A 57,671-nucleotide genomic window follows, 5' to 3' on the forward strand; every position below is an offset into this window, starting at 1 on the left:
TGGCCGAACCGCTCATTGCCATATTTCCCATAGACGTTGAGTTCCTTGATCTCACGAAGCAACGCAACCGCCTGCGGCGGCAATGGCACGAGATGCTCGGCTCTCATTTTCATCCGCTCGGCGGGAATCCGCCAGAGCGGCTCGGGACCGCCTAAGCCTTCAAATTCATTCCATTGCGCATGCCGGGTTTCCGTCGTCCGGACCATCGTCAGGATCGTCCAGCGCAAAGCAAGATGGCTGAGCCTGGAGCCCGTATCGGCGTTCAGCGCCGCATAAAAGCGTGGTAATTCCTTGATGGGTATTTTCGATCGATGCGTGACCGGAGCGCGTTTGCGCATGACCGTTCCCAGATCACGACAAGGATCCGTGAGAACCCGACCGTCTGGAATGCCGAACCGGAAGATTTCGCTGCAATAGGCCCGCACCCTGTGCGCCATCTCGATCGCGCCGCGATCCTCAATGGTCTTGAGCGCATCGAGCATGTCCCGGGGCAGGATCGAGCGGACCGACAGCTTGCCGATGGTCGGAAAAATATCGGCTTCAAGGCGACGCTCGATCACGCCGGCATAGCGGTCAGACCATCCCGGTCGCTTGGCGATCATCCATTCCTGGGCCAGTTGGCTGAACGTCGTCCGCTCGGCCTGATCCTCATGCTTTTTCTGCCGCTTGATGTCCGCAGGGTCCTTTCCGGCAGAGAGAACCGCTTTCATCTCCTCGCGCCAGACCCGTGCACGGTCAATGCTCATCGCCGGATAGTCACCGCCGGTGATGCACTTCTGCTTGTGCGCAAAGCGATAGGAGAGTCGCCACTCGCGTCGACCACCCGGCAGGACGCAGATGTTGAGGCCGCCGCCATCGGCTTTCTTGATAGGGCGGGCGGCAGGCAAAATGGATTGGATGATAGTATCGGTCAGCACGGATCAGTCTCCTGAACGCCGTGCGCGAGACTTGAATCCTAACTTTGCACCAACAAATTTACCTACAAATCTCATGGTAACCACCTGGGCGGTTATGATCCTGTTGGAGACCATGTTACATGAAATAACAGCCTGAAAACAGGCCATTTTTTGACGTCCATTTGGGACGTTGTTGGTCTTTTTGGACCTTGTTTTGGTTGCGGGAGAAGGATACGAAGCCTTGCTGAGCGGAGCGAAGCTAGGCGCAGTTGGATGAGGGGGAGCGTGCCTGTGGCCCGCGCGATCCGAAGGATCGCAACCCCCTCACCCGGCTACGACTAAGGCAGCAAGCTGCCAAGTCTGCGCAGCCTCGGCCAGAGTCACGTGCCTCTGGCCGACCCTCAAGGGAGAGGGGTAAAAGAATAGCCGCTCTCCACCCAAATCACTTGGTCTGGTCGGTCTCAAATCGCCTTGCCCCCTGTCAGTGTTTGAGATCGAGTCCCAGCGAGCGCGCCACCAACGCCGCCTGCGTGCGGTTCTGCACATCCAGTTTCCGCATGATCGCGGTCATATGCGCTTTCACGGTCGCCTCGCTCATCATGAGGTCGTGCGCGATCTGCTTGTTGAGCTTGCCGTTCAGCACTTCCAGCAGAACCTTCAACTGGGTCGGCGTCAGGGAAGCGATCTCCTTCTGCACCGCATCTTCCGGCCGTGGCGGGGCAGGCGGAAGCCTGTGGCCGCTCAACGCGCGCGCAATCGCGGTCTCGATGACGGACAGGTCGCTATCCTTCGAGAGGAAGCCGACCGCGCCCAACGCCTGGGCCTCCTCCGCCGTCTTCGCCCCGTCGGCGCTTGAGACGACCAGGATCGGCACGCCGGGCCGTTCGGCATGAAGCAGCGCGATGCCCGAATAGCCGACCGCGCCGGGCATCTTCAGATCGAGCAGGATGAGGCGCAGGACCACCGCCTCGCTCGCCGCCCTTACCGCGGCGGCGAGCGTGCCCGCTTCTACGATGCCGGCTTCGGGAGCGACCTTCATCACCGCCACCGTCAGAGCCTGACGGAAGAGCGGGTGGTCGTCCGCGATCAGAATCGTCTCTATTGCGCCTCTTCCAACCATGGCCTGTTCGCCAGCAGATTATCGACCACGGAGGGATCGGCAAGCGTCGACGTGTCGCCAAGGTTGGAAATATCATTTTCCGCGATCTTCCTCAGGATGCGCCGCATGATTTTGCCGGACCGCGTCTTGGGCAGGCCGGGGGCGAACTGCACCACGTCCGGCGAGGCGATGGGGCCGATCTCGCTGCGGACCCAGCGTATCAACTCGCCGCGCAGGGCATCGTCCGGCTCGACATCGGCATTGGTGGTGACATAGGCGTAGATGCCCTGCCCCTTGACCTCATGCGGCATGCCGACGACGGCGGCCTCGGCAACTTGTGGGTGCGCGACGAGCGCGCTCTCTATCTCCGCCGTGCCCATGCGATGGCCGGAGACGTTGATGACGTCATCGATCCGGCCAGTGATCCAATAATAGCCGTCCTCGTCGCGGCGGCATCCGTCGCCGGTGAAATAGCGCCCGGCGAAGGTGGTGAAATAGGTCTGGAAGAAGCGGTCATGATCGCCCCAGACGGTGCGCATCTGGCCCGGCCAGCTATCCGCCAGGACAAGGCAGCCTTCGCCCGGCCCCTCGATCAGCCTCCCCTCGCCGTCGACCAGTTCGGGCTTCACGCCGAACATCGGCAGGGTCGCAGAGCCGGGCTTCAGCGCCGTGGCGCCGGGCAGCGGGCTGATCATCGCGCCGCCAGTCTCGGTCTGCCACCATGTATCGACGATGGGGCAGCGTCCCTCCCCCACGACATGGTGATACCATTCCCATGCCTCCGGATTGATCGGTTCTCCCACACTGCCGAGCAATCGCAATGACTTGCGGCTGGTCTTTCGCACCCACTCGTCACCCTCCCGCATCAGCGCGCGCAGGGCGGTGGGGGCGCCGTAGAAAATCTCCACGCCGAACTTGTCGACGACCTGCCAGAAGCGGGAGGGGTCCGGGAAGTTGGGTACGCCCTCGAACATCACGGTCGTCCCGCCGTTCATCAGCGGCCCATAGACGACATAGCTGTGCCCCGTGACCCAGCCGATGTCGGCGGCGCACCAGTAGATCTGGCCGGGGCGATAGTCGAAGACATATTGGTGCGTCATCGCGGCCCACAGGGAATAGCCGCCCGTCGTATGCAGAACGCCCTTGGGCTTGCCGGTGGAACCGGAGGTGTAGAGTATGAAAAGCGGGTCTTCGGCCCCCATTTCTTCCGGCTCGCACGCGGCAGGCTGGCTTTGCACCGCCGTTGTCCAGTCGATGTCGCGCCCTTCGGCCATCGGCACTCCGGCGCCGGTGCGCCGCAGCACGACGACCGTATCGACATCGGGGCAGTGGACGAGAGCGGCGTCGACATTCGCCTTCAACGGAACTTTCCTGCCGCCGCGCAGGCCTTCGTCGGCAGTGACGACGATGCGGCTCGCGCAATCCTCTATGCGACCGGCCAGCGCTTCGGGCGAGAATCCGGCGAAGACGATGGAGTGGATGGCGCCGATGCGCGCACAGGCCAGCATCGCGACCGCCGCTTCCGGCACCATGGGGAGGTAAAGGGTGACCCGGTCGCCCCGTTTCACGCCCCGCGCCTTCAGCAGATTGGCGAAACGGCATACCTCTTCATGCAGCGCGCCATAGCTGATACGCCGTTCGGGTTCCGCCGGATCGTCGGGTTCCCAGAGGATCGCGATGGCATCGCCGCGCTCCGCCAGATGGCGGTCCAGGCAATTGGCGGACAGGTTGAGCGTGCCGTCCGCGAACCAGCTTATTCCGAAATCCTCCTCCGAAAAGCTGGTCGCCTTCACCTGGCTGAATGGCCGCATCCAGTCGAGACGCTGCGCCTCCTCAGCCCAGAAGCGTTCCGGCTCCGCAATGGAGCGCGCATACATCTCCCGATATTGGGCGGCGTCGACCAGCGCCTCCTTCGCCCACTGGTTCGGAACGGGATAAACGCCCTGGTCCATAGTCTCGCACTCCTCTCCTCGATCGCTGCCGATCCGTGGAGGACATCCTAAATGCCGTCGGCGCATATCGGACCCTAGACGAAGGTCGAATATCTCCGACCATGGTTTGGCTGTCGGCTTGTCCGGGGATTCGCGATCCTCTGCGCATCCGGAAAACAAGCCGGGACCATGGAGAGGTCGATGCCAAAGCAAAACAGGCCATTGTTGCGCATCCTGCTGGGAGCGACAGCGCTCGCCGCACCCCAACTGCTTCATGCGCAGACCATGAAGGAAGCGGATCTGGCGGCGCGCCTGGAACGGCTGGAGAGCGAAGTCACCCAGCTTCGGACCGAACTCGCCGCCGCGCGCAGCCGGCAGGACGAAACCGCGGCCACCGCCGCGAACGCCGTCCGCAAGAGCGACGAGACTTCCGCGCAAGTGACCCGGCTGGCGGACAGCACGCCCAAGCTCGGCTTCCGGTCGGGCAATACCAATGTCGTCCTGGCCGGATATGTGAAGCTGCTCGCAAGCAGCGCCCGGTACAGCGGCGGCGGCAATCCCAGCAATACGCTCGGCCGCGATCTCTATCTGCCGCAGTCGATCCCGGTCTTCAATCCCGCATCCCCGACTTCGCCTACCCGCGTCACCGACTTTTCCGCAAAGCAGACGCGCTTCTGGGTGGACGCCACGACCAAGCTCGGCAAACATGCGCTCAAGGCCTATATCGAGTTCGATTTCCAGGCCGCCCCCGGCACCCCGCAGGCGCTGGGCCAGGGCACGCAGCGCACGACCAATGCCTACGACCTGGCGATGCGGCGCGCCCTCATCCAGTTCGACCGCTGGACCTTCGGCCAGGATTTCACCAATTTCTCGAACCCTGCGGTTTTCCCGGAAAGCACCGATTATGTCGGGGGCGTCGACGGCCTGATCTTCGTGCGTCAGCCGATGGTGCGCTACAGCCTTCCGCTAGGCCATGGCCTGACCCTTCATCTGGCGGCCGAAAATCCGGAAACCGCTTCCGCCACCGTCGGCGCGCCCGCCCTCATCGAAAATGGCGAGGACCATGCGCCCGACATGACCGGGCGCCTGGAATATGCGGGCGCCTTCGGTTTCCTCGACCTTGCGGTGCTGGGGCGCCAGTTGCGCGTCGACAATGCGAAGGCGGGCGCCGCCCATATCGTCGACTCCCGCCTGGGATGGGGCGTCAGCGCCGCTGGCAAGATATTCCTGGACGGCAAGCATGGCAGCGACATCCGCTTCCAGGCGACCTATGGCGAAGGGATCGGGCGCTATCTTGGCCTGAACTTCGGGCCAGACGGGGTTCTCCAGGCGAGCGGGCAGCTTGCCGGGGTCCGCAACCTGGCGTTGTTCGGCGCTGGCCGATATGCGCTGAACGATCAATGGCGCATCAACCTGATCGCGAGCTACCAGCGCGTCTTCTACGCCGACACCCTCGATCCAGCGACGACTGCGGGTATAGCGATGTTCAATCGTCAAGCATGGAGCATCGCCTCCAATCTCTTCTATTCCCCGGTGAAGAATTTGGACCTCGGCATCGAGTACCGCCATGGCGAGCGCCGGCTCGTCAACGATCTGAACGGCCACGTCGATCGCTTCGACGTCGCGGCGAAGTATAATTTCTGACAGGAGGGACTGTTATGGCTTCGACATATGACGGATTGCCAAAGCATCACCAGGCGACGCGAAGCGAGAAGCTGATCATCACCGCCAGCTCGCTCGGCACCGTGTTCGAATGGTATGATTTCTATCTCTACGGTCTGCTGACCGCGATCATCGCGGCGCAGTTCCTGACGGGCCTGAACCCCACGACGTCCTTCATCATGGCGCTGCTGATCTTCGCCGCCGGGTTCATCGTCCGGCCCTTCGGCGCCATCTTCTTCGGCCGCATCGGCGACCTGTTCGGGCGGCGATACACATTCATCATCACGCTGCTCGTCATGGGTCTGTCGACGTTCCTGGTGGGGTGCCTTCCCACCTACAAGTCGGTCGGCGTGGCCGCGCCGATCATGCTGGTGGTGCTGCGCATGTTCCAGGGCCTGGCGCTGGGCGGCGAATATGGTGGCGCGGCGACCTATGTCGCGGAGCATGCGCCCCACAACAAGCGTGGCTTCTACACCAGTTGGATTCAGATTACCGCGACCGCCGGTCTCGCCATGGCGCTCCTCATCGTGATCACGATCCGCTCGCCCATCACCGGCGTCGGGGAGGAAGCGTTCAAGGACTGGGGATGGCGCATTCCCTATCTAGTCTCCGGCCTGTTCCTGATCGTCGGCCTGTGGCTGCGCCTGAAGCTGCATGAATCGCCCGTCTTCCAGAAGATGAAGGCGGAGGGCACCGGCTCCAAATCCCCGATCAAGGAAGCGTTCGGGCAGTGGAAGAACCTCAAGATCGTGCTCATCGCCTTTTTCGGCGCGATCGCGGGCCAGGCGGTGGTCTGGTATTGCGGTCAGCTCTACGCGCTGTTCTTCCTGGAAAAGATGTTGAAGATCGACGGCCTGACCGCCAATACGCTCATCATCATCGCGCTCCTCATGGCCGCGCCCTTCTTCCTGTTCTTCGGCTGGCTGTCGGACCGCATCGGCCGCAAGCCGATCATCCTGTCGGGCTGCGCGCTCGCGGCGCTGACGCTGTTCCCGGTCTTCCACATGCTGACCGACGCAGCCAATCCCGCGCTCTCCAGGGCGCAGGCCGCAGCCCCCGTGACCGTGACCGCCGACCCTTCGGAATGTTCTTCCCAGTTCGATCCGGTGGGCGCGAACAAGTTCGACAAGACGAGCTGCGATATCGTCAAGAACGCGCTGGCCAAGGCGGGCGTCAACTACACCAACATCGCCGCCGCGCCCGGCACCGTCGCGACCGTCGCGGTCGGTGACAGGCACTTCACCGCGCCTAACGCCGCCCGGCTGTCGGGCGAGGAGAAGAAGGCGGCCATCGCGGCCTTCACCGCCCAACTGATCGGCGCGCCCGCCAGCGCGGGCCAGCCCGCCGTCGCAGGCGAGCTTGCCAGGGTCGGCTATCCCAGCAAGGCGAACCCGGCGGAGATCAACAAGCCGCTCGTCGTCGCGCTGCTCTTCTACCTCGTCCTGCTGGTGACGATGGTCTATGGCCCGATCGCCGCGATGCTTGTCGAACTGTTCCCCAGCCGCATCCGCTACTCTTCCATGTCGCTGCCCTATCATATCGGCAACGGATGGTTGGGCGGACTGCTGCCGGCCATCGGCTTCGCAATGGTCGCCGCGACGGGCGACATCTATTACGGCCTCTGGTATCCGGTGGTTGTGGCGGCGGGGACTGTCGTCCTGGGCCTCATCCTTCTGCCCGAAACCTTCCGGCGGAACATCGACGAATAGGAAGTTCGCGGCTGGCGCGCCAATATCCTGCGATATCGTCCAGGATCAGGGGCGCGCCGGCCGGGATCATTCGTGCCGAAAGACGGCTACGATCTGCGCGGCGATCTCGCCCGGCGTGAACCGGCCCGGTCGATACCAGTCCGCCGTGGCGTTCAACTGGATCAAAAGCAGATTGCGGTAGACCGACCGGTCGATATGCGGCGGCAACGGAAGCGCCTCCACCAGCGACCGGAACAGTTCCTCGAACCGGTCGCGCCGCGCAATCAGTTGTTCGCGGACCTGTTCGGGCACTTCCCGAAAATCGTTCATCATCGGCGTCGTCAGCGAATCGGGGGCGAGTTGAACGTCCAGCAACGTGGCGCAGGCCGCCAGCAGCTTCGCCCACGGTTCGGATTGCGCTCGAACCGCCTCCGCTATCCGCTCCTCCGCCTCGTCGAGCGCGGCATTGTGCAGTTCGATGAACAGCGCGTCCTTCGACTTGATATGATGGTAGAGCGAACCGCCCAGCACGCCCGCCTGCTCGCCAATGTCCCGCATGGACGTTCCGCGATAGCCTTTTCGGGCGAATAATTGGGCCGCGATCTCCAGGATCTGGCGTCTGCGGGTCGATCCCTCGTCATTCGGTCCGGGCGATAAATCGATCTTTGTCATCGCGACCGGCGCTAGCACATCCTTGAAAGCCCGCGAAGCCTCTGTTCTGACGAGTGGAACAGGCGCTCCATCTTTGCTAGCCCTGTCCGAATGTCGGGGGCTGGCCGAAAAGATGGGAGCGCGGGGCGGCAGGGCGCGGTCCTGACCGATGGATGAGCTGTCGCATGTCCCGGACAGCCTATTGGTCGCCGCGGCGGTCGACGGCGACCGCAAGTCGTTCGAGGTTTTGCTGCGGCGGCATTATGACCGGATTCACGGGCTGGCCTGGCAGTTGACCGGATCGCGCAGCGACGCCGACGATATCGCGCAGGACGTGTGCTGCACTTTGGTCGAGAAGATCGGCGGCTTTCGCGGGGAGGCGAAATTCACCACCTGGCTCTGCGGCATCGTCTATAATGCCTGCCGCGACCTGCGCCGCCGGAAACGCTCCTTCAGCGGCTTTGCCGAGCGGCTGGCGGTGATCGCCGGGCTGGCGCCCGCGCCGGACGGCCGCGACCTGCACGACGCGATCTGGATCAAACATGCCATCGCCGGGCTGAAACCCGCCTATCGCGACACGGCGGTGCTGGTCGCCGGCCAGCAACTCACCCATGCGGAGGCGGCGCTGTTGCTGGGGATCGGCGAGTCCACCGTGGCGTGGCGGATGCACGAAATCCGGCGATTGCTGTCCTCCGGAAAGGGGGAGTCTCGCTGACCGGCCACTTTCTCCGAAAAAATTTTCACAAACTTCCAAGCTTTCTCCCCTGATCCGCGTCCCAGTGAATGACGGATGATTTGCGCCGTCTCCATCATGGGAGAATGTCATGCCTCGCTTCCTTCCCTCTATCGGCTTGATCGGCCTGGCCCTGGCTTCCTGCGCCGGGCAGGACACGCACCAAATGGCGGGTCCGAACGCCCCCGCCCCGGCGCAGGAAATCGCCGTCACCGCCCAGCGGGCCGACAGCGCCGACGCTTATCGGGCGCACAAGGCCAATGGGCTGGCGCAGACTTATGCAGCCGCCCCGCCCGCGCCGATGATCGCCATGCCGGAACGCAGGCCATGGCCGCCCGCCTATCATGATGTCGGGCGCGACAAATTCGCGAACAAGGAACAGAACCGTTTCCAGATCGTCCGGGAACAGCCGGTTTCGACCTTCTCCATCGATGTCGACACCGCCTCCTATTCCTTCGTGCGCGCATCGCTCAACCAGAATGTCCTGCCGCAGCCCGCCGCCGTCCGGCCGGAGGAGATGATCAACTATTTCCCCTATGATTATGCCGCGCCGCGCAGCGCCGCCCAGCCCTTCGCGACCAATGTCGCCGTCTTCCCCAGCCCCTGGACGGCCGGGCGCAAGCTGGTCCGCATCGGCATTCGCGGCTATGCGGTCCAGCGCGCCGCGCGGCCCCGCGCCAATCTGGTGTTCCTGATCGACACGTCGGGATCGATGAACGAACCCAACAAGCTGCCGCTGGTGAAGCAATCCCTGTCCATGCTGGTCGGCCAGCTCGACCCCGATGACCATGTCGCCATCGTCACCTATGCGGGCAGCGCCGGAACCGTGCTGGAACCCACGCCGGCCGGTCAAAAGAACAGGATTTTGGATGCCATCAACCGCCTGGGCGCGGGCGGCGGCACGGCGGGGGCGGAGGGCGTCCGCCAGGCCTATGCGCTGGCCGCCGCCAATCTGGACCCGGCGGGGGTGAACCGGGTGATGCTGGCCACGGATGGGGACTTCAACATCGGCATCACCAATGTCGATGAACTGAAGGGCTTTGTCGAGCGGGAACGGAACAAGGGGATTTTCCTGTCCGTCCTGGGCTTTGGCATGGGCAATTACAATGATGCGCTGATGCAGGCGCTGGCGCAGAACGGCAATGGCGCGGCGGCCTATATCGACACACTCGGCGAAGCGCGCAAGACGCTGGTGGAGGAAGCCGGCTCCACCCTTTTCCCCATCGCCAAGGATGTGAAGATACAGGTGGAATTCAACCCCGCGACCGTCGCGGAATATCGCCTGATCGGCTATGAGACGCGGATGCTGAACCGGGAGGATTTCGACAATGACCGGGTCGATGCGGGCGATGTCGGATCGGGTCAGACGGTCACGGCGCTCTATGAAATCGTCCCTGTCGGCGGACCCCGTGCCGTTTCCGACCTGCGCTATGCCCCATCGGCCAAGGTTCCAGCAGGCGCTGGCGAATATGGCTTCGTCAAGATTCGCTACAAGGCGCCCAGATCGGACCGGAGCCAGTTGATCGCAACCCCGATCAACCGGTCGGTCGAAGTGGCCCGCTTCGAAAATGCGCCGCTGGATGCCCGCTTCGCGACCGGCGTGGCGGCCTTCGCCGAATTGCTGCGCGGCGGGCGTTATGGCGGATCGCTAAGCTATGACGATGTGCTGCGCATCGCCACGGCGGCGCGGGGCGTCGATCCGTTCGGCTATCGCGGCGAATTCATCCAGTTGGTCCGCGCCGCCAGGACAGCCGCTTCGATGCAGCCCCTCTGACGGGGATGACAGGGCCGGTCAGGACGCACCGGCCCCCTTTCCCGCCGCCGCGCTTTGCCCCATAAGATCAGCCGATGTGCCCGCCCGCCTCTTTCGAACCGACGCAAGGCCCGTCCCGCAAGGATGACGGGAGGCCGTAATGGCGGGCGAGCGCAACGATCCCCTTTCCCTGCCCGATCCGCCTCCCCCCGCCCCCGCGCGGCGCGAGGCCGCGATCGAGGCGGCTCTGCACCGGTTCGATGGAACAGAGCAGTCCGCCCCCACGGTCGCAGACCACACGCCTGCGCGCCCATGGCGTCTGCTGGATCGCCCCTATCTGGGCGGGGCGCTTGCCCTGTCCCTGCTCGCGCTGGTGGTCCTGCCGGTCGCATGGGTGAGCATGCCGCGACGGGATGCCCCATCCCCTCCCCGTGTTGCCCGTCCGCAGGAGCAACAGGCTGCCGCCGATCCAGCCATCCCACCCCAGCCCGTGCGCGCCGAGCCGCCCGCCGCCGCCGCGGAAAAGCCGGTCGCCAGGCCCACCGCGCCCGCTCCGGCTCCAATATTGGAGGGGGCGGTCGCACCGCCGGAACCGCCCCCCGCCATGCAGGCCTATGGACACATGGCTGCGGCCCCGGCTGCGGCGCCTGCCGCTCCCCCTCCTCCCCCCGCCGCCATCGTTCATGCGGAGGTCGCGGAAAAAGCGGCGCGCATGGCGTCCGGCAATGAGGATGCAAGAGACATCCTCGTCACCAGCGCGAAGGTCGATCCGAAGCTGCTGCGCGGACGCGGCGACTGGAACGCCTGCACCGTGCAAGACCCGCGACAGGATCTTGCCGCCTGCAAGCGGCGGATCAGGGAAAAGGATCTTGCCGCCGCCCCGATCACCGATGGCCTGACGCGGGCATGGCAGGGCGAGTGGCGCGATGCCGCCGCCGCATTCGACAGGGCGGTCGCCCTCGCGCCGAAATCGGCCGACGCCTATCTCAATCGCGCCATGGTCCGCCAGGCCCTGGGGGAAGGCGACAAGGCGCTGGAGGATTTCGACAGGGCCGTCCGCTATGCCCCCTATGCGGCGCGGACCTATTATCATCGCAGCCTGCTGTTGCGGCAACGCGGCGAAGCGCGGAAGGCGGAAGCGGACCGGAACCGAGCGGCTGAACTCGACAGCCGCTACGACCCGGACTAGAGCGATTTCCAGTCAGATGGCATCATCTGACGTTTAAGAAATCGCGGTAAAACAAAGGAATAGAGCGATCGATCTGATTCAATCAGATCGAAAACCTCTAATCCTTCGACAGCAGGATCGCGTCGGGCCGGGCCAGCACCGCCAAAGCCAGCCCCGCCTCCGCCGCCCGTTCGGCCGCAAGCCGCGTCGGCGCGGAAATCGTCACCAGCAAGGGGCAGTCCGCCAGCACCGCCTTTTCCACCAATTCATAGGAACAGCGTGAGGACAGCAGCGCAAAGCCGCCATCCCATTCCCATCCGCGCCGCCGCATCGCGCCGATCAGCTTGTCGAACGCATTATGCCGCCCGACATCCTCCCGCGCCAGGCGGATCGTGCCGTCCGCCGCCGCCAGCGCCGCGACATGGGCCGCGCCGGTCCGCGCATTGAGCGGCTGATGCTGTCCCAGACCGCTCAATGCGCGGAAAATCGCGCCCTCGTCGGCCAGCGTCCGGCGAGCGAGGGGCGGCAAAGGGCGGATCGCCTGTTCCAGATTTTCGATGCCGCAAATCCCGCAGGAGGATTCCGAAGCGCGATGCCGCACCCGGCTGAGCAGAGCCTCCGTCCGTCCCTCCGGCAGGGTCGCCCTGGCGACGATCCCCTGCTCCGTCGCATGCGCGTCGACGTCGAAGGGCGCGTCTTCCCGCCCGATCAACCGTTCCGCCAGCGCGAAGCCGAGCACCAGGTCCGCCACATCCGCCGGCGTCGCCATCAGCACGGCATAGCCGATGCCGTTAAATTCGATCGCGACCGGCACTTCCTCGGCCAGTTCGCGCGTCACTGTCGCCATGCGGCCTTCGGGCATCACCTTCGCGAAGGTGACCAGCCTGCCTTCCGGCACTTCGCTCAAGGGGCCAGGACCCGGCCAACGGCAGCGGCCGCAATGGGGGAAAGCGCCTGGGGATGCGCGGCCGCCAGCGCCGCGATGCGCCGCTTCATCGCCGGATCCCAGAAAGCGCGGATATGGTCCGCGGTCATCGCCACGGCCTCCTCCTCGCCCAGGGCCGCGACATTGCGGGCGATCTGGTTCGCCATGTAGATCAGGCGATCCTCGGTCGACATGACGTGATTTTCATCGCTCATGCGCCCGATCCTATTCGGCCGCCGCCAGCGGCGCAATCCGCCTGCTGTGCCGGGCCTGCTCGGCATAATCGCGCTGCCAGTCGCTCGGCCCGTTGGATGGCATGACCTGCACCGCCGTCACCTTATATTCCGGGCAATTGGTGGCCCAGTCCGAATAGTCGGTGGTGATGACATTGGCCTGCGTATCGGGATGATGGAAGGTGGTGTAGACCACGCCGGGCGCCACCCTTTCAGTGATCAGGGCGCGCAGGCTGGTTTCCCCGGCCCGGCTCTTGAGCGAGACCCAGTCGCCATCCTTGATCCCGCGATTTTCAGCGTCAGTCGGGTGGATTTCCAGCCGGTCCTCCGGATGCCATGCCTCATTCGCCGTGCGCCGCGTCTGCGCGCCGACATTATATTGGCTAAGGATGCGCCCGGTCGTCAGCAATAGCGGGAAACGCGGTCCGGTCTTCTCGTCCGTGGGCACATAGTCGGTGACGACGAACTTGCCCTTGCCCCGCACGAAGCCGCCGACATGCATGGTCGGCGTCCCGTCCGGCGCTGCGTCATTGGCGGGCCATTGCAGCGATCCTTCCGCCTCCAGCCGATCATAATGCACGCCCGCGAAAGTCGGCGTCAGCGCGGCGATCTCATCCATGATCTCGGACGGATGCGCATAGGACCAGCCAAGCCCCATGGCCTGCGCCACAAGCTGAACAATCTCCCAATCGCCATAGCCGTTGAGCGGTGCCATCACCTTGCGCACCCGCTGGATACGGCGTTCGGCATTGGTGAAGGTACCGTCCTTCTCCAGGAAGGTCGATCCCGGCAGGAAGACATGGGCGTAATTGGCGGTTTCATTAAGGAACAGATCCTGCACCACCACGCATTCCATCGCCGCCAGCCCCGCCGCGACATGATGGGTATTGGGATCGGACTGAAGAATATCCTCGCCCTGGATGAAGATGCCCTTGAATGTCCCGTCCGTCGCCGCGTCCAGCATGTTCGGGATACGCAGCCCCGGTTCGGCGTCCAGCGCGACGCCCCAGGCCTGTTCGAACTGGCCGCGCACCGCATCGTCGGAAACATGGCGATAACCGGAAAATTCATGCGGGAAGCTGCCCATGTCGCACGCGCCCTGCACGTTATTCTGGCCGCGCAGGGGGTTCACGCCGACACCCTCCCGTCCGACATTGCCGGTCGCCATGGCCAGATTGGCGATGGCCATCACGGTGGACGACCCCTGGCTATGCTCTGTAACGCCCAGGCCGTAATAGATGGCGGCGTTCCCGCCCGTCGCATACAGCCGCGCCGCGGCGCGCACCTCTTCCGCCTTGACGCCGGTCAGCGGCTCGACGGCTTCGGGGGACCGCTGCGGTTCGGACACGAAATCGGCCCATTCGGCGAACTCGTCCCAATCGCAACGGTCCCGGATGAAGGCATCGTCATAGAGCTTCTCGGTCACGATCACATGCGCCAGCGCCGTCAGCATGGCGACATTGGTGCCCGGCCGCAGCGGCAGATGATGCGCCGCCTCGACATGGGGCGACTTCACCAGATCGATCCGCCGGGGATCGATCACGATCAGCTTAGCCCCCTGGCGGAGGCGCTTCTTCATCCGGCTGGCGAAGACCGGATGGCCATCGGTCGGGTTCGCCCCGATCACTAGGATGACATCGGCTTGGCCGACGCTGTCGAAATCCTGCGTGCCCGCCGACGTGCCGAAAGTCGTCTTCAACCCATAGCCCGTCGGGGAATGGCAGACCCGCGCGCAGGTATCGACATTATTGTTGCCGAAGCCCTGGCGGATCAGCTTCTGGACAAGGAACGTCTCCTCATTGGTGCAGCGGCTGGACGTGATGCCGCCGATGCTGCGCGTGCCATATTTCGCCTGGATGCGCTGGAACTCGCTGGCGGTATGGGCGATGGCCTCCTCCCACGACACCTCGCGCCAGGGCTGATCCACCGAAGCGCGGATCATCGGCTTCAGGATGCGGTCGCGATGCTGGGCATAGCCCCAGGCGAAACGGCCCTTGACGCAGCTATGCCCGTGATTGGCCTTGCCCTCCTTCCACGGCACCATGCGCACCAACTCCTCGCCCCGCATCTCGGCGCGGAAGGTGCAGCCGACGCCGCAATAGGCGCAGGTGGTGACGACGGACCGGTCGGGCGTGCCGACTTCCACCACCTTCTTCTCGGTCAAGGTGGCGGTCGGGCAGGCCTGGACGCAGGCGCCGCAGGACACGCATTCGGACGACAGGAAATCCTGGCCCTGCGACGGCGAGACCTTTGAATCGAAACCCCGCCCCTCGATGGTCAGCGCGAACGTGCCCTGCACCTCGTCGCAGGCGCGCACGCAGCGGGAACAGACGATGCATTTGCTGGGATCGAAGTCGAAATAGGGGTTCGACTGGTCCTTCGCCTGTCCCATATTGGTCGCGCCGTCATAGCCGTAGCGCACGTCCCGCAAGCCGACCGCGCCCGCCTGTTCCTGCAACTCGCAATCGCCATTGGCCGGGCAGGTCAGACAGTCGAGCGGATGGTCGGAGATGTAAAGTTCCATCACCCCGCGCCGAAGCTGTTTCAGCCGCTCGCTCTGCGTCCGCACCACCATGCCCTCGGCAACCGGCGTGGTGCAGGAGGCGGGATAGCCATTGCGCCCCTCCACCTCGACCAGGCAGAGGCGGCAGGAACCGAAGCTCTCCACATTGTCGGTCGCGCACAGCTTCGGGATCGAGCAGCCGGTGAGCGAAGCCGCCCGCATGATCGACGTGCCTTCCGGCATGGTCACCGCCTCGCCGTCGATGGTGAGGGTCACGCTCTTGCCCGTCGCAATGGCGGGCGGCGTCCCATGATCGGTTTCGCGTGTGTAGCTCATTCCGCAGCTTCCTTGATCGGGGTCGGAGCGCCGAAATCCTCCGGAAAATGGTCGAGCGCGCTCAGCACGGGATAGGGCGTGAAGCCGCCCAGCGCGCAAAGCGAGCCATATTTCATCGTGTCGCAAAGGTCGCGCAACAGGGTGGTTTGCGCCTCCAACCCGGTATCGATCCGGTCGGGGGTGCGGGAGTTGAGCGCCTTTTGCAGATAGCCCTCCCAGCTTCGCCCTGCCTGCGTGAAATTCGGAGTATCCCGCGCCGCGATGATCCGGTCCATCACCTCCAAGCCTCGCGTCGATCCGATCCGGCAGGGCGTGCATTTGCCGCAGCTTTCGACAGAACAGAATTCCATCGCGAAGCGCGCCATTTGCGCCATGTCGACACTGTCGTCGAACACGGTGATCCCGGCATGGCCGATCAGTCCGCCAGCCTGCGCGAAAGCCTCATAGTCGAAGGGCAGATCGAACATGCTCGGCGGGAAATAAGCCCCCAGGGGTCCGCCAACCTGCACCGCCCGCACTGGCCTTCCGCTGGCCGTTCCGCCGCCGATGTCGTTCACCAGCTCGCCCAGCGTGATGCCGAAGCCGATCTCATACAGCCCGCCATGCTTCACATTGCCCGCAAGCTGCACCGGCATGGTGCCCCGCGACCGCCCGAAACCGACTGCCGCATAAGCCTCCGCCCCTTCCGCCAGAATGAAGGGAGCCGCCGCCAGGCTGAGCACATTGTTGATCACCGTCGGTTGCCCGAACAGCCCGGCCAGCGCCGGCAGCGGGGGTTTTGCCCGCACCTGTCCCCGCTTGCCCTCAATGCTGTCGAGCAGCGCCGTCTCCTCGCCGCAGACATAGGCGCCCGCGCCGACGCGCACTTCGAGCGTGAAGGGCGCGATCCGTCCGGTCGAAAGCGCGATCGCCTCCCGCATGGCGGCGATGGCGAAGGGATATTCGCTGCGGATGTAGATATAGCCGTGGCCTGCCCCCACCGCATGCCCGGCAATCGCCATGCCCTCTATCAGGCAGAAGGGATCGCCCTCCATCAGCATACGGTCGGCGAAGGTGCCGCTGTCGCCTTCATCGGCATTGCAGACGATGAACTTCGCGTCGGAAACCGCATCCAGCACCGTCTGCCATTTGATGCCGGTGGGAAAGCCCGCCCCTCCCCGTCCGCGCAGGCCGGATGCCTTGACCGCATCCACCACCGCCTGAGGGGGTATCGCCCGCGCCGCGTCCAGCCCGCGCCAGCCGCCATGCCGGGCATAATCGTCCAGGCTGAGCGGATCGATGATCCCGCAGCGGGCGAAGGTGAAACGTTGCTGTCCGGTGAAGAAAGGCAGGTTTGCCACTTCGCCGAGCCGTGCCGAATGGCTGCCATCCAGCACGGCCGCCACGTCGGCTGGTCCGACCGGTCCGAACCCGATCCGTTGCCCCTCGCTTTCGACCTCGACCAGAGGCTCGATGGAGAATAATCCGCGGCTACCGGTGCGCACCACTTCGCATCCGGCGGCCTCGAAAGCCTGCGCCACCTCGTCCGCGCCCAGGGCGACCGAGGCCATGTCCCGGCTGACATAGACCCGCGTCATGCCGCGATCTCCTGCGCGATCCGATCCAGCGCGGTCGCGTCGATCCTTGCGACCGGGCGGCCATCGACCAGAGCGTTGGGGCCTATGGCGCACAGGCCCAGGCAATAGATCGGCTCCAGCGTCACCTGTCCGTCGGGGCGGGTTTCGCCCATCGGGACACCGAACCGTTCGGCGGCGGCCTTCTCCATCGCCGCGCCGCCGCGGGCCTGGCAGCTTTCCGCCCGGCAGAATTTCACCACATGCCGGCCGGCGGGAGCACGGCGGAAATCGTGGTAGAAGGTCACGACTCCATGAATGTCTGCGCGACTTAAATTGAGGTTTTTGGCTATGATGGGGATGGCGGCATCATCGATAAAGCCTATCTCATCCAGCAGCATATGGAGCAGCGGGAGCAGGCGGTCGCGGGTGCGGCCGTGGGTTCGGGTCCAATCCTCTATCAGCCGCGTCGTTTCTTCTTGCTGCATCTTCTTCGCCTTTTTCCGCGCGCCATGCTGCGCCCTGACGGGGGCGGCGTCAAATCGAAGAGGATCATGTTTGATAGAGAATCTCTATCAATAGGGCGGGTCGGCGTCGGGCTGGGCGGAGGGGTGCGCCGCCGCGAAGGCGTCCAGCGGCCGCGCCCTTTCCACCGCCGCGACCAGAGTGGGAAAGGGCGAGAGGTCGACGTTGAACCGCTCCGCCGAATAAAGCTGCGGCACCAGATAGCAGTCCGCCAGCCCCGGCCGGTCGCCAAAGGCAAAGCCCCGGCCATGGCGCGCCACCAGAATTTCCAGCGCGGCGAAACCGTCGGCGATCCAGCGTCCGGCCCATTGGTCGAGCACCGCCTGATCCGCGCCGAAATCACGCTTCAGTGCCCGCAACACGCGCAGATTGTTGAGCGGATGGATGTCGCAGCCGATCAGCGCCGCCATGGCCCGTACAATCGCCCGGTCCTGCGCATTGGCGGGCAGCAGGGGCGGCTGCGGCCAGCCTTCCTCGATCCACTCCAATATGGCCGGGCTTTGGGTGAGCACGAAATCCCCCGCCTCCAACGCCGGAACCAGGCTTTGCGGCGCCAGGGCGCGATAGGCGGGCGCCCGCTGCGCGCCTGCGCGCAGGTCGTGCGTGACCTGATCATAGGCCAGACCCTTCAGGTTCAGCGCGATCCGCACGCGATAGGCGGCGCTGGACCGCCAATAGCTGTGGAGCGTCAGCGCGCTCATCGTGCAGGCTCGATCATGGCGCGGCATTCCCCGAAGCCGATGGGTATATAGCCGTCCGCCCGCGCCACCGCCCTCAGCGCCAATTCGTCGCCATCCTCCAGAAAGGCGCGTTCCTCGCCGGTCGGCAGGGCGATCCTGCTCTTGCCGCCCTCCGTCAGTTCCATGAGGCTGCCATAGCTGTCGGGCGTCGGCCCGGAGAGCGTGCCCGTCCCCAGAAGGTCGCCGGGATTGAGGTTGCAGCCGTTGGACGCATGATGGGCGACGATCTGCTGCGCGGTCCAGTACATGGAGGATGCAGGGCCGCTGGACAGCCGCATCGGCGTAAGGCCCTGCGCCCGCATCCTCGCGCTGGACAGATGGACCTCCAGATCGATGGCGAGCGCGCCCTGCGCCTGATCCCGCTCATCCCATAAATAGGGCAAGGGTCGCGGGTCGCCCTGCGGCCGGGGCGGCTGGGCGATGCGGAAGGGGGCCATCGCCTCCGCCGTCACCACCCAGGGCGAGATGGTGGACTGGAAATTCTTGGCGAGGAACGGCCCCAGCGGCACATATTCCCATGCCTGAAAGTCCCGCGCCGACCAGTCGTTCAGCAGGCAGAAGCCCGCAATATGGTCCGCCGCCTCGGCAATCGGCACCCGTTCGCCCAGCGCGTTGCCCGCGCCGATCCAGATGCCCAGTTCCAGTTCATAGTCCAGCCTCTGGCTTGGCCCCACCACCGGAATGTCGGCATCGGGGGCCTTCCGCTGACCATGGGGCCGCACCACCGGGACGCCGGATGGCCGGATGGACGATGCCCGGCCATGATAGCCGATGGGCACATATTTATAATTGGGCAGTAATGGATTGTCGGGGCGGAACAGCTTGCCGATATTCGTCGCGTGGTGAATGCCGACATAGAAATCGGTATAATCGCCAATGGCGGCGGGCAGGTGCGGCGCGCAGTCCGCCGCCCAGTGCAGCAGGGGTTGGACCACGTGGCGCTGCCCTTCGTCGCTGAGGAGGGCGCTCAACCGGCGGCGCAGCGCCAACCGGTCGGCCGCCGGGAGCGCCATCAGCGCGTTCAGCGCCGGTTCGCCCAGCACGGCGGCGGCTGCGGCAGGCAGCAGGCCCGCATCGGCGACGGCGCGCAGGTCGCATATCCAGCCTCCTATCGCCACCCCCGCCCGCGCCGCGCCGCCGGGGGGCGAGAAAATCCCGTAGGGCAGGTTCTGGATCGGGAAGTCGGGATGTCCGTCGGCCCCCTCCACCCAACTCGACCGGGCGGGATCATGGGTTTCGTCGATTGGCGGGAAGCTCATGCCCTGTCCCTTTGCGGCAGTCGCGCCTTCGTGAAGCCGGACCAGCAATCGTCATAATCCAACTGGCCAAGCGGCGTTTCCATCGCGAAGCGGGTCGGGCGGAAGGCGAAGCGGCTTTCGAACATGAAGGCCATGGTGTCACTGATCCGGTGCGGCTTCAATTCGGCGGCCAGCGCGCCTTCATAGCTCGCCTTGTCCGGCCCGTGCCCCGCCATGCAATTGTGCAGCGACGCGCCGCCCGGCGCGAAGCCGCCCGCCTTGGCGTCATAGGTGCCGTGGATCAGGCCCATAAATTCGCTCATCACATTGCGGTGAAACCATGGCGGGCGAAATGTATCCTCCGCCACCATCCAGCGCGGCGGAAAGATCACGAAGTCGCAATTGGCCGTTCCGGCGCGGTCGCTGGGGGATGTCAGCACGGTGAAGATCGACGGATCGGGATGGTCGTAGCTGACCGTGTTCATCGTGTTGAAGCGCCGCAGATCATAACGGCAGGGCGCGAGATTGCCGTGCCATGCCGCCACGTCGAACGGCGAATGGTCCTGCGTCGTCGCCCATAGCCGTCCGCCGAATTTCTGGACGATTTCATGGGGGGTATCGTCATCCTCAAGCCATGCGGCGGGGGTTTCGAAGTCGCGCGCATTGGCGAGGCCGTTGGCCCCGATGGGACCAAGGTCGGGCAGGCGGAACAAGGCCCCGTAATTTTCGCAGATATAGCCCCGCGCCGTTCCATCGGGCAGGTCCACCCTGAAGCGCAGGCCACGGGGGATCAGCGCGATCTGTTGCGGCGCGACATCCATCGCGCCCATTTCGGTGACAATGCGCAGCGCGCCCTGCTGCGGCACGATCAGCATTTCGCCATCGGCGTTGGTGAAGGCCCGCTTTTCCATCGGGCGGTTGGCGGCATAGAGGTGGACGGCCAGCCCCTCCCCCATCGCCGGGTCGCCAGCGCCGCAATAGCTGACCAGCCCGTCGATGAAATCCACCGGCCGTTCGGGGATGGGCATCGGATCCCAGCGCAGGCGGTTCGGCGTGGGCGGCGCTTCGTCGAACGGGCCGCTGCGCAGGAGCGTGCCGCCATCATAGGGGCGATAGGGCGGATGATTGGCCGCCGGGCGCAGGCGGTAGAGCCAGCTTCGCCTGTTCTCCCCCCGTGGCGCGGTGAAGGCGGTGCCGGACAATTGTTCGGCATAGAGGCCATAGGGCGCATGTTGCGGCGAATTGCGGCCCACCGGCAGGGCGCCGGGCACCGCCTGCGTCGCGAAATGATTGCCGAAGCCTGCCATCATGGGGGCTTCGGGTGGCTGGCTCTCTCCCATCCTGGCGCGACTCCTATGGTATCAATTGTTACCATCATAGCGCTTTGCCGATGAAGTATCAAATGTTACCAGTTGCGGATGACCGCCAAGACGCTGCGCCTGGACCAGTTCATTCCTTATCGCCTGTCCTTCACGGCGGCGTTGCTGAGCGATGCCATCGCCCAAAGCTATGAGGCGCTGTTCGGCATCGGCATCGCCGAATGGCGCGTGATTGCGTGGGTGGCGGAACGGGGCAGCATCACGCAGCAGCAGATTTGCGCGCAGAGCCGCATGGACAAGGTGACGGTGAGCCGGGCGGCCATTGCCCTGACCGGACGGGGGGTGCTTCGCCGGTTGCCCAATGCGGAGGACCGTCGGTCTCATCTGCTGGCGCTGACGGAGGAAGGGGAACGGCTGCATGCCGCCATCGCGCCCAAGGCGCTGGAGATGGAGAGCGCGGTCTTTTCGCATTTCAGCGCGGAGGAGGTGGAGGCCTTCGTCGAGATGTTGCGGCGGATCGATGCGGTGGTTTTGGGGGGAGAGGTTGAGGAATAGTCCGCGCTCGCCGGACTGAGTGATTTGGGTGGGGAGCGGACATCATTCCGTCATCCCAGCGAAAGCTGGGATCTCAGGCGATAGGGCACAGACCAGCCTCACGAGATCCCAGCTTTCGCTGGGATGACGATATTATTAACGTCAGCAATTGGCCATTTGATATCCCGCGCCACGTTCAGCACCGCTTGCGCCAGTGGGCCCAGCGGCGCCCGGTCGGAGACGATGACGCCGATCCGGCTGCCCTCGTCCGCGTCGGGCAGGGCGAAGGTTCGCACCCAGTCCAGGCCGTCCAGCAGCATCGCATGGCTGTCCGGCACGATCGAGCAGAGCCGCCCCTGCCGCACCAGCGCGAACAGGGCGACATAGCTGTCGGCCGTCACCACCGGGCGCAGCGCCAGGCCGCGTTCGCCCAGGCGGGCGTCCAATATCCGCCGGTTCTGCATCCCCTGATGCAGCAGGCACAGCGGCAGGGCAGCCACATCCTCCCACGTCGGCGTTCGATCTTCATCCAGCACGCCTTGCGCCGCCGCCAGCATGTAGCGTTCCACATAAAGGGGTGCGGCCAGCATGTGGGAGGGCGGCTCGAAATCCAGATAGGTGAGGCCTGCGTCCAGTTCGAAGGCGGTCAGTTCCCGTTCGATCTGGCGGGAGGTCAGCGCCCGGACGGAGATGTTGAGGCCCGGATGCCGATCCAGCAGCGCCTCCACCAGTGGGCCGACGGCGGGCATCGCCGCAGGAATCGCGCCCAGCCGCAATTCGCCCTGCAACGGCCCCTTCGCGACCGCCGCCGCCTGCATCAGATTGTCGGCCGCCGCGACCAGTTGCTGCGCCCAGGGCAGGATCTCCCGCCCCTCCTCCGTCAGGCCGGAATAGCGGCGGTTGCGCAGGATCAACCGCTTGCCAAGCTGCGCCTCCAGCGCGGAAATGCCCGCCGACAGCGTGGGCTGCGACACGTGGCAGGCCGCCGCGGCGCGGGCGAAATGCCCCTCCCTCTCCAGGGCCAGGAAATATTGAAGAAGCCGGGTCTGCATGCGCTTCGCTTTCTTTTCCCGGCTGATAGGGCAAAGTGATGCATGATGTAAGCCGGGTCTGGACGATGGGGGCAAGCTTCACTATATACCGGTCGGTATGGAAACACAGACTCAGGTAGCGCGGGGCCGCCCGCGCGAGTTCGATCCGGAAAAGGCGCTCAGCGCCGCGCTGACCGTGTTCTGGCGGCGCGGCTATGAGGGCGCGTCCATGGCCGAACTGACCGAGGCGATGGGGATCACCAAGCCCAGCCTCTACGCCTGTTTCGGCAACAAGGAATCGCTGTTCCGCAAGGCGCTCGACCTCTATGAGCGGGACAAGCTGTGCTACGTCAAGACCGCGCTGGAGGCGCCCACGGCGAAGGGCGTGGCGGAGCGGCTGCTGCGCGGGTCGCTGGCGATCCAGACCGGGACGACCGATCCCCATGGCTGCCTGGGCGTCATCAGCACCGTCGCCTGCGCCGGGGAAGCGGAATCGATCCGCGACGAAGTCATCGCCCGCCGCGCCTCTTCCGACGCGGCGTTGCTGGCCCGGCTGGAACGGGCGCGGGACGAAGGCGACTTTCCCGCCACGATCGAGCCGCAGGCGCTGGCCACCTATTTGTCGACGATGACGCAGGGCATGGCGGTGCAGGCAAGCGCGGGAATGGCGCAGGCGCTGCTGGAGCAACTGGTGGAGACCACTTTGGCCGTCTGGCCAGGCAAGTGACCGTAAACTGGCGGTTTTCCTATTAGATACCGGAAAATTACCAATCGGTACAAAAATATCTTGACCCGCGGTCGGCGTCGCATTATATACCATTCAGTATTAAATGGACCTGCCATCCGAAGGGGTCGCAAGATGCGGACGTTTTTCAAATCCTGTCGTCACTGACGACCTGAAGCGGGCAGCCCAACAGGGCGCCGCGACCTGACCATCATCCTATCGCCTGATGCGCGGCCCGCCGGTCGCGTGGCGGAGAGGTTTTTTTCACGTTCGGCCGGGATGGCTCGCAGCGGACGACGACGCGTCGGCCCGATCCCCCGGCTTCGCGTCATACACAGGGGAATTGCCATGGCATTTCTGCAACTTGCCACACTTGCCGACGATGGCGGGACGATTGGCGTCATGAAGGCGGCAAATTCCGGTTTCGCGCCGGTCGAATGGCAGATCATCCAGCTTGCGCGGCGGGACGGTCTGGACTCGCTGCGCGCGCCGGATCGTTGGGACCGGCTGAAAGGCTGGATATTCGGGGAGCGGGCCAATCCGCGCCTTGCCAATATGCGGCTGGAAAGCCTGCGGCGGCTGGCGGTCGACGCCTGGCATCGCGGCTATACGGTTCGCCCATCCTTTCTGAAGGCCTTTTTGAAGGCCGGTTTCAATGAAGGCCAGCTTGAAACGCTGCTGGCCAGCATCAGCGCGCAACGGCGCTTTCAGGCTTTGCGGAGCAGGCAGTCATGAACATGCACACCCCCATCGACGTCGACACGCGGTCGGCCACTCCCCTCTCCCGCTGGCGCAAGCGCCATGTTTCGCTGGGCGCGATCGCGCTGGCGGTCGTGGGCGGCGTCGGGTGGAAGATCGTCGACAGACCGCAGGCGCAGGCGGCGGCGACTCCGTTGGTCACTGTTGGCATCGCCGCGCCGCTGAGCCGGGCGGTGACGCAGTGGGACGATTATGTCGGCCGCTTCGCACCCAGCCAGACGGTCGATATCCGTCCCCGCGTTTCGGGGTCGGTGACGGCGATCCATTTCAGGGACGGCGATCATGTGAAGGCGGGGCAACTGCTGTTCACCATCGACCAGCGGCCTTTTCTGGCGGCTCTGGCGGAGGCGCGGGCCAATACGGCCAGCGCCCGCAGCGCGCTGCTTCTGGCGCAGAATGATTATAGCCGGGTGCAGCGGCTGACCGGCGACGGGGCGGTTTCGGCGAGCGAGGTGGATTCGCTGCGGTCGCGTTTGCAGGCGGCGCAGGCTGCCCTGGCGGGGGCGCAGGCGCGGGAGAGGCAGCGGGCGCTGGACATGGAGTTCACGCAGGTCCGCGCGCCGATTTCGGGGCGGGTTTCCGACCGGCGGGTCGATATCGGCAATCTCGTCTCTGCGGGCGAGGGTGCGGGGGCGACGTTGCTGACGACCGTCAACAAGCTGGATCCCATCTATTTCAATTTCGATGCTTCCGAGGCGCTGTATCTGAAGTCGCAACGGGACAAGGGGGCTGGCGGAATAGTCGAGGTCCGGTTGCAGGACGAGGCGGATTATCGGCACAAGGGGCGGCTGGACTTTACCGACAATGGGCTTGATCCGCGTTCGGGCACGATCCGCGTCCGCGCATTGTTCGACAATCCGGACATGTTCCTGACGCCGGGGCTGTTCGGCAACATGCGGCTTGCCAATGGGGGCAAGGTCAACGTCTTGCTGGTTCCGGACGAAGCCATCCAGTCCGATCAGGCGCGCAAGACCGTGCTGGTGGTGGGCCGGGACGATAGTGTCGTGGCGAAGCCGGTGGAACTGGGGCCGGTGGTGGATGGGTTGCGCATCATCCGCGCGGGGCTGACGCCCGCTGACCGGGTGATCGTGTCGAACATTCAGGCGGCCATGCCCGGTGAGAAGGTCGCGACGCGGTCGGTGGGGGTCAAGGCCAGTCCGGCGCCGGTCGCGGCGGTGGATGCGGCGGCTCCGGTGGCGGCGCAAGCGACCTTTGCTCCCTGAATAATAGCCCCTCCGCTGCAAAAGAGGGGAGATGAGAGCCGAATATCGCGATCCGGCGGCCCACCGGATCGCGCGCCCCTTTTCACGCCATCCAGGAATTCGTCCGATGCGCCTTTCCCGTTTCTTCATCGACAGGCCGATCTTCGCCGCCGTGATCGCGGTGATCATCACCGTTGTCGGGGCCATCGCCTTCGTCGGCCTGCCCGTATCCCAATATCCCGATATCGTGCCGCCTACCGTCACGGTTTCCGCCCAATATCCCGGCGCGTCCGCAGAGACCGTCGCGTCGACCGTCGCCGCGCCGATCGAGCAGGAAATCAACGGCGTGGACGACATGCTCTATCAGAGCAGCCAGTCCACCGGCGACGGCAAGGTGACGATCACCGTCACCTTCAAGGTCGGGACCGACCTGGACGCCGCGCAGGTGCTGGTGCAGAACCGCGTGGCCGTGGCGGTCCCGCGCCTGCCCGAAGAGGTGCAGCGGCTGGGCGTCGTCACCCGCAAGACGACGCCGGAATTCCTGATGGTCGTCAACCTCCAGTCGCCCGACGGCACCTTCGACCGCGATTACCTGTCCAACTATGCGCTGACGCAGGTGCGCGACCGGCTGGCGCGGCTGGACGGCGTGGGCGACGTGCAGCTTTTCGGATCGCGCGACTATGCGATGCGCGTCTGGATCGACCCCGACCGCGCCGCCGCGCTCAACCTGACGGCGGGTGAGATCGTGCAGGCGTTGCGCGCCCAGAATGTGCAGGTGTCCGCCGGGTCCATCGGCCAGCCGCCCTATGATCGCGGGGAAGCCTTCCAGCTTGGCGTCGAGATGCAGGGCCGCCTGACCGAGCCGCAGCAATTCGCGGACATCGTCGTCCGCACCGATGCCGATGGCCGCCAGGTCCGGGTGGGCGACGTCGCCCGCGTCGAACTGGGCGCGCAGGATTATGGCATCAACACCTATCTTTCCAACAAGCCCACCGTCGTCATCGCGACGATGCAGCGCCCCGGCTCCAACGCGCTGGACGCGGCGGAGAAGGTGAAGGCAGAGATGGAGCAACTGTCCAAGCGCTTCCCCAAGGGGCTGGAATATAGCATCATCTACAACCCGACCGAATTCATCAGCCAGTCGATCGACGCCGTCTATCAGACGTTGTTCGAGGCGGTGATCCTGGTCGTGCTGGTCATCCTGGTCTTCCTCCAGAACTGGCGCGCCGCCGTCATCCCGATCATCGCCATTCCGGTCTCCCTGATCGGCACGGCTGCGATCCTGGCAGGGCTGGGCTATTCGCTCAACAATCTGTCGCTGTTCGGGCTGGTGCTGGCCATCGGCATCGTGGTCGACGACGCCATCGTCGTGGTCGAGAATGTCGAGCGCAATATCGAACATGGCATGTCCCCGCTGGAGGCGGCCCGCGTCTCCATGGACGAAGTGTCCACGGCATTGATCGCCATCGTCCTCGTCCTGTGCGCGGTGTTCGTGCCGACTTTGTTCATCACCGGCATTTCGGGCGCATTCTACCAGCAGTTCGCCGTCACCATCTCCACCGCGACGATCATTTCGCTGATCCTGTCGCTCACTTTGTCCCCGGCGGCGGCGCTGTTGTTGAAGTCCAAAGATGGTGGGCATGATCTTTATAACGCCCCGCACTGGCGTCAGCTTGCCGCGAAGGCCGCCGGCCGCTTCAATAACGGTTTCGACCGGCTGAGCACAGGCTATGCCCGCCTCACCCGCTTCCTCGTCGTTCGTCCGAAGAAGATGCTGCTGATCTATGCGGGCCTGATCGTCGCCACCATCGCCCTGTTCTGGGTGACGCCCGGCGGCTTCATTCCCGCGCAGGACCAGGGATATTTCCTGGCCGTCGTCCAGCTTCCCCCCGGCGCTTCGCTGGAGCGGACCGACAAGGTGACGCGGGAGGTCGCGGCGAAGATATTGCCGATCAAGGGCCTGCGCGGCGCGGTGATGTTCGCGGGTCTCCATGGCCCCTCCCAGACGCAGGCGCCCAATTCGGCCGCCATCTACTTCCCGTTCAAGACCTTCGCGGAACGGAAGGAAGAGGGCGTCACCTATGCCGACATCATGGATCGGGCGAACAAGGCCGTCGCCGGTTATGACAAGGCGCGCATCCTGCTCATCCCGCCGCCGTTGATCCAGGGCATCGGTTCGGCGGGCGGATACCGCCTGATGGTGCAGGACCGCGAGGATCACGGCTATGCCGACCTGAACAAGCAGGCGCAGGACTTCATCGCCAGGGCCAACCAGACGCCCGGCCTCAACATGGTCTATACCCATTTCGACGTCGGCACGCCCCGCATCTATGCCGATGTCGACCGGCGCAAGGCCGACCTGCTGGGCGTGCCGCCGGAGCGCGTGTTCGAAGCGATGCAGGTTTATCTAGGTTCCGCTTTCGTCAACGATTTCAATCTGCTGGGCCGCACTTATCGCGTGACGGCTCAGGCCGACGCCGGCCATCGCGGCACGGTCGCCGACATCGCGAACCTGAAGACCCGGTCGAACAGCGGGCAGATGGTGCCGATCGGTTCCGTCTCCACCTTCAGGGACAGGACCGGTCCCTATCGGGTGGTGCGCTACAATCTGCTGCCCGCGGTGGAGATTGAAGGCGACACGGCGCCGGGCTACAGTTCCGGCCAGTCTTTGACGACCATGGAGAAGCTGGCATCGACCACCCTTCCCGCCGGTTACGGCACGGAATGGACCGGCGTCGCCTATCAGCAGGTGATGGCGGGCAATACGGCGGGCATCGTCTTCGCCATGGCGGTGTTCTTCGTCTTCCTGGTGCTGGCGGCGCAATATGAAAGCCTGACGTTGCCGCTGTCGATCATCCTGATCGTGCCGATGTGCCTGTTCGCGGCCATGCTGGGCGTGAATTTGCGGGGCATGGACAATAATATCCTGACGCAGATCGGGCTGGTCGTACTGATCGCGCTGGCGGCGAAGAATGCCATCCTTGTGGTTGAGTTCGCCAAGCAGGCCGAGGAGGAACAGGGCCTGTCGCCGGTCGACGCCGCCGTTCAGGCCGCGCAGACCCGCCTGCGTCCGATCCTGATGACCAGCTTCGCCTTCATCCTGGGCGCGGTGCCCCTGGTGATCGCGAGCGGGGCGGGCGCGGAACTGCGGCAGGCTTTGGGCACCGCCGTCTTCTTCGGCATGACTGGCGTGACGGCGTTCGGCCTGCTTTTCACCCCCACCTTCTATGTGGTGTGCCGCGCCTTGGGCGACCGCTTTTCCCGCAAGGGAAAGGGGCAAGCTTCCGCCGCGCTGCAACCCGCCGAATAAGGAACGGCAAGATGATCAAGACCCTCCTCCCCCTTCTGCTTGGCGCGTCGGCCTTGACGGCCTGCGCGGCGGGGCCGGATTTCAAAGCTCCGGCCACGCCCACCGCCGCAGCCGGAACCTTTATCGGCGCTGCCAGTCCGGCGGTCAGTACGGCTCAGGCGGACGACCATTGGTGGCGGCTTTACAGCGATCCGGTGCTGGACGGGCTGGTGCAGGATGCGCTGAAGGCCAATACCGACATTCGCGTGGCCGTCGCCCGGCTGGAAAGGGCACGCGCCCAGTTGCGCGGCGCGCGCTCCGACAAATTGCCGCAGACGACTTTGAGCGGTTCGCCCAGCTATGGCCGTGCCTCCGTCGCCCAGACACTGCCCGGTGCGGACCGGGACAATTGGACCGTCGATGCCGGGCTGAACGTCGCCTATGAGGTCGATCTGTTCGGCCGTGTGAAGCGCAGCATCGAGGCGGCGAAGGGCGACGTCAGCGCTGCGGCGGGCGATGCCGACGCCGTGCGCGTGGCGGTGGTCGCCGACACGGTGCGCGCCTATGTCGACGCCACCAGTTCCGCCGAGCGGATCGGCGTGGCGCGGCAGACGGTGGCGCTGCTGGACAACAGCATCCGCATCACCAACGCCCGGTTCGAAGTGGGCCGGTCCGACCGGCTGGACGTGATCCGCGTGACGGCGCTGCGCGACCAGCAGGCCGCCCAAATTCCCAGCCTGACCGCTGACAGGGACAGCGCGCTTTTCCGGCTGGCGACGCTGACCGGGCGCGTGCCGCAGGATCTGCCCGCCGCTGTTCGGGATCAGGTGGCGACTCCCGGCCTCCGCCAGCCCATTCCGGTGGGGGATGGCCGCGCCCTGCTGGCCCGCCGTCCGGACGTGCGCGCCGCCGAACAGCGGTTGGCCGCCGATACAGCGCGCATCGGCGTGGCGACGGCGGACCTTTATCCGCGCATCACGTTGGGCGGCTCCATCGGGACGACGGCGGTCGGCGGCGGCGACATATTGGGCGGCGGTCCGTTCCGCTGGCTGCTGGGGCCGCTGATCAATTGGGCCTTCCCTAACCAGGAGGCCAATCGCGCCCGGATCGCGGCGGCCAGGGCGGATGCGGACGGGTCGCTTGCGGCCTTTGACGGGACGGTGCTGCGGGCGTTGGAGGAGACGGAGACGGCGCTGTCGGTCTATGCCCATGCGCTGGAGCGGCGCGATACGCTGAAGGCCGCGCGCGAAGCCGCCGACCGGGCGGCGCGCATCAGCCTTGCCCGCCAGCGCGAGGGACAGATCGATTTCCTGACGGTGCTGGATGCGCAGCGCACGCTGGCAGCGGCGGAGAGCGACCTCGCCTCCGCGAACCGGGCGGTGGCCTTTGCGCAGGTCGATTTGTTCAGGGCTTTGGGCGGCGGCTGGTCGGTGGCATAGGGTTTGTCCTGATTAAGTTGAAGCGTGTTCCCGCCAATGCGAGTCGCAGGCCTATCAGGTGCTGACCGATTCGGTCGCGGCGATAACCGGCGACGGGGTCGAACGGGCGACACTGGCGATGCTGGCGCTAGACGGGCAGTTGGAGGACACGGCCGAATCCGAGATGCAGGAGGTGCTGCAACTCTTCGCCTTCTCGCTGCGCTGCACCTCTCTCCTATTTGATCAAATCATAGAAGGCTGATCGATGCGCGTTGGTCGGCGCGGGTCGCGGGGCTTAGATTTTCTTGCGCAACCTATTTAGCGAGAAATCGATCATGTCCCAGCAACGTCACATCAAGCTTGGCTTCATCTTGCACGGCGTGGGCCGCACCTGGAACGATTGGCGCCACCCCGATCGCGACGTCAACGCCAGCACCAGCCTGGCCTTTTACCAGAAGCAGGCGGCCATTGCCGAGCGCGGCAAGTTCGACTTCCTGTTCATCGCGGACAGCCTGTCGGTCACGGAAAAGTCCAGCCCCCATTATCTGAACCGGTTCGAGCCGATCACCATCCTGTCCGCGCTGGCGGCGACCACGTCCCGCATCGGGCTGGTGGCGACGCTGACGGTCAGCTATTCCGAGCCGTTCAACGTGGCGCGGCAGTTCGCATCGCTCGACCATCTGAGCGGCGGCCGGGCGGGATGGAACATCGTGACGTCCTGGCTGGGCGACACGGCGGCCAATTTCAGCAAGACCGAACATCCTCCCCATTCCGTGCGCTATCGCATCGCCGGGGAATATCTGGACGTGGTCCAGGGCCTGTGGGACAGTTGGGAGGAGGACGCCCATGTCGCCGACAAGGAAAGCGGGCAGTTCGTCGATCCGGAGCGGCTGCACCGGCTGGACCACAAGGGCGAATTCTTCCAGGTGCGCGGGCCGCTGAACATCAAGCGGACGCCGCAGGGCCAGCCGGTCATCTTCCAGGCGGGCGCTTCGGACGACGGGCGCAATTTCGCGGCGAAGCGGTCGGAGGTCATCTTCACCCATGCCGAGGACGAGGAAGCAGGCCAGGCCTCTTATGCCGACGTCAAGGCGCGGGCCAGGGGTTTCGGCCGCGATCCCGACCAGTTGTTCATCCTGCCGGGCATCGCCCCCATCGTCGGCGAGACGGACGAGGATGCGGAGGCGCGCTATCGCGAACTGGCGGCGCTGGAATCGATCGAAACGGGCCTGGGCTTCCTGTCGCGCGCCTTCAACGACCATGATTTCCGCCAATATGATCTGGATGCGCCCTTCCCCGATGTCGAGCATATCGGCTTCAACAGCCAGCAGAGCGGAACGCAGCGCATCCTGGCGCATGTGCGCGCCGGCAATCTGACGCTGCGGCAGGCGGCGGAACGGCTGGCGACCCCTCGCGGCGCCTTTGTTGGGTCGCCCGAAACCGTGGCGGACCGGTTGCAGCAATGGTTCGAAAGCGGGGCCGCCGACGGTTTCGTCATCTTCGAACCGCTGCCGGGTCAGCTCGACCTGTTCGTCGACAAGGTGATCCCGGTCCTTCAGGCGCGGGGCCTGTTCCGCACCGATTATGAAGGAACCACCTTCCGCGAGCATCTGGGCCTGGCGGAGCCGGACAATCGCTACACTAGCAAGGCCGCCGCGAAGAGCGCGGCCTGACCGGCGGCGGGCGTCGCCGGTCACCGCCGCGCCGCCCGCGCCATCATCCCCCTATTTCCGAGGATATGGACATGACGGAAGCGACGCGACGGCAATTGCATCTGGGCGCGATATTGGAGGGGGTCGGGGCCGACCATGCCAGTTGGCTGGACCCCGACCTGCCCGGCGACGCCAGCATCGATATCGACTGGTATATCGACAATGCCCGCGCCGCCGAAGCGGCGAAGTTCGACCTCGTCTTCATCGTGGATTCGCCCTATATCACGCCCGACACCGCGCCGCATTTCCTGAACCGACTGGAACCGCTGACCCTGTTGTCGGCGGTGGCGGCGTCTACGTCGCACATCGGCCTGGTGGGCACGCTCACCACATCCTATTGGGAACCCTATAATGTGGCGCGGCAGTTCGGGTCGCTGGACCAGATCAGCCGGGGCCGAGCGGGTTGGAACGTCGTCACCACCGGACTGGAGGGCGCGGCACGCAACTATGGGCGGGAGGAGCATTTCGACCATAAGGTCCGCTATGCCTGCGCCCGCGAATTCGTGGATGTCGTGCAGGGCCTGTGGGACAGTTATGAGGACGACGCCTTCCCCCGCGACCGGGAAGCTGGCATCTTCCTGGACAAGGGTAAGCAGCACCGGCTGGATCACAAGGGCGCGCATTTCTCCGTCGCCGGACCGCTGGCGCTCAGCCGGTCGCCGCAGGGGCAGCCGGTGATCTTCCAGGCCGGGGACAGCAATGAGGGCCGCAATCCCGACCATGTCAAGATATTGCCGGGGCTGGTGCCGATCATCGCAGAAACCGACGAAGAGGCGCAGGCCATCACCGCCGCCGCGCAGGAGACGCTGGATATCGGCAAGCTGCTGGTGCAGGTCGGGCGGGCATTCAACTATCATGATTTTTCCCGCTACGATCTGGACGCGCCCTTCCCCGACCTGTCCGGCAGCTACAAGGGCCATGCCGAACGGATCATCCGCGAGGCGCGGGAGAAAGGGCTGACGCTGCGCGATGCGGCCTATCGTTTCGGCCAGTGGCGGTCGGATTTCGTGGGGTCGCCCGAAACCATCGCCGATCAGATCGAGCGCTGGTTCACCGGCCGCGCCGCCGACGGATTCCTGCTGCGCGTGACGCGGCCGAAGGATTTCGCCCTGTTTCGCGAGCGGGTCGTGCCGATCCTGCAACAGCGCGGATTGTTCCGGACCGATTATACGGACCGGACGTTGCGCGGGCATCTGGGTCTGCCGGTGCCGGAAAACCGCCATACGCGGGCGTTGCAGGCGATCGCCGCCGAATGATGGGTTAGCCTTTATTTCCGAGTATGTAGTGAACGAGACCCCCGGCTTGACCTGGGGTGACGAAATTACGTGGCGAACTTTGAATTCAGGGGGGCTTGGGGGTGGGCTGGCGTGCCGTCTGCATGGTTTTGCAACGGCTGACGTAGAAGCTCGCTGCGCTCGCGCCCACCCCTGGCCCCTCCCGCCTGCAGGAGGGGAATGTCTTTTAGGCGCGGTTTTGGTCGACCTGGTGCAGGACCGTGTCCGCTTCCGGGCGGTCCAGCCAGTCCGGGCTGACCTGTAGCCAGCGCACGACGCGTCCCGCGCCCACGAGCAGGACAGCGGGCTGGGGCAATTCCCAACTGCCCGTGCCGGTCACTTCGCCGATCCAGCCGGATGGCGGCGGTGACGGGCGGTTGTCGGGCTGGAAGCTGATGTGCAGCAGCCGCGCCAGGCTGTTGTCGGCGTCGGTCGCGACCTGGAAGGGCAGGTCGTGCCGCGCCTTGATCTCACGCAGGGGAACCGGCGGCTGCGGACTGAGCGCCATTAGCGGGATGCCCCTTTGCCGCAGGGCCGGGAACAGCGTTTCGGCATAATAGGACAAGGCGATGTTGCAGGCCGGGCAACCTGCATAGCGGAAGAAAACGAACAGCGCCGCGCCATTGGCGGTGGGTTCGTCCAGGGCGAGCGTGTCGCCATCCACCTCCGCGAAGGAAAGCGGCGGCAGCACCGTGCCCGGCTGGGCCACGGCGGCGGGATCGAAGCGTTCCAGCAACTGGTTGCGTTGCCGCGCATTGCCTTCAAGCTGAGCGGGAGGCCAGTTCCTCTCGCGCTCCGCCTGGAGGGCGGCATAGCGGGACTTGAGCGTTTCGGTGACAGTCGTGGCCATGATGATCTCTTTCGCCGTGCAAGCCCTTTTTTGGCGACGGCCAGCGGCCGCCGCCAATGAGACTTGTCCCGTCAATCACGAAGAATGGTCATAGGTCCACGACCGCGGGTCGCGACATCAGGCGCTTACATGATGTGCACGGCCTTCGTCGCCAGATGCGCGGCGACCCCTTCGGGACCATCTTCCGACCCGAAGCCGCTGTCCTTCATGCCGCCAAAGGGCGAATCGCCCCAGCTGAGGCGCACGGTGTTGATGCCGATCACCCCGGCCTCCACCTCGTCGGCCAGCCGGTTCTGGCGCCGGCCGCTTTCGGTGAAACAATAGGCGCCAAGGCCGTAGGGCAGCCGGTTGGCCTCCGCAATCGCCTCGTCATCCGTGGCGAAGGGGCGGAACGTCGCGATCGGGCCGAACGGTTCGTCCTGCATGACCTTCGCCTCCAGCGGCACGTCGGTCAGCACTGTCGGGCGGAAGAAGAAGCCGTCCCTGCCCAGTCCCTCGCCGCCGGTCAGCAGCCTGGCCCCCGCGCGCACCGCATCCTCCACGAAGGCGCCGATCGCCTCCGGCCTGCGCGGGTTGGCGAGCGGTCCCATCTGCGTGTCGGCGGCAAAGCCGTCGCCGATGCGCAGCGCAGCGGCCCGGTCGGCGAAACCCTTGGCAAAGCGTTCATAGACGCCCTGCTGCACGTGGAAGCGGGTGGGCGCGACGCACACCTGCCCCGCGTTGCGGAACTTGTGCGTGACCAGCGCGTCGATGGTGCGATCCACATCGCAATCGTCGAACACCAGCACCGGCCCGTGCCCGCCCAGTTCCATCGTCGTGCGCATCACCGTGTCGGCCGCCAGCCGCATCAGATGCTTGCCGACGGGCACGGAGCCAGTGAAGCTGAGCTTGCGCGTCACGGGCGAGGCCAGCAGGTGGCGGGACACCAGGTCCGGCATGCCGAACACTAGTTGCGCGACGTCGCCGGGCAGACCCGCATCGATGAAGCAGCGCATCACCGCGATGGCGGTGGCCGGGGTTTCCTCGCTGGGTTTCAGGATCACCGAACATCCCGCCGTGATCGCCGGGGAAATCTTGCGCACCGGGTTCATGATCGGGAAATTCCATGCGCAGAAGGCCGCGACCGGGCCGACCGGCTGTTGCAGCACCATCGACCGCGTGCCCGTGGGGCGGGGCAGCACCCGGCCGAAGATGCGCGACGCCTCGCCCGCGTGGAAATCCAGCACCATCGCGGTCGCCAGCGCCTCTCCCTTGGCCTCCGCCAGCGGCTTGCCCTGTTCGAAGGTAGCGAGCGCGGCCAGATGGTCGGCGCGCTCCCGGATCAGCGCGGCGGTGCGGCTCAGCACCTCGGCGCGCTGCTGGGGGCTGCTGGTCCGCCAGGCGCGGAAGCCACGATCCGCCGCCTCCAGCACCCGGTCCAGGTCCGCCTCGCTCGCCAGCGGCAGTTCGCCCAGCACCGCGCCGGTCGCCGGGTTCAGCACCGGCTGCGTATCCCGTCCTTCGGCGCCGATCCATTCGCCGCCGATATAAAGGCCAAGCGGCATGTCGTAGCTGTGGGTCATTGCGATCTCCTTGTTCGGGAATGTCAGCTTACCGGTTCCAGACGCGGGCTGAGCAGATGAATGAACAGCAAGGCGACCAGATAGGCGCTGGCCGCGATGGCGAAAAGGGTTTCATAGCTGTGCGTGGCGTCCAGTATATAGCCGGTGAACTTCGCCATGCACATGCCGCCGATAGCGCCCACCGTGCCGCCGAAACCGATCACCGTGCCTACAGCGCCTTGCGGGAACACGTCCGACGGCAGGGTGTAGAGGTTGGCGGAAAAGGCCTGATGCCCGGCGGTGGCCAGGCCGATCAGCAGCACTGCGCCCCACACGGTCGACACGTCCTGCGCGAACCAGATGGGCAGGATCACCAGCGCACACACCAGCATCGTCACCTTTCGCGCGAAATTGACGCTGTGCCCGCGCGCGATCAGCCGGGACGACAGCCATCCGCCAGCGATGCTGCCCACGTCCGAAATCACGTAGATGGCGGCCACCGGCAGGGCGAATGTCTTCAGGTCCAGCCCATAGCGGTCGCCCAGATAGCCCGGCAGCCAGAACAGGAAGAACCACCAGATCGGATCGATGAAGAATTTGCCGAGCGCATAGGCCCATGTCTCCCGCCGGGTGATCAGCCGGGCCAGCGGGATCTTCTGCACCGTGCTGGTATCGCCGTCCTGCTGAATCCACGCCAGTTCCTCGGCGCTGACCTGGCTCTTCTCCTCCGGCCGGCGATAAACGGTCCACCAGGCAATCAGCCACAGAACGCCGAAAATGCCGGTCAGGTAGAAGGCCATGCGCCAGTTGAGGCCCCATTCATCGATGATGATCCACAGTAGCAGCGGGGTCAGGATGGCGCCCACATTGGCGCCAGCGTTGAACAGGCCGGTGGCAAAGGCGCGTTCCTGTTTGGGGAACCATTCGGTCACCGCCTTGATGCCGCCGGGGAAATTGCCCGCTTCCCCTATGCCCAGCCCGGCGCGGGCCAGGGCGAACTGGATGGCGGTGCTGGCCATGCCATGGGCCATGTGGCCCACGGTCCAGATGATCACCGCGACCGCATAGCCCAGCCGCGCGCCCAGCATGTCGACGATCTTGCCGAACAGCAGATAGGCGGCGGCATAGGCCAACTGGAAATAGAAGACGATGTCGGCATAGTCGCTCTCGCTCCAGCCCAGTTCCTTGGTCAGGATGGGCTTCAGGATGCCGATCATCTGCCGGTCGATATAGTTGATCGTGCAGGCCGCGAACAGCAGCGCGACGATCACCCAGCGATAGCGCCCGGCCGGCTTGGCGACCGGGGCCGATGCGGGAATGGAAACCGTGTTCATCTTCACTCTCCCGTTGGCCGGTTCTTGCCGGTCCGTCCTGATGGTTGTCATGCCGCTCCGGCGGCCGGAACGATATGGCAATCGACAGCGCCATGGTCGCCGAACACGGCCCGCACCGCCTGTCCCGGCAGCACGGGGTGGACGCCCGTTATGGCCCCGGTCGACACCCACAGGCCCGCGCTGGCGTCGATGCCCCGACCGGCCAGGTTCGCCAGCAGGAACCGCACCGCGCCATAGGGACCGTCCAGCATGGTCGCGGCGGTCGCTTCGCCAATGGTGGCGCCATCGATCTGCGTACGCACCAGGATCGCGCACAGGTCGATCGCCTGCCACCCCTCCAGCGCGGCGCCGATCACCAGCCCTGCATTATTGCCGAAATCGGACGCCGTCACGGCAGGTCCGTCGGCGTTGATGCCGGGATAGGGCGAACTCGCAATCTCCATGCCCAGCCGCACATCGTCCAGCAGGGCGCGGGTGCCCGCATCGTCAACGGGCACCGCGCCGTCCCAGCCGGGCGCGACATGCAGCAGCAGTTCCGCCTCCGCCGCCGCGAAGCCGCCGACGAAGACCGGCATGGCGGGATCAGGGTTGACGGTCGCGTCCACCACCGTGTTGGCGAAGATCGGACCGGCCAGCCGGTTGCTGCCCAGCCGCGCATCCAGGGGCGGGTTGATCCGGCCAACCTTCCACCCGGTCACCGGCCTGCCATCGATGGCGATGGCGCGGTCCTGAATGGCATAGGCCATGTCCATGTCCGTCGGCCGTTCGCCGGGATAGGTTTCCAGCACCCTCGCCGCCCGTCGCGCCGTTACGAACGCCCGTGCAACCGCTTCCGTCTGTTCCGTCAAGACATCCCCCGCTCTTCGTCTCGCATGTCGCGCTCCCGCGTATAGGAAACCGGTGTCATTTGCAATCCACGGCCGGTTTTTCGATAATTTTCACAGGGTGACGCCGCGCTTCCAGATGGCGATGGCCCGCTGTCCGCTCCGCTCCGCCGCGCACCGCTCGCCGCTCGCTACCCTCAGGATCAGGTCCAGAAAGGCCGTGTCGGCATCCTGCGTCCCGTCACGCAGCGCCAGCGACGCATCGAAATCGATCCAGTGCGGCTTGGCCTGCGCCAGCGTCTGGTTCGACGCGATCTTCAGCGTGGGCACCGGAAAGCCCAGCGGCGTGCCCCGCCCGGTAGTAAACAGCACCATCGTCGCCCCCGCCGCCGCCAGCGCCGAAGACGACACCGCGTCATTGCCCGGCGCCTCCAGCAGGGTCAGCCCCGGCTCCGTCGCCTGCCCGCCATAATCGATGACGTCGACCAGCGGCGCGCGACCGCCCTTTTGCACCGCGCCCAGCGACTTTTCCTCCAGCGTGGTGATGCCGCCCGCCAGATTGCCGGGCGACGGATTTTCCGACACCGGCAACCCCTGGTCGAGATAATAGCGCTTGAAACGGTTTACCAGCACCGCCGCCTGCTCGAACACCTCCGCGCTGGTCGCACGGTCCAGCAGCGCCTTTTCCGCGCCGAATATTTCCGGTATTTCGGTCAAAATCGCTCGCCCGCCCGACGCCGACAGCGTCTCGCTGAATCGGCCCAGCAGCGGATTGGCGGTGAGGCCGGAAAAGCCGTCCGATCCGCCGCACTTGACCCCCACCGGCAGATCGGCGAGCGTCATCGGCTCCCGCACCGCCGGTCGCGCCGCCTCCACCAGTTCGTCGATCATCGCTGCCGCCGCCGCCATCTCGTCCCCCACGCTCTGGCTGGACAGGATGCGCAGCTTGGCTCGAGCAGCCGGGGGCACTGTTTCGACCAGCGCGTCCAACTGGTTCGATTCGCAGCCAAGGCCCAAGAGCAGCACGCCCGCAGCGTTGGGATTGGCAGCCAGCCCGGCGAGCAGCGCGCGCGTCCCCGCCAAGTCGTCGCCCAGTTGCGAACAGCCGTGCGGATGGGAAAAGGCGTGGACGCCGTCGATCGCGCCGCCATGCCGTTCCCGCGCCGCCGCCGCCACGGCTTCGGCCGTCAACCCGACGCAGCCGACCGTGGGCAATATCCACACCTCATTGCGGGTCGCGGCGCGCCCGTCGGCCCGGCGATAGCCCATCCATCGCGCATCGATCGGGGCCTGCGCCTGCGCGGTCAGTCCATCGCCGGGCGCATAGGCCAGTTCGCCAGCCAGCGCCGTCGCGAGGTTATGGCTGTGCACATGCTCGCCCGGCGCGATGGCGCGGGTGGCGCGGCCGATGGGCTGCCCATATTTGATCACCATGTCGCCCGCCGCGATTGAGTGAAGCGCGATCTTGTGCCCTTGCGGCACGTCGGCGCGCAACAGCACGCCCGCCGCGCTTTCGCCCTGGTGCAGGGGACGCAGCGCCACCGCGACGCTGTCGGATTCGTGGACCCTGAGTGCAGGGGGAATCATGGCATTTCCCATATCATATTTTTAATGGTAACCGGTGTCATATTGCCTTCACCCGCGCATGAAGGCAAGGGGGGTCAGGATTTGGCGGCAAGACCGGGGAACGGGGCTTCACGATGAGCGACAGGAAGAAACGAGAACCCAAGCCCACGATCAACGATGTGGCGCGTCTGGCGGGGGTGTCGAAAAAGACGGTCAGCCGCGTCATCAACCGGTCCCCCCTGCTAAACGAGGGCACACGCGAGAAGGTGAACGAGGTCATCGCCGCGCTGGGCTATGTCCCCAATCCGCAGGCGCGCGCCCTGGCGCTGCGCCGCAATTTCCTGATCGGCCTGATCTTCGACAATCCCAATGCGCAGACTGTGCTGAACGTCCAGTTGGGCGTGTTGGATGCGATTCGCGACACCGAATTCGAACTGGTCATCCGCCCGGTCGACCGCCACTCGCCAGACCTGCTGGACGGCATCCGCGCCTTTATAGAGATGCAGCGGCCCTATGGCGTCATCATGCTGCCGCCGGTGTCGGAAAATGACGCCGTTGCCGCGCTGTGCCAGGAACTGGGTTGCGATTATGTGCGCATGGGGTCCGCCGCGCTGGACGCCGCGCCGCATCTGGTGCAGTCTAACGACCGGCAGGCGGTGGATCACGCCATCGGCCATCTGGCCGCCATGGGCCATCGCCGCATCGGCTTCATCGCCGGGCCGGAGGGGTTCCGGTCCGCGCTGGAGCGCGAGGCGGGCTTCAACGACGCGGTGGCGCGACTCGGGCTGAACAGCGGCCCGGACATCCGGACGCGGGGCAATTACACGTTCGAAACGGGCCATGTCGCGGGCAGCCGCCTGCTGGACGCCACGCCCCGGCCGACCGCGATCTTTTCCAGCAATGACGAAATGGCGGCGGGCGTGCTGCACGCGGCCCGCGAACGCGGCATCGCCGTGCCCGACGACCTGTCCATCATCGGTTTCGACGATGCGCCCATCGCCGCCCATATCTGGCCCCCGCTCAGCACCGTGCGCTGGCCCATCGCCGCCATGGCGCGGGCCGCCGCGCTGAAGTTGGTCGACCCCGCCGATGCGCAGGCCGGTCCCTCGATGTTCATGTCCGACCTGATCGAGCGCGCCTCCGTCGGCACGGCCAGGAGCTGAATATATCCATCGGGGGAGCGCATGGCGCGTATGACCCTCGGCCCCGCATTGACACCGGTTACCATAACGGACTAGACAAGCACCATCCACATTGGAGAGGGAAAGAGTTCAGTATGTTCGCCAAGACCTATCACGCCACGCATCCCGACATGATGGAGTGCGTTTCGAACGGCGAACTGCGCGACCGCTATCTGGTCGGCGGCATGTTCGTGCCGGGTCAGGTGGTGCTGAACTATTCCCATAACGAACGCTTCGTCATCGGCGGCGCCGTGCCCGCGGGCGCGCCGCTTTCCCTGCCTGCCCAGACCGAACCGGCCAGCGCGGCGGGCCATCCCTTCCTGGAACGGCGCGAGGCGGGGATCGTCAATATCGGCGGTCCCGGCGCGGTCACCGTGGATGGCGAGCGGTTCGAAATGGGCAATAAGGAATGCCTGTACGTCCCCATGGGATCGAAGGACGTAACGTTCGAAGGGGACGGCGCGCGATTCTACATCGCCTCCGTCCCGGCACACAAGGCCTGCCCAATCCGCAAGATCACGTTGGCAGAGGCCAATCCGCTGGAGCGCGGCGACCTGGCCAATTCCAACCGGCGCACCATCTATCAGCTTGTCATCCCCGGCGTGTGCGACAGCGCGCAACTGCTGCTGGGCCTGACCGTGCTGGAGGAAGGCAGCGTTTGGAACACCATGCCCCCGCACCTGCATGACCGCCGCAGCGAGATCTATCTCTATTTCGACATGCCCGAACCGACCGACCGCATCTTCCATTATATGGGGGAACCGGACGCGATGCGGCACATCGTGATCGCCAATGAGGAAGCTGTGATCAGTCCGCCCTGGTCGGTGCATATGGGGTCGGGCACGAAGAAATATGCGTTCATCTGGGCCATGGGCGGGGAAAATCTCGACTATACCGACATGAACGTGCTCGACATCTGCCAGTTGCAATAAGCGGACCGGGACCAGAGGCGATGGCGATCAACTTCGATCTTTCGGGCAAGGTGGCGCTGGTCACCGGGGCCAATACCGGCATCGGCCAGGCGATCGCGGTCGCGCTGGCGCAGGCGGGCGCGGACGTCGCGCTGGCGGGGCGATCCGAACCGGCCGATACGCTGGCGGGGATCGCCGCCGCCGGACGGCGTGGCCTGGACATCCGGGCGGACCTGTCCACCATCGCGCCGGTCGCGGGAATAGTGGACGACACCGTCGCCGCGCTGGGGCGGATCGACATATTGGTGAACAATGCGGGCATCATCCGCCGCGCCGACCTGCCCGATTTCAGCGAAGAGGATTGGGACGCGGTGGTAGACACCAACCTCAAGACGCTGTTTTTCCTCAGTCAGGCAGCGGCGCGTCCGATGGCGGCGCAGGGCGCGGGCAAGATTGTCAACATCGCCTCGCTATTGTCCTTCCAGGGCGGCATTCGCGTGCCCAGCTATGCCGCCGCCAAGTCCGGCGTGGTGGGCGTGACGAAGGCGATGGCCAACGAACTGGCGCCACAGGGCGTGCAAGTGAATGCCATCGCCCCCGGCTATATCGCGACCAACAACACCGCCGCGTTGCAGGCGGACGAGACGCGGGACCGACAGATCCGCGAACGCATCCCCGCGGGGCGCTGGGGCAGGCCGGAGGATATCGCGGGCGCCGCCGTATTTCTGGCGTCGTCCGCGGCGGACTATGTCACGGGGCAGATACTGGCCGTCGACGGCGGCTGGCTGGCGCGTTAGGTTTCCGCCATGACCGCGACCGCGCCCGTCTCAACCGCACCTGTCGTCGCCTTCGGCGAACTTCTTTTCCGGCTGACCCCGCCGGGGCAGCGACTGATGGTGCAGGCGGACAGCCTGGACCTAGTGGTGGGCGGGGCGGAGGCCAATGTCGCGTCCGGCCTGGCGTCACTGGGCCATGCGGTGCGCTTCGTCGGGCTGGTCAGCGACAATGTGTTGGGCGACCGCGCCGTGTCCGCGCTGCGCGGCGCGGGCGTGGATACGCGCTTTCTGGCGCGGGCATCCGGACGCATGGGCCTTTATTTCATGGAAGCGGGGGCTGGTCCGCGCCCGGCGGCCATCACCTATGACCGGGCGGGCAGCGCCTTCGCCTGTGCCGACCCGTCCGACATCGACTTTGTGGGCGCGCTGGACGGCGCCCGGTTGTTGCACAGCGGCGGCATCACCCCCGCGCTTGGCCCCGCCGGGGTGGCGCTGGCGCGGGCGGCGCATGCGGCGGCGCGGCAGGCGGGCGTGCCGATCTGTTTCGACGGCAATTATCGGGCGCAGCTCTGGCAGGGTTGGGACAGCGATCCACGCGGCATCTTGCGCGATCTGGTGAGCGACGCGACGATCCTGATCGGCAATCATCGCGACATATCCCTGCTGCTGGACCGCCCCTTTTCCGGGGATGGCGAGGATCGTCGCCGGGAAGCGGCGATGGCCGCGTTCGACGCCTTCCCCGATCTTCAGATCATTGCGTCCACCGCCCGCCATCTGGTGACCGCCAGCCATCATCGCATCGCGACACGGGTCGACCGGCGCGACGGCGCGCACCAGACGGCGGAGATCGACGTGACCGGCATCGTCGACCGCATCGGCACGGGCGACGCCTTTGCCGCAGGGGTGCTGCACCAGTGGCTGGAGGGTGGCGACGCCGGCGCCATGGCGCAGGCGGGGCTGGCCCTTACCGCGCTCAAGCACGGCATTGCGGGTGATTTCTGCCTGATCGGCCGGGCGGCGCTGGACGGCTTTTCCGCCAGCGGCGGGGATGTGCGCCGCTGATCTGGACCCACCAGTTTTACTGGCTGTTGGGATAGGCGACGATCAGCGACAGCGGCTTTTCGCCCACCTGCCGGATGCCGACCGCCGCGCCCTTGTAGAGATAGGCGGTCATCCCGGCGCGCAGCATGGCGCGCTGTCCGTCGGATTCCACCTCGCCCTCCCCGTCCAGCACATGATAGACCTCATCATGGGCGATGGGGTGCACGCCGATGGCGGCGCCCCGGTCCAGCACGCGGCGGCGGAATTCCATCGCGCGCGGCTGCGGCGCGGCGTCGGAGATGCGATAGGCGGTGCTCATGCCGATGGCGCCGTGCGGGTTGGGTTCCCGCCGCATCACGGTGCGCTCGTCGATCACCGCCATGGCCGGGGCGCCCCCCAGCAGCGCCAGCGCCAGAACCGCGCTCATTTGCTGTCCCCCCGCATCGCCCTGTCGCGGTCGGACAATTTTTCCTGCGCGCCGCCCTTTTGCCCCGGATAGCGGCCGGAGCGTGGCGTCATGCTGAGCAGATTCCAGTCGGCGGCGACGAAGGGCGCCCGCGTCTCCGCCATCTTGGGGTAGCCCGCGCCGACCTGATGCTCGTCATCGATGATTTCGCCCCGTCCCTCCGCAACGAAGAAGAGCACGCGGATATCGTCCGCTGCCCGGTCCCACGGACGCGCGCCCGCGCTGGCCAGCAGACTGGTCTCCACCGCCCCGGACGGCAATATGTCGAAGCCGTCCAGGCTCGCCAACGGTTCCTTCGCCTCCACCAGCCTGGCCTTCGTCTCGCCATAGCGGCCGAACATCGGCAGGGCGTTGCCGAACCGGTCGACGGCGCGATTGTCCCGCCCGTGGAAGGCCAGGTCGCCGTCACCGCCCAGCATTAGGAAGGGCAGGCCCGGATCGGTGGAATTGCCGCCGCGCATGACGTTGCCGACCGCCGTGATCTGGCCGGTCACATAATCATGGCCCGCCCACTCCAGGCTCATCAGATTATAATGCACGGCGCGGTGGCCCGGATCGTAGATCAGATTGTTGATCATCCGCACCTGCGCCCCGCCCTTCACCAGCGGCGCGCGCTCCACATTATGTGCCCAGATGTTGCGGTAGAAGGTGATGCCGGTCGCATTGTCATGGACCAGCGACCCCTTCGAATGTTCGCCCTTGGGATGGCTGGCGTTGGCTAGTCCCTCCGCCGCCAGATTGTCGCGAAACAGGATGTCGTGGCTGGTATGGGCGCGCCATTCGGCGGGGGTGCGCCCTTCGAAGCGCGGGCCGGACGCTGACATATTCTCATCGATCGCCCACAGGAAACTGCAATGTTCGACGATGACATTATGCGCCGCCACGGTGGAAAAGGCGTCCGCCTCCCACTGCGAGAAATGCGGCTGGCGGTCCGCGCCGGTCATGACGCGGATGTGGCTGAGGATCACGTCATGGGTCTTCAGGTCGATGCCGGCGCGGATCAGCGTCACGCCCGGCGACGGCGCGGTCTGCCCGGCGATGGTCAGGAAGGGTTCGTTGATCTCCAGCACGTCGCGACCGAGGTCGATGACGCCGCCCACCTCGAACACGACGATGCGCGGTCCCTTCGCATCGATGGCTTCGCGCAGCGATCCCGGCCCGTCCTTGGCCAGGCTGGTCACGCGGATGATGCGTCCCCCTGCCCCGCCCTTCGTCGGTTCGACCGGGCTGGCCGCGATATGTTTGGAGGGCGCCGCCGCCATCGCGGGCAGGGGCGAGCAGGCCGCCGCCAGGACCATCAGGGCCGACCCGATCATGCCGGTCCGCCCGAAACGCCGTTCAGTCTTCATGCAAAGCATCTCTCTCTCCTGTCGCCTGCATTCTTGACAGCAGGGCGCGAGTACGGCAACCAAAAATGACACCGGTTACCAAACGGGACTCGCAATGCGGAGAGGAACGGGAATATGAGCATCGACCGCCGCACCCTTTTCGTCGGTGCGCTGGCCGCTTCCGCCGCGCTGCCGGTCATGGCCCGCGCCGCGACCGCGCCGGTCATCGCGCCCCGCGATCCCGCCGAAACCGTCGACCTGTGGCCCGGCGCCCCGCCCGGCGCCCCCGCCGCGCTGCCGGTGGAACGCATTGAGGAACGCTCCGCCGTGGCCGACCGGCCGGACCGGATCATCACCGGCATCGCCCGCCCGCGCATCGTCCATTTCACGCCCGACCGCCCGAACGGCGCGGCGGTGCTGATCGCGCCGGGCGGCGGCTATCGGCAGGAAGCGTTCGACAATAGCGGCTATCAGGTGGCCAACTGGCTGATCACCCATGGCTATCACGCCTTCGTCCTCATCTATCGCCTGCCGGGCGAAGGATGGGCCGACCGCGCCAATGTGCCGCTGGCCGATGCGCAGCGCGCCCTGCGCCTCATCCGCCAGCGCGCCGCCCGGCATGGCATCGACGCCGAACGGGTGGCGGCGATGGGCTTTTCGGCCGGGGGGCATGTCTGTTCCGACCTGTCGACCCGGTTCGCGACACGCTGCTACCCCATGGTGGATGCGGCGGACCGGCTGTCCGCCCGCCCCTTTTGCGCCGCGCCCATTTATCCGGTGGTCAGCATGGACCCGGCCATCGCCCATCCCGGATCGCGGGAAAAGCTGCTTGGCCCCAATCCCGGCGCCGCGCTGGAGGCCGCCCATTCGACCGACCGCACCGTCACGCCCCAGTCGCCGCCCCATTTCCTGGTCCATGCGGAGGATGACGCGACCGTGCCGGTGGAAAACAGCCTGCGCCTGCGCGCCGCGTTGCGGGCGGCGGGGGTCAGCGTCGACACCCATATCTTTGCCGAGGGCGGCCACGGCTTCGGCGTTTCCCGCATCGCCGGACTTCCCGTCGCGGCCTGGCCCGAATTGTGGCTGGGCTGGGCGCGACGCACCGGCCTAGCCTAACCGACAGGACAGATCATGACCGACACGTGCCCGCTATATCTTCATCCCGACCGGCTGCTGCCCGCCGACCCCGCCGTCCGCGCCATCGCCCGCACCCTGTACCGGTCGGTCGCGGACCTGCCGATCGTCAGCCCGCACGGCCATACCGACCCGTCCTGGTTCGCGGGCAACGCCCATTTCGGCAACGCCACCGACCTGCTGCTGGTGCCGGATCATTATGTCTTCCGCATGCTTTATTCGCAGGGCGTGCCGATGGAGGCGCTGGGCGTGCGTAACCCGCACGCCGATCCACGGGAGGCCTGGCGGCAGTTCGCGCAGCGCTATCACCTGTTTCGCGGCACCCCCTCGCGCATGTGGCTGGACTGGGTATTCGCGGAGGCGTTCGGCATAGACGTGCGGCTCGACGCGGGCACGGCGGACCATTATTTCGACAGCATCACCCAGGCGCTGGCGACCGACGCCTTCCGTCCCCGTGCCCTGTTCGAACGCTATAATATCGAAGTCATCGCCACCACCGAAAGTCCGCTCGACACGCTGGAGCATCATGCCGCCATTCGCGCATCGGGCTGGCAAGGGAAAGTCATTACCGCCTATCGGCCCGACCCGGTGGTCGATCCCGATTTCGATGGCTTCCGGGACAATCTGGCCGCCTTTTCCGACCTGACCGGCCAGGATTGCTTTTCCTGGGACGGTTATCTGGCCGCGCATCGCCAGCGCCGCGCCTTTTTCGCGTCGATGGGCGCGACCAGCACCGATCATGGCCACCCCACCGCGCTGACCGCCGACCTGCCCCGTGTGGAGGCGGAGGCGCTGTTCCGCCGAGTCAGCACCGGCGCGGCCGACCCCGCCGACGCCGAACTGTTCCGCGCCCAGATGCTGACGGAAATGGCCGCGATGAGCGTGGATGACGGGCTGGTCATGCAGATCCATCCCGGCGCCTTCCGCAATCACAATGCGGCCGTCCACCAGCGCTTCGGCCGCGACAAGGGCGCCGACATCCCGACCCGGACCGAATATGTCCGCGCCCTCAAGCCGCTGCTGGACCGTTTCGGCAATGACGATAGGTTGTCCATCATCCTCTTCACCCTGGACGAAAGCGTCTATGCCCGCGAACTGGCGCCGCTGGCCGGCCATTATCCGTGCCTGAAGCTGGGTCCGGCCTGGTGGTTCCACGACAGTCCCGAAGGGATGCGCCGTTTCCGCCGCATGACCACGGAAACCGCCGGTTTCTACAACACGGTGGGGTTCAACGACGATACCCGCGCCTTCCTGTCCATCCCGGCGCGGCATGACGTCGCCCGGCGGATCGATTGCGGCTTCCTGGCCGAACTGGTCGCCGAACACCGGATAGAGGATTGGGAGGCCGCCGAACTGGCGCAGGACCTGAGCTATAATCTCGCCAAGCGGGCGTACCGGCTGTGAGGCTGTCGGCCGCGACTTTGGACCGGCTTCCTGCGGGCATCGACCGCTTCGGCTATGATCGGGCCGCGCAGGCCGTGGGCATCGTCCATTTCGGCATCGGTGCGTTCCACCGCGCCCATCAGGCCGTCTATTGCGACCGGGCGATGGACGCGGGCCAGCGCGACTGGATGATCTGCGGCGTGTCGCTGCGCTCCGCCGAGGTGGCGGACCAGCTCAATCCGCAGGACGGCCTTTATACCGTGGCGGAACGGTCGGAGAACGGCACCCGGCTGCGCGTGGTGGGCGCCGTGCGGGAAGTGCTGGTCGCGACAGCTAGCCCCGAAGCGGTGATCGACCGCATCGCCGCGCCCGCGACCCGGATCATCAGCTTCACCGTCACGGAAAAGGGCTATTGCCGCGCCGCCGACGGCACGCTGGACCCCGCGCTGGCGGGCGAGAGCAGCCTCTACCGCTTCGTGGCCGAAGGGCTGGCGCGGCGGCGGGCGGCGGGCCTGCGCGGCGTGACCCTGCTGTCCTGCGACAATCTGGCCGACAATGGCCCGCAACTGGAACGGTTGATGCAGGCCTATCTGGCCGCGCGCGACCCCGCGCTGGCCGGGTGGGTGGCGGATCATTGCCGTTTTCCGATGACGATGATCGACCGGATCGTCCCTGCTACCACAGTCGAGGACCGGGACGCGGCGCAGGCGGCGACCGGCCTGCGCGACGAAGGCATGATCGCCACCGAACCGTTCAGCCAGTGGGTGATAGAGGATCGCTTCGCCGGTCCCCGGCCCCGTTGGGAGGAAGTCGGCGCGCAACTGGTCGCCGATGTCGCGCCCTATGAGACGGCGAAGCTGCGCATGCTGAACGGCGCCCATTCAGCCATCGCCTATCTGGGGCTGCAACGGGGTCATGCCCATGTGCATGAGGCGGTTGCCGATCCGGGCCTGCGCGAAATGGCCGAACGGCTGATGCGGCGGGAGGCCGCGCCCACCATCGCCGCCGCGCCGGGGCAGGATCTGTCCGCTTATGCCGACCGGTTGATGGCCCGCTTCGCCAATCCCGCCCTGCCCCATCGGCTGATCCAGATCGCCATGGACGGCAGCCAGAAAATCCCGCAGCGCTGGCTGGGCACGCTGGCCGCCAGCCGGGCATCGGGCCATGAATGTCCGGTGATCCTGACCGCGCTGGGCGCTTGGCTGGGCCATGTCAGGGGCGACAATGCGGCGCGGTGGGGCGCGGTGGACGATCCGCTGGCGGGCGATCTGACCGCCCTGTGGCAGGGGAAGGACGCGTTGCAGGTCGCGACAGCCCTGTTCAGCCCAGGCGGGCTGATGGCGGGGACATGGCAGGGCGCGCCGCAGGATCTGGTTCGCATCGCCGCCGCCGTCCCGGCGCGGGGCTGACCCTTCGTGAAAAGAAATGGCACCGGCCCTTCAGGTGACAGGTCACCCGATGGCCGGTGCCACGGCCAGTCCCGTGCAAAGGACCGGAAGCCCGCATCGCGGGGCCTGCCGTCAGGCGGCGGCCTTCAGCCCCGCATTGGCCCTTTCGATCAGCGCGGTCAATTCCTGCAACTCCGCATCGGTCAGGTCGGTCAGCGGCGGGCGCACGCCGCCCGCCGACCGTCCGATGGCGCGCATGCCCGCCTTCACGATGGACACCGCATAGCCCGCGTTGCGGTTGCGCAGCGCGATATAGGGCAGGACGAAGCCCTTGAGACCCGCCATGATCGCATCCTTGTCCCGCGCGCGCACCGCCTGGTAGAAGGCCAGCGCCCATTCGGGCATGAAGTTGAAGATCGCCGAGGAATAGGTGGTGACGCCCATTTCCAGATAGGCCGGGGCAAAAGTTTCCGCCGTGGGCAGGCCGCCCACATAGGTCAGCCGGTCACCCATCTTCGCATAGATGCGCATCATCAGTTCGACGTCGCCTATGCCGTCCTTATACCCCACCAGATTGGCGTTGCGTTCGCACAGCCGGGCCAGCGTGTCTTCATTCAGCACGGCGTTGTCGCGATTATAGACGATGACGCCCAGCGAGGTCGCCTTGCACACCGCCTCTACATGCGCGGCCAGGCCATCCTGCGTGGAATTGACCAGATAGGGCGGCAGCAGCAGCAGGCCCTTGGCGCCCGCCGCCTCGATTTCCTTCGCCAGGTCGGTGGCGATGGCCGTGCCATAGCCACATCCGGCCAGCACCGGCACCTTGTCGCCTGCTTCCTCGACCGCGGCGCGCACGATGCCGGGCACTTCCTGCGGACGAAGGGAGAAGAATTCGCCGGTCCCGCCCGCGGCGAACAGGCCCGCGACGTCATAGCCGCCCAGCCAGCCGAGATGCTCGCGATAGGCGGCCTCGTCAAAGGCGAAATCCCGGTCGAAATGCGTGACGGGGAAGGACAGCAATCCTCCGCCGATACGCTGGGCCATTTCCTGTGGCGACATCCTGCCCTCCCTCTTGAAGTATTGCCCCCTGCTACCCGTCCGCCGGGGCGAGACCCACCGTTTAAAATGGATCGATTCATGTCCACGCGACATCGATGCGCGGCGTCCGCCGTGCCATGCTCGCACCGCAAGGACCGGCACTGACCGCCTGACAAAACATGTCCGCAAATGGAGAGGCCCATGAAGAACCAACCCACTTTGTCCAAAACCCTTTCCCGCCGCACGCTTCTGGACGCATCGGCCTGCACTGCTCTGGCGGCGATGCTGCCGCTGCAGGAAGCCGCCGCCGCGATCCCACCCGCCGACCCATGGGAACGCGCCGACTGGATCGTCCGGTCGATCCGCGCCACCAGCTTTCCCGACGCCGATTTCCCGATCACCCGCTTCGGTGCGCGCCCCGTAAAAGGGCATGACAATGGCAAGGCGATCGCCGCCGCCATCGCCGCCGCCCATGATGCGGGCGGTGGCCGCGTGATCGTGCCCGCAGGCACGTGGGAAAGCGGCGCGATCCATTTGAAATCCAACGTCAACCTGCATGTGCAGGCGGACGCGACCATCCTGTTTTCCACCCGGCCGCAGGATTATCCCATCGTCTTCACCCGGTGGGAGGGGATGGAATTGATGAACTATTCGCCGCTGGTCTATGCCCATGGGCAGGAAAATGTGGCGCTGACCGGCGCGGGGACGCTGGACGGACAGGCAGGGCCGGACAATTGGTGGTCATGGAAGGGACCGTGGAACGGCACGGTGGAGCATGGCTGGAAGGAGGGTATGGCCGACCAGCGCCCGGCCCGCGCCCGCCTGTTCCAGATGGCGGAGGCAAATGCGCCGCCTGAAAAGCGCATCTTTGGCGAGGGCAGCTATCTGCGACCCGCCTTCGTCCAATTCTATGCCTGCGACCGGGTGCTGATCGAGGGGGTGAAGCTGCGCCGATCCCCCTTCTGGCAGGTGCATCCGGTCCTGTGCCGCAACGTCGTCGTGCGCGGCGTCGACATCCATGGGCTTGGCCCCAACAATGACGGCTGCGACCCCGAATCGGTCGACATGATGCTGATCGAACAGTGCACCTTCGACACGGGCGACGATTGCATCGCGGTCAATTCGGGCCGCAATGCCGACGGGCGGCGGCTCGCCACCCCGGCGCAGAATATCGTCATCCGCGACTGCCGCATGAAGGAAGGGCATGGCGGCGTCGTGGTGGGCAGCCAGATTTCCGGCGGCGCGCGCCATATCTACGCCGAACGCTGCACCATGGATTCGCCCGACCTGTGGTACGCGATCCGGTTCAAGAACAACGCCCTGCGCGGCGGGTTGCTGGAACATTTTTATTTCCGCGACCTGACCGTGGGCCAGGTGTCTCGCGCCGCCATCACCTGCGACTTCAACTATGAGGAAGGGGCGGACGGTCCGTTTAAGCCGGTCCTGCGCGACATCCTGATCCAGCGCATGACCGTGGCCAAGGCCGCGCGCGTGCTGGATAGCCAGGGGCTGCCCGGCGCGCCGGTGGGGACGTTGCGGATAGAGGATAGCCGGTTCGACGGCGTCACTCACCCGTCGATCCTGGCGCACAGCCCCGACATACGCCTGTCGCGGGTGCGCGTGAACGGCGCGCCGGTGCAGCAGCTGTAGCCCCGGCTATCGCAGGGGGCCGCCAGCATGTATGCACCGGTCATGTTCGAACTCACCCATCTCCGCTGCTTCGTCGTCCTGGCCGAGGAACTGCATTTCGGCCGGGCGGCGGAGCGGCTGCACATGACGCAATCCCCGCTCAGCCGCCAGATCCAGGTGCTGGAACGCATATTGGGCGTGGAGCTATTCAACCGCACCAGCCGGCGTGTCACGCTGACGCTGGCGGGCGAGACCTTCCTGCATGAGGCGCGGCGGATCGTGCGTCTGTCGGAAAGCGCGGCGCTGGCGGCGCGGCGCGTGTGGAAGGGAGAGGCGGGACGCATCTCCATCGGCTTCACCGCCGTGTCGGGCTATATGCTGCTGCCCCGCATCGTCAAGCGGGCGGCGGTCGCGCTGCCGGGGCTGGAACTGCAACTGCATGAACTGGTGTCCGGCGACCAGTTCGAGGCGCTGCATACCGGCCTGATCGACCTGGCGCTGGTTCGTCCGCCGGTCGACCGGGTGCAGTTCGAATTCGCGCCGCTGCTGTTGGAAAAGCTGCTGGTCGCGCTGCCTGAGGATGATCCCCGCGCCGCGCAGACGCAATTCGAACCGGGCGATTTCGACGGGCAGGATCTGGTCATGTATGCGCAGCGGGGCGCGGGCTATTTCCACTTGCTGCTGGCCAGCCTGTTCGAGCGGGCGGGCGTCGCGCCCAACTATGTGCAATATGTGACGCAGATTCATTCGCTGCTGGGGCTGGTCGGCGCGGGCCTGGCGCCCGGCATTGTGCCGGAGGCCGCCGCCGGGCTGCACCCGCGTGGCGTGACCTTCCGCCCGTTCGTCAGCCAGCCCGACACCCCGGTCGAACTGCACCTGGCCTGGCGGCGCGAGAATGAGAACCCCGCCCTGCCCGCCTTCCGCGACCTGTGTTTGAAGGCGGTGGCGGAAGGCTGAGCAGGCTGGAAATCAGGCGTTGAAGTCGGGCCAGTCGAGGCCCGGCTTGCGGCTGTGGCAGCGCATCTCCAGCACGATCCGCGCGCCCGATCCCGGCTCCAGCCGGATGACGACGTCGCGTCCGCCCGCTACGATCCGGCGATCGCCGATGCGCACCGCCTCTATCGCATGTTCGCCATAGCCGCCGCCGCGAATCACCATCCGGCGCGCCTCTGCGGCATTGAGGTTGACGACCGACAGGGTCGTGCTGGCGGAGGTCATGCCCTCCACCAGCAGCGCCACGTCTTCCGGCAGGCCGGGCCGCTTCCGGTCGGCGTCGAAATGGCGCAGCCGCGCAAACAGCAGCGTGCCGCCCTGATTGGGCGAATTTTTCGACCATGGCGGGCGGGCGACATGGATGGCGCCCATCGTCTGGTGCAGCAGCGCGGTGACGGTCACGGGATTGCGCTCGATCGGATTGTCGGCCAGCCGCGTGCGGGCGGTGGTGCGATCCGCCCGCACCCGCACCATCTGCGTGCGCACCCGTTCCATGTCGTCCATCAGCGCCTGTTCGGCCCAACCGGGGTCGCGCCCTTCCAGAAAGTCGGTCCAGGGGGTGGCGGCCATCGCAACCCGGTCGCCGTCGCGCATCGACAGATACCAGATTTCGCCCGTGTTGAACCGATAGGGGCCGGGCTTGTAGCCGTACCAGCCCCGCTCGCCATGCATGGTGGGGGTGCAATCCACCCCGTCGATCCGCTTCGACTGCGCGTTGATGCGGGCGTTCTGGTCGCGCCAGACCTGCAGGTAGCGGTCATCGCCCGTCGCCAGATAGGCGTTCATGAAACCCATGATGGCGCGGGGGATGCGGTTGCGGTCCTCCCGCTTGCCGGTCACCGGATTGACCGGGCTGAAGCCCCAGCCATAGGTGCCGCCATACCAGCGTCCGCCCGCGCCGCCGCCTATCGTCCCGTCGGGTCCGATATTGCTGGGCAGGATGCCGCCATTGGCGCGGGCGCGCCCGGCCCATGCCTCCACATATTCCAGCATCCAGTCGCGGAACCGGTCCTCCCCCGTCAGCATCCAGGCGTTGAAGCCCAGCGCGGTCGAATGCAGGTTCAGCGGATTATCGCCCACCGTTTCGGTATATTCGCGATAATGTTCCAGCGTGTCGGCATAGCTGGATTCGCCATGCACCATTTCGAACGGACCGGTGTCGAACGGGTCGCCCGCCCAGTCCAGCATGGTCGCGGGGCGCATCAGCGGGCCGATGCTGCCGTTGAACATGGATCGGATCAGCTTGCGCTGCGGATCGTAATTGGGGGCTTTGGGATCGCGTCCGGTGTAGAAATCGGCGAAGCGGCGGGCGCGGGCAATTAATTTGGCATCGCGTGGCGTGCATAGGCCAAGCTGGTTGAAGGTGGTCAGCCCTTCGGAAATATGCTGCCAGTCCATCTGCGGCGGGAATTCGCGCACATACATGCCGTTGCGGCCCATCGGCACGTCCTTCGTGCGAGCGCGCGAATATTGCGCGAAATGCGCCTCCTGCATCGCCTGGGCCAGGTCGATCAACCCCGTCTCGCCGCCTATCAGATAGAGATAGGGCCAGTCGTTGATCGCCTCTATCGCGTCGTCCGGCCCGTCATTGGCGCCCCAGCGCAGAAATGCCTCTATCTCGTGCCGCTGGTTGAAATAGCGGTCGTGGAAGGCGCGGGCGGCGTCGCCCTGCATGGCGATCAGGTGGCGTTGCAGCACCGCCCAGCGGGGCGCGGCCATCGGCGTGTCGATCGTCACCCGCGACACCGCCGCCTTCGCCTGCGCGGGCAGCATGGCGGCCAGCGCCATCGCGCCGCCGCCGATCATCATGGTCCGGCGGTCGACGGTCATGGTTGCAACTCCAGGCGCTCGACCTTCTGGACGATGACGAAATAGGCGAAAATGGTCAGCAGGCAGTGGGCGCCGACGAAAATCAGCGCCGTGTCGAACGACCCGGCCTGCGCGACCAGCAGGCCGACGACAATGGGCGTGACGATCCCGGCCGCGTTGCCGAAGGTGTTGAAGACGCCGCCCGCCAGCCCCGCCAACTGGCGCGGCGCGACGTCGGACATGACCGCCCAGCCGAGCGACGCCACCCCCTTGCCGAAGAAGGCCAGCGACATCAGCAGGATGACGCCCGCCTGGCTGTCGACATAGGCCGCCGCCATGATCAGGCTGGCCAGCAGCATGCCGCCCAGCAGCGGCGCCTTGCGCGCCAGGGTGAGCGATCCCGTCCGGGCCAGCAGCCGGTCGGACAGCACGCCGCCCGCCACGCCGCCCAGAAATCCGCACAGCGCCGGAACGGCCGCCACGAAACCGGCCTGGAGTATGTCGAAACCTCGGTCGCGCACCAGATAGATGGGGAACCAGGTGACGAAGAAATAGGTCAGCACATTGATGCAATATTGACCGAGATAAATGCCGACCATCATGCGGTTGGTCAGCAACTGGCGCACATTATGCCAGGTGAAGGTGCCGGCGCGCCCGCCGGCCGTCTGACTGTCCAGCTCCACCAGTCCGCCGCCCTCCCGGATCAGGTCCAGTTCCGCCTGGTTGACGCCCTTGTGCCGGGCCGGGTCGCGGATGAACGTGGCAAAGGTCAGCGCCGCCAGCAGGCCCAGCGCCCCCATCACGAAGAAGACGGCGCGCCAGCCCAGGCTGTGCACGATCCAGCCCATCAGCGGCGCGAAGGCGACCAAGGAGAAATATTGGGCGGAATTGAAGATGGCCGACGCCGTGCCCCGTTCCCGCGCCGGGAACCATGCGGCGACGATCCGCGCATTGCCGGGAAAGGACGGCGCCTCGCAGAAACCGACCAGGAAACGCAGCAGGAACAGTTGCACCACCACCGACGCCCCGGTCAGGAAGCCGGCAAAGCCCTGCAACATGGTGAAGCCGGACCAGGTGACGATCGCCGCGATATAGACCGGGCGCGTGCCGAACCGGTCGAGCAGCGCGCCGCCGGGGATCTGCGCCGCGGCATAGGCCCAGGCGAAGGCGGACAGGATGAAGCCGGTCTGGATCGTGGTCAGGCCCAGTTCGTCGGATGCCGCCGCGCCCGCGATCGAAAATGTCGACCGGTCGGCATAGTTGAGCGAAGTGATGATGAAGACGAGCGCGATGATGGTATAGCGCACCCGTGTCGCCCGGACGGCGTTGTCATTCTCTCCAGGCATCGTCGACCCTCCCCATTCGCGGCCGCTGCGGCCCTTCGGCTGGAGCGGATTTCGATCCGACGGCGTCGGGCCGCTGCTCCAGCTTCTCGTTTTAATGCGTCCCAGGTCGGCGGGTTGTTCCACCTGTCCGGAAAACGCTCCCTAGATTGGCGCGTCGAACGCGCCGGTTCCATACCGCACAGCGGATCGATCGATGCAGGGCGGGCATCGTCCATCCATTATCGACTTTCCTAACACCGAACGCCTGTCGAACCGATGCTTCCCGCGCATCGATCAATCCCCTTTTCGCGGACGAAGCATTTGCGCGCTTGCCCTATCAACATGCGGTGACTGCCATTTATTGATACCGGTGTCATAAGCTGTTACACGGGGTATCAAGACAATCGGCCAAGCTGCGAAACCATCGTGGCTGACCGGATAAGAATAGGGGAGGAAAGCAATGCGTTCGTCTGCAACCGTCATTCGTCATCGTCTGGCCTTCGGCGCTTCGGCCACTGTGCTGGCGTTTGCCTGCGCCGCGCCGGCCACGGCGCAGGAGGTAGCCGCCCAGGATAGCGGCACCGCCGACATCATCGTCACCGGCTTCCGCAACTCGGTTGAAAACGCCCAGTTGCAAAAGCGCCAATCGACCGCCGCCGTCGACGTCATCAAGGCGGAAGACATCGCCAAATTCCCCGACAACAACCTGGCCGAATCGCTCCAGCGCATTCCCGGTGTGGCGATTTCGCGCGAAGGCGGCGAAGGGCGCGCCATTTCCGTGCGCGGCCTTGGCCCGGAATATACCCGCGTGCGCATCAACGGCATGGAAGCGGTGGCGACGACCGGCGGGTCGGACGCGGGCGGCGGCGTCAATCGCGGCCGCGGCTTCGACTTCAATGTATTCGCATCGGAACTGTTCAACTCGCTGACCGTGCGCAAGACGGCGTCGGCATCGGTCGAGGAAGGATCGCTGGGCGCGACCGTCGATTTGCAGGCCGCCCGTCCGCTGGATTACAAGGACAATTTCACCATCGCCGGGTCCGCCCGCGCGGGGTATAACGACCTGTCAAAGGCATGGGACCCGCGCCTGGCGGGCCTGGTAAGCTGGCAGAATCCGGAGGGCACGTTCGGCGTGCTCGCTTCGGCCGCCTATTCGACCCGCACGATCGAGGAAAAAGGCCATTCGACCGTCCGTTGGAGCCCGTCGGGCGTCAATGGCGGCTTCAACGCGGCGTCGACCCTGCCCGGCTGGACCGTGGCGCAGATCAACCGCGCCCCGGCGGCGGACGGATCGAACTGGGACAGCCTGATCTATCATCCGCGCATTCCCCGCTATGATAGCTGGTCGAACGACATCAAGCGGCTGGGCCTGACCGGCGCGATCCAGTGGCAGCCTTCGGATCGCACCGAAATCGTCGTGGAAGGCCTCTATTCCAAGGCCAAGACGAAGCGGAACGAAAATTATATCGAGGCCCTGTCGTTCAGCCGCACCGGCGCCAGCGGCAAGTCGCAGACCATCATCCGCACCGGCGAGGTGAATGAGGATAATGAGCTGGTCTATGGCGTGTTCGACGATGTCGACATGCGCATCGAATCGCGCCACGACGAATTCAGCACGACCTTCTACCAGTATAACGGCATCGTGAAGCAGGAGCTGAGCGACACGTTCCGCATCAACGCCTATGGCGGCTATTCGAAGTCGAAGTTCGACAGCCCGGTCCAGACCACCGTGGTGCTGGACCGCCTGAATTCCGACGGCTTTAGCTGGGATTATCGCGACAATGACCGTTCGCCGGTGATGAACTGGGGCTTTGACCCCAACAACCCGGCCAACTGGTCCTTCATCAACGGCACGTCGGACGTGCGCATCCGCAAGAACCAGGTCACCAACGATTATATGTCGGCCAAGCTGGGTGGCGAATGGGATGTCGCGGACGGGTTCAAGCTGTCCTTCGGCGGCGAATATCGCCGGTTCCGCTACGAGACGTTCGAATCCCGCCGCTTCGTCGCGGAAACATCGTCCGGCACGCTGACCCCGGCGCAGATCGCCGCGCTCACCAGTTCGTTCAACGGTGTCACCGGCGACCCCCAATATGGCAACTATCTGGTGCCCAACCTCCAGGGTTTCGTCGACCAGTTGAATATTTACTGCAATTGCGTGACGACGATCAACGGCCAGTCGGTGGATTTCCGCGTGAACGGCCGCGACGTGGCGGGCACCAATCCCAACGCGACCGCCGCCAGCAACACCGGCAACA

Annotated in this window: 47 protein-coding genes (2 of these 47 only partly in view); 24 read left to right on the top strand and 23 right to left on the bottom strand. The window is 65.8% G+C overall.

Features of this window, described 5'->3' with window-relative positions; genetic code table 11:
* The 3 genes from NUH86_RS19215 to acs all read right to left on the bottom strand — a co-directional run.
* Positions 1-917, bottom strand: partial view of a tyrosine-type recombinase/integrase gene (locus tag NUH86_RS19215; RefSeq protein ID WP_267252909.1) — the 5' portion only. 370 nt of this gene lie to the left of the window's left edge; 917 of the gene's 1,287 nt are visible here — the first part of the coding sequence; it begins with the start codon at positions 915-917; its stop codon lies off the left edge, out of view.
* 460 nt (positions 918-1,377) lie between these two features.
* The gene (locus NUH86_RS19220; RefSeq protein ID WP_267252910.1) at positions 1,378-2,016 is read right to left on the bottom strand and encodes a response regulator transcription factor; all 639 of its coding nucleotides are present in this window, start codon (positions 2,014-2,016) and stop codon (positions 1,378-1,380) included.
* Complete coding sequence (gene acs / locus NUH86_RS19225; protein ID WP_267252911.1) at positions 1,995-3,947, bottom strand: acetate--CoA ligase; 1,953 nt, start codon at positions 3,945-3,947, stop codon at positions 1,995-1,997. The genes NUH86_RS19220 and acs overlap by 22 nt, the downstream gene beginning before the upstream one ends.
* A 180-nt stretch (positions 3,948-4,127) precedes the next feature.
* Between acs and NUH86_RS19230 the strand changes: the two genes are divergently transcribed.
* Both NUH86_RS19230 and NUH86_RS19235 read left to right on the top strand, forming a co-directional pair.
* On the top strand, positions 4,128-5,570 hold the full coding sequence (locus NUH86_RS19230) for a DcaP family trimeric outer membrane transporter (protein WP_267252912.1): 1,443 nt from the start codon (positions 4,128-4,130) through the stop codon (positions 5,568-5,570).
* A 14-nt stretch (positions 5,571-5,584) separates the two neighbouring features.
* Positions 5,585-7,297, top strand: coding sequence for an MFS transporter (locus NUH86_RS19235; RefSeq protein ID WP_267252913.1), 1,713 nt, complete (start codon positions 5,585-5,587; stop codon positions 7,295-7,297).
* 66 nt (positions 7,298-7,363) lie between these two features.
* Here NUH86_RS19235 and NUH86_RS19240 read toward each other — a convergent pair whose 3' ends face one another.
* Entirely contained in the window at positions 7,364-7,948 is a 585-nt protein-coding gene (locus NUH86_RS19240; RefSeq protein ID WP_267252914.1) for a TetR/AcrR family transcriptional regulator, read from the bottom strand.
* Positions 7,949-8,096: 148 nt separating this feature from the next.
* Here NUH86_RS19240 and NUH86_RS19245 point away from each other — a divergent pair, with 148 nt between their 5' ends.
* The 3 genes from NUH86_RS19245 to NUH86_RS19255 all read left to right on the top strand — a co-directional run bounded on the left by NUH86_RS19245 (position 8,097) and on the right by NUH86_RS19255 (position 11,602).
* Positions 8,097-8,642 carry an RNA polymerase sigma factor gene (locus tag NUH86_RS19245; protein WP_267252915.1) on the top strand — a complete coding sequence of 182 codons (546 nt, stop codon included), beginning with the start codon at positions 8,097-8,099 and terminating at the stop codon, positions 8,640-8,642.
* A 109-nt stretch (positions 8,643-8,751) separates the two neighbouring features.
* Positions 8,752-10,434, top strand: coding sequence for a vWA domain-containing protein (locus tag NUH86_RS19250; protein WP_267252916.1), 1,683 nt, complete (start codon positions 8,752-8,754; stop codon positions 10,432-10,434).
* A 139-nt stretch (positions 10,435-10,573) separates the two neighbouring features.
* Positions 10,574-11,602 (top strand): tetratricopeptide repeat protein, encoded by a 1,029-nt coding sequence (locus NUH86_RS19255; RefSeq protein WP_267252917.1) that lies wholly within the window; start codon positions 10,574-10,576, stop codon positions 11,600-11,602.
* Positions 11,603-11,699: 97 nt separating this feature from the next.
* On the opposite strand, the gene fdhD is transcribed toward NUH86_RS19255, so the two are convergent.
* The 8 genes from fdhD to hmgA all read right to left on the bottom strand — a co-directional run bounded on the left by fdhD (position 11,700) and on the right by hmgA (position 20,941).
* Entirely contained in the window at positions 11,700-12,488 is a 789-nt protein-coding gene (fdhD, locus tag NUH86_RS19260; protein WP_267252918.1) for a formate dehydrogenase accessory sulfurtransferase FdhD, read from the bottom strand.
* Positions 12,485-12,721 (bottom strand): formate dehydrogenase subunit delta, encoded by a 237-nt coding sequence (locus tag NUH86_RS19265; RefSeq protein ID WP_267252919.1) that lies wholly within the window; start codon positions 12,719-12,721, stop codon positions 12,485-12,487. Before NUH86_RS19265 ends, fdhD begins: the two co-directional genes overlap by 4 nt.
* A 10-nt stretch (positions 12,722-12,731) precedes the next feature.
* The gene (gene fdhF / locus NUH86_RS19270) at positions 12,732-15,578 is read right to left on the bottom strand and encodes a formate dehydrogenase subunit alpha (RefSeq protein WP_267252920.1); all 2,847 of its coding nucleotides are present in this window, start codon (positions 15,576-15,578) and stop codon (positions 12,732-12,734) included.
* Positions 15,575-17,155, bottom strand: a complete 1,581-nt coding sequence (locus tag NUH86_RS19275) for a formate dehydrogenase beta subunit (RefSeq protein ID WP_267252921.1) — start codon at positions 17,153-17,155, stop codon at positions 15,575-15,577. The genes fdhF and NUH86_RS19275 overlap by 4 nt, the downstream gene beginning before the upstream one ends.
* Positions 17,152-17,619: an NAD(P)H-dependent oxidoreductase subunit E gene (locus NUH86_RS19280; RefSeq protein WP_267252922.1), complete on the bottom strand. Its 468-nt coding sequence runs from the start codon at positions 17,617-17,619 to the stop codon at positions 17,152-17,154. The genes NUH86_RS19275 and NUH86_RS19280 overlap by 4 nt, the downstream gene beginning before the upstream one ends.
* Positions 17,620-17,706: 87 nt before the next feature.
* On the bottom strand, positions 17,707-18,357 hold the full coding sequence (maiA, locus tag NUH86_RS19285; protein WP_267252923.1) for a maleylacetoacetate isomerase: 651 nt from the start codon (positions 18,355-18,357) through the stop codon (positions 17,707-17,709).
* Positions 18,354-19,655, bottom strand: a complete 1,302-nt coding sequence (fahA, locus tag NUH86_RS19290) for a fumarylacetoacetase (protein WP_267252924.1) — start codon at positions 19,653-19,655, stop codon at positions 18,354-18,356. The genes maiA and fahA overlap by 4 nt, the downstream gene beginning before the upstream one ends.
* Positions 19,652-20,941 (bottom strand): homogentisate 1,2-dioxygenase, encoded by a 1,290-nt coding sequence (gene hmgA / locus NUH86_RS19295; RefSeq protein ID WP_267253006.1) that lies wholly within the window; start codon positions 20,939-20,941, stop codon positions 19,652-19,654. Before hmgA ends, fahA begins: the two co-directional genes overlap by 4 nt.
* 111 nt (positions 20,942-21,052) lie before the next feature.
* On the opposite strand from hmgA, the gene NUH86_RS19300 reads away from it, so the two are divergent.
* Positions 21,053-21,508: a MarR family winged helix-turn-helix transcriptional regulator gene (locus NUH86_RS19300; protein WP_267252925.1), complete on the top strand. Its 456-nt coding sequence runs from the start codon at positions 21,053-21,055 to the stop codon at positions 21,506-21,508.
* Positions 21,509-21,606: 98 nt separating this feature from the next.
* On the opposite strand, the gene NUH86_RS19305 is transcribed toward NUH86_RS19300, so the two are convergent.
* On the bottom strand, positions 21,607-22,539 hold the full coding sequence (locus NUH86_RS19305) for a LysR family transcriptional regulator (protein WP_267252926.1): 933 nt from the start codon (positions 22,537-22,539) through the stop codon (positions 21,607-21,609).
* A gap of 97 nt (positions 22,540-22,636) precedes the next feature.
* Between NUH86_RS19305 and NUH86_RS19310 the strand changes: the two genes are divergently transcribed.
* From NUH86_RS19310 to NUH86_RS19345, 8 genes are all read left to right on the top strand, one after another.
* Positions 22,637-23,245 (top strand): TetR/AcrR family transcriptional regulator, encoded by a 609-nt coding sequence (locus NUH86_RS19310; protein ID WP_267252927.1) that lies wholly within the window; start codon positions 22,637-22,639, stop codon positions 23,243-23,245.
* A 345-nt stretch (positions 23,246-23,590) separates the two neighbouring features.
* The gene (locus NUH86_RS19315; RefSeq protein ID WP_267252928.1) at positions 23,591-23,977 is read left to right on the top strand and encodes a hypothetical protein; all 387 of its coding nucleotides are present in this window, start codon (positions 23,591-23,593) and stop codon (positions 23,975-23,977) included.
* Entirely contained in the window at positions 23,974-25,224 is a 1,251-nt protein-coding gene (locus NUH86_RS19320) for an efflux RND transporter periplasmic adaptor subunit (protein WP_267252929.1), read from the top strand. Before NUH86_RS19315 ends, NUH86_RS19320 begins: the two co-directional genes overlap by 4 nt.
* A gap of 106 nt (positions 25,225-25,330) precedes the next feature.
* Positions 25,331-28,513, top strand: coding sequence for an efflux RND transporter permease subunit (locus tag NUH86_RS19325; RefSeq protein ID WP_267252930.1), 3,183 nt, complete (start codon positions 25,331-25,333; stop codon positions 28,511-28,513).
* 11 nt (positions 28,514-28,524) lie between these two features.
* The gene (locus tag NUH86_RS19330) at positions 28,525-29,931 is read left to right on the top strand and encodes an efflux transporter outer membrane subunit (protein WP_267252931.1); all 1,407 of its coding nucleotides are present in this window, start codon (positions 28,525-28,527) and stop codon (positions 29,929-29,931) included.
* A gap of 58 nt (positions 29,932-29,989) precedes the next feature.
* Complete coding sequence (locus NUH86_RS19335; protein WP_267252932.1) at positions 29,990-30,172, top strand: hypothetical protein; 183 nt, start codon at positions 29,990-29,992, stop codon at positions 30,170-30,172.
* A 73-nt stretch (positions 30,173-30,245) separates the two neighbouring features.
* On the top strand, positions 30,246-31,583 hold the full coding sequence (locus tag NUH86_RS19340) for an LLM class flavin-dependent oxidoreductase (protein WP_267252933.1): 1,338 nt from the start codon (positions 30,246-30,248) through the stop codon (positions 31,581-31,583).
* Positions 31,584-31,654: 71 nt separating this feature from the next.
* The gene (locus tag NUH86_RS19345; protein ID WP_267252934.1) at positions 31,655-32,878 is read left to right on the top strand and encodes an NtaA/DmoA family FMN-dependent monooxygenase; all 1,224 of its coding nucleotides are present in this window, start codon (positions 31,655-31,657) and stop codon (positions 32,876-32,878) included.
* A gap of 205 nt (positions 32,879-33,083) precedes the next feature.
* On the opposite strand, the gene NUH86_RS19350 is transcribed toward NUH86_RS19345, so the two are convergent.
* The 5 genes from NUH86_RS19350 to NUH86_RS19370 form a co-directional block, all read right to left on the bottom strand.
* On the bottom strand, positions 33,084-33,746 hold the full coding sequence (locus NUH86_RS19350) for a peroxiredoxin-like family protein (protein WP_267252935.1): 663 nt from the start codon (positions 33,744-33,746) through the stop codon (positions 33,084-33,086).
* Between the two features lie 125 nt (positions 33,747-33,871).
* Complete coding sequence (locus NUH86_RS19355) at positions 33,872-35,308, bottom strand: NAD-dependent succinate-semialdehyde dehydrogenase (RefSeq protein WP_267252936.1); 1,437 nt, start codon at positions 35,306-35,308, stop codon at positions 33,872-33,874.
* 23 nt (positions 35,309-35,331) lie between these two features.
* Positions 35,332-36,621, bottom strand: coding sequence for an MFS transporter (locus NUH86_RS19360; RefSeq protein ID WP_267252937.1), 1,290 nt, complete (start codon positions 36,619-36,621; stop codon positions 35,332-35,334).
* A 47-nt stretch (positions 36,622-36,668) separates the two neighbouring features.
* Positions 36,669-37,469, bottom strand: coding sequence for a 2-keto-4-pentenoate hydratase (locus NUH86_RS19365; RefSeq protein WP_267252938.1), 801 nt, complete (start codon positions 37,467-37,469; stop codon positions 36,669-36,671).
* Between the two features lie 90 nt (positions 37,470-37,559).
* The gene (locus NUH86_RS19370) at positions 37,560-39,032 is read right to left on the bottom strand and encodes a UxaA family hydrolase (protein WP_267252939.1); all 1,473 of its coding nucleotides are present in this window, start codon (positions 39,030-39,032) and stop codon (positions 37,560-37,562) included.
* Between the two features lie 113 nt (positions 39,033-39,145).
* Between NUH86_RS19370 and NUH86_RS19375 the strand changes: the two genes are divergently transcribed.
* The 4 genes from NUH86_RS19375 (at position 39,146) to NUH86_RS19390 (ending at position 42,941) form a co-directional block, all read left to right on the top strand.
* A complete protein-coding gene (locus NUH86_RS19375) occupies positions 39,146-40,174 on the top strand; it encodes a LacI family DNA-binding transcriptional regulator (protein WP_267252940.1) in 1,029 nt (342 codons plus the stop codon).
* A gap of 113 nt (positions 40,175-40,287) precedes the next feature.
* Positions 40,288-41,124 carry a 5-dehydro-4-deoxy-D-glucuronate isomerase gene (gene kduI, locus NUH86_RS19380; RefSeq protein WP_267252941.1) on the top strand — a complete coding sequence of 279 codons (837 nt, stop codon included), beginning with the start codon at positions 40,288-40,290 and terminating at the stop codon, positions 41,122-41,124.
* Positions 41,125-41,144: 20 nt separating this feature from the next.
* A complete protein-coding gene (gene kduD, locus NUH86_RS19385) occupies positions 41,145-41,900 on the top strand; it encodes a 2-dehydro-3-deoxy-D-gluconate 5-dehydrogenase KduD (RefSeq protein WP_267252942.1) in 756 nt (251 codons plus the stop codon).
* A gap of 9 nt (positions 41,901-41,909) precedes the next feature.
* The gene (locus NUH86_RS19390; protein ID WP_267252943.1) at positions 41,910-42,941 is read left to right on the top strand and encodes a sugar kinase; all 1,032 of its coding nucleotides are present in this window, start codon (positions 41,910-41,912) and stop codon (positions 42,939-42,941) included.
* Positions 42,942-42,957: 16 nt separating this feature from the next.
* Here the strand turns inward: NUH86_RS19390 and NUH86_RS19395 are convergent, their stop codons facing one another.
* Both NUH86_RS19395 and NUH86_RS19400 read right to left on the bottom strand, forming a co-directional pair.
* Complete coding sequence (locus tag NUH86_RS19395; protein WP_267252944.1) at positions 42,958-43,347, bottom strand: cupin domain-containing protein; 390 nt, start codon at positions 43,345-43,347, stop codon at positions 42,958-42,960.
* The gene (locus NUH86_RS19400; protein WP_416365386.1) at positions 43,344-44,744 is read right to left on the bottom strand and encodes a pectate lyase family protein; all 1,401 of its coding nucleotides are present in this window, start codon (positions 44,742-44,744) and stop codon (positions 43,344-43,346) included. Before NUH86_RS19400 ends, NUH86_RS19395 begins: the two co-directional genes overlap by 4 nt.
* Before the next feature lie 105 nt (positions 44,745-44,849).
* Here NUH86_RS19400 and NUH86_RS19405 point away from each other — a divergent pair, with 105 nt between their 5' ends.
* The 3 genes from NUH86_RS19405 to NUH86_RS19415 are packed head-to-tail and all read left to right on the top strand — an operon-like array spanning position 44,850 to position 48,640.
* Complete coding sequence (locus NUH86_RS19405; RefSeq protein ID WP_267252945.1) at positions 44,850-45,830, top strand: alpha/beta hydrolase; 981 nt, start codon at positions 44,850-44,852, stop codon at positions 45,828-45,830.
* A gap of 15 nt (positions 45,831-45,845) precedes the next feature.
* A complete protein-coding gene (uxaC, locus tag NUH86_RS19410) occupies positions 45,846-47,252 on the top strand; it encodes a glucuronate isomerase (protein ID WP_267252946.1) in 1,407 nt (468 codons plus the stop codon).
* Complete coding sequence (locus tag NUH86_RS19415) at positions 47,249-48,640, top strand: mannitol dehydrogenase family protein (protein WP_267252947.1); 1,392 nt, start codon at positions 47,249-47,251, stop codon at positions 48,638-48,640. The genes uxaC and NUH86_RS19415 overlap by 4 nt, the downstream gene beginning before the upstream one ends.
* Positions 48,641-48,751: 111 nt before the next feature.
* Here NUH86_RS19415 and kdgD read toward each other — a convergent pair whose 3' ends face one another.
* The gene (kdgD, locus tag NUH86_RS19420; protein ID WP_267252948.1) at positions 48,752-49,678 is read right to left on the bottom strand and encodes a 5-dehydro-4-deoxyglucarate dehydratase; all 927 of its coding nucleotides are present in this window, start codon (positions 49,676-49,678) and stop codon (positions 48,752-48,754) included.
* Between the two features lie 180 nt (positions 49,679-49,858).
* Here kdgD and NUH86_RS19425 point away from each other — a divergent pair, with 180 nt between their 5' ends.
* Both NUH86_RS19425 and NUH86_RS19430 read left to right on the top strand, forming a co-directional pair.
* Positions 49,859-51,307: a glycoside hydrolase family 28 protein gene (locus NUH86_RS19425; protein WP_267252949.1), complete on the top strand. Its 1,449-nt coding sequence runs from the start codon at positions 49,859-49,861 to the stop codon at positions 51,305-51,307.
* A gap of 27 nt (positions 51,308-51,334) precedes the next feature.
* The gene (locus tag NUH86_RS19430) at positions 51,335-52,243 is read left to right on the top strand and encodes a LysR family transcriptional regulator (protein WP_267252950.1); all 909 of its coding nucleotides are present in this window, start codon (positions 51,335-51,337) and stop codon (positions 52,241-52,243) included.
* A 12-nt stretch (positions 52,244-52,255) separates the two neighbouring features.
* On the opposite strand, the gene NUH86_RS19435 is transcribed toward NUH86_RS19430, so the two are convergent.
* Both NUH86_RS19435 and NUH86_RS19440 read right to left on the bottom strand, forming a co-directional pair.
* Entirely contained in the window at positions 52,256-54,109 is a 1,854-nt protein-coding gene (locus NUH86_RS19435; RefSeq protein ID WP_267252951.1) for a hypothetical protein, read from the bottom strand.
* On the bottom strand, positions 54,106-55,434 hold the full coding sequence (locus NUH86_RS19440) for an MFS transporter (RefSeq protein WP_267252952.1): 1,329 nt from the start codon (positions 55,432-55,434) through the stop codon (positions 54,106-54,108). Before NUH86_RS19440 ends, NUH86_RS19435 begins: the two co-directional genes overlap by 4 nt.
* Positions 55,435-55,873: 439 nt before the next feature.
* Here NUH86_RS19440 and NUH86_RS19445 point away from each other — a divergent pair, with 439 nt between their 5' ends.
* Positions 55,874-57,671, top strand: the 5' portion of a protein-coding gene (locus NUH86_RS19445; RefSeq protein WP_267252953.1) for a TonB-dependent receptor. Its footprint extends 1,052 nt past the window's final position; the window shows 1,798 of its 2,850 coding nt (coding positions 1-1,798); its start codon is at positions 55,874-55,876; its stop codon lies beyond the right edge, outside the window.

It is taken from the genome of Sphingobium sp. JS3065 (assembly GCF_026427355.1).
Classification (GTDB): Bacteria; Pseudomonadota; Alphaproteobacteria; order Sphingomonadales; family Sphingomonadaceae; genus Sphingobium.

Excerpts from the sequence above, each read along its gene's own strand:
- NUH86_RS19435 (WP_267252951.1), bottom strand. The coding sequence starts at position 54,109 with ATGACCGTCGACCGCCGGACCATGATGATCGGCGGCGGCGCGATGGCG.
- NUH86_RS19220 (WP_267252910.1), bottom strand. The coding sequence starts at position 2,016 with ATGGTTGGAAGAGGCGCAATAGAGACGATTCTGATCGCGGACGACCAC.
- NUH86_RS19345 (WP_267252934.1), top strand. The coding sequence starts at position 31,655 with ATGACGGAAGCGACGCGACGGCAATTGCATCTGGGCGCGATATTGGAG.
- fdhF (WP_267252920.1), bottom strand. The coding sequence starts at position 15,578 with ATGAGCTACACACGCGAAACCGATCATGGGACGCCGCCCGCCATTGCG.
- hmgA (WP_267253006.1), bottom strand. The coding sequence starts at position 20,941 with ATGGCAGGCTTCGGCAATCATTTCGCGACGCAGGCGGTGCCCGGCGCC.
- NUH86_RS19440 (WP_267252952.1), bottom strand. The coding sequence starts at position 55,434 with ATGCCTGGAGAGAATGACAACGCCGTCCGGGCGACACGGGTGCGCTAT.
- NUH86_RS19275 (WP_267252921.1), bottom strand. The coding sequence starts at position 17,155 with ATGACGCGGGTCTATGTCAGCCGGGACATGGCCTCGGTCGCCCTGGGC.
- kduD (WP_267252942.1), top strand. The coding sequence starts at position 41,145 with ATGGCGATCAACTTCGATCTTTCGGGCAAGGTGGCGCTGGTCACCGGG.
- NUH86_RS19245 (WP_267252915.1), top strand. The coding sequence starts at position 8,097 with ATGGATGAGCTGTCGCATGTCCCGGACAGCCTATTGGTCGCCGCGGCG.
- NUH86_RS19315 (WP_267252928.1), top strand. The coding sequence starts at position 23,591 with ATGGCATTTCTGCAACTTGCCACACTTGCCGACGATGGCGGGACGATT.
- NUH86_RS19430 (WP_267252950.1), top strand. The coding sequence starts at position 51,335 with ATGTATGCACCGGTCATGTTCGAACTCACCCATCTCCGCTGCTTCGTC.
- NUH86_RS19255 (WP_267252917.1), top strand. The coding sequence starts at position 10,574 with ATGGCGGGCGAGCGCAACGATCCCCTTTCCCTGCCCGATCCGCCTCCC.
- NUH86_RS19305 (WP_267252926.1), bottom strand. The coding sequence starts at position 22,539 with ATGCAGACCCGGCTTCTTCAATATTTCCTGGCCCTGGAGAGGGAGGGG.
- NUH86_RS19370 (WP_267252939.1), bottom strand. The coding sequence starts at position 39,032 with ATGATTCCCCCTGCACTCAGGGTCCACGAATCCGACAGCGTCGCGGTG.
- kduI (WP_267252941.1), top strand. The coding sequence starts at position 40,288 with ATGTTCGCCAAGACCTATCACGCCACGCATCCCGACATGATGGAGTGC.
- NUH86_RS19375 (WP_267252940.1), top strand. The coding sequence starts at position 39,146 with ATGAGCGACAGGAAGAAACGAGAACCCAAGCCCACGATCAACGATGTG.
- NUH86_RS19340 (WP_267252933.1), top strand. The coding sequence starts at position 30,246 with ATGTCCCAGCAACGTCACATCAAGCTTGGCTTCATCTTGCACGGCGTG.
- acs (WP_267252911.1), bottom strand. The coding sequence starts at position 3,947 with ATGGACCAGGGCGTTTATCCCGTTCCGAACCAGTGGGCGAAGGAGGCG.
- NUH86_RS19350 (WP_267252935.1), bottom strand. The coding sequence starts at position 33,746 with ATGGCCACGACTGTCACCGAAACGCTCAAGTCCCGCTATGCCGCCCTC.
- NUH86_RS19320 (WP_267252929.1), top strand. The coding sequence starts at position 23,974 with ATGAACATGCACACCCCCATCGACGTCGACACGCGGTCGGCCACTCCC.
- fahA (WP_267252924.1), bottom strand. The coding sequence starts at position 19,655 with ATGAGCTTCCCGCCAATCGACGAAACCCATGATCCCGCCCGGTCGAGT.
- NUH86_RS19330 (WP_267252931.1), top strand. The coding sequence starts at position 28,525 with ATGATCAAGACCCTCCTCCCCCTTCTGCTTGGCGCGTCGGCCTTGACG.
- uxaC (WP_267252946.1), top strand. The coding sequence starts at position 45,846 with ATGACCGACACGTGCCCGCTATATCTTCATCCCGACCGGCTGCTGCCC.
- NUH86_RS19360 (WP_267252937.1), bottom strand. The coding sequence starts at position 36,621 with ATGAACACGGTTTCCATTCCCGCATCGGCCCCGGTCGCCAAGCCGGCC.
- NUH86_RS19280 (WP_267252922.1), bottom strand. The coding sequence starts at position 17,619 with ATGCAGCAAGAAGAAACGACGCGGCTGATAGAGGATTGGACCCGAACC.
- NUH86_RS19390 (WP_267252943.1), top strand. The coding sequence starts at position 41,910 with ATGACCGCGACCGCGCCCGTCTCAACCGCACCTGTCGTCGCCTTCGGC.
- NUH86_RS19405 (WP_267252945.1), top strand. The coding sequence starts at position 44,850 with ATGAGCATCGACCGCCGCACCCTTTTCGTCGGTGCGCTGGCCGCTTCC.
- maiA (WP_267252923.1), bottom strand. The coding sequence starts at position 18,357 with ATGAGCGCGCTGACGCTCCACAGCTATTGGCGGTCCAGCGCCGCCTAT.
- NUH86_RS19300 (WP_267252925.1), top strand. The coding sequence starts at position 21,053 with ATGACCGCCAAGACGCTGCGCCTGGACCAGTTCATTCCTTATCGCCTG.
- NUH86_RS19230 (WP_267252912.1), top strand. The coding sequence starts at position 4,128 with ATGCCAAAGCAAAACAGGCCATTGTTGCGCATCCTGCTGGGAGCGACA.
- kdgD (WP_267252948.1), bottom strand. The coding sequence starts at position 49,678 with ATGTCGCCACAGGAAATGGCCCAGCGTATCGGCGGAGGATTGCTGTCC.
- NUH86_RS19310 (WP_267252927.1), top strand. The coding sequence starts at position 22,637 with ATGGAAACACAGACTCAGGTAGCGCGGGGCCGCCCGCGCGAGTTCGAT.
- NUH86_RS19355 (WP_267252936.1), bottom strand. The coding sequence starts at position 35,308 with ATGACCCACAGCTACGACATGCCGCTTGGCCTTTATATCGGCGGCGAA.
- NUH86_RS19325 (WP_267252930.1), top strand. The coding sequence starts at position 25,331 with ATGCGCCTTTCCCGTTTCTTCATCGACAGGCCGATCTTCGCCGCCGTG.
- NUH86_RS19400 (WP_416365386.1), bottom strand. The coding sequence starts at position 44,744 with ATGCTTTGCATGAAGACTGAACGGCGTTTCGGGCGGACCGGCATGATC.
- NUH86_RS19265 (WP_267252919.1), bottom strand. The coding sequence starts at position 12,721 with ATGAGCGATGAAAATCACGTCATGTCGACCGAGGATCGCCTGATCTAC.
- NUH86_RS19240 (WP_267252914.1), bottom strand. The coding sequence starts at position 7,948 with ATGACAAAGATCGATTTATCGCCCGGACCGAATGACGAGGGATCGACC.
- NUH86_RS19395 (WP_267252944.1), bottom strand. The coding sequence starts at position 43,347 with ATGAGCGCGGTTCTGGCGCTGGCGCTGCTGGGGGGCGCCCCGGCCATG.
- NUH86_RS19425 (WP_267252949.1), top strand. The coding sequence starts at position 49,859 with ATGAAGAACCAACCCACTTTGTCCAAAACCCTTTCCCGCCGCACGCTT.
- NUH86_RS19235 (WP_267252913.1), top strand. The coding sequence starts at position 5,585 with ATGGCTTCGACATATGACGGATTGCCAAAGCATCACCAGGCGACGCGA.
- NUH86_RS19250 (WP_267252916.1), top strand. The coding sequence starts at position 8,752 with ATGCCTCGCTTCCTTCCCTCTATCGGCTTGATCGGCCTGGCCCTGGCT.